The 56,842-nt window shown below is 60.3% G+C and carries 53 protein-coding genes and 1 pseudogene (2 of these 54 cut by a window edge); 27 read left to right on the forward strand and 27 right to left on the reverse strand.

Annotated features, from left to right (window positions below):
• A protein-coding gene (locus KVG88_RS04300; protein WP_150702554.1) for a DUF1428 domain-containing protein crosses the window boundary here: on the reverse strand, window positions 1-145 show its 5' end (the start). 209 nt of this gene lie to the left of the window's left edge; 145 of the gene's 354 nt are visible here — the first part of the coding sequence; its start codon is at window positions 143-145; its stop codon lies beyond the left edge, outside the window.
• 16 nt (window positions 146-161) lie between these two features.
• Window positions 162-1,226 carry a hypothetical protein gene (locus KVG88_RS04305; RefSeq protein ID WP_217870432.1) on the reverse strand — a complete coding sequence of 355 codons (1,065 nt, stop codon included), beginning with the start codon at window positions 1,224-1,226 and terminating at the stop codon, window positions 162-164.
• Window positions 1,227-1,641: 415 nt separating this feature from the next.
• Here KVG88_RS04305 and KVG88_RS04310 point away from each other — a divergent pair, with 415 nt between their 5' ends.
• Window positions 1,642-1,902, forward strand: a complete 261-nt coding sequence (locus KVG88_RS04310; protein WP_150702552.1) for a hypothetical protein — start codon at window positions 1,642-1,644, stop codon at window positions 1,900-1,902.
• Between the two features lie 47 nt (window positions 1,903-1,949).
• Here the strand turns inward: KVG88_RS04310 and KVG88_RS04315 are convergent, their stop codons facing one another.
• The 5 genes from KVG88_RS04315 to KVG88_RS04335 all read right to left on the reverse strand — a co-directional run bounded on the left by KVG88_RS04315 (window position 1,950) and on the right by KVG88_RS04335 (window position 8,021).
• The gene (locus KVG88_RS04315) at window positions 1,950-3,065 is read right to left on the reverse strand and encodes an HlyD family secretion protein (protein WP_217870433.1); all 1,116 of its coding nucleotides are present in this window, start codon (window positions 3,063-3,065) and stop codon (window positions 1,950-1,952) included.
• 6 nt (window positions 3,066-3,071) lie between these two features.
• Window positions 3,072-3,896 carry a hypothetical protein gene (locus KVG88_RS04320; protein WP_217870434.1) on the reverse strand — a complete coding sequence of 275 codons (825 nt, stop codon included), beginning with the start codon at window positions 3,894-3,896 and terminating at the stop codon, window positions 3,072-3,074.
• Between the two features lies 1 nt (window position 3,897).
• Window positions 3,898-5,226, reverse strand: coding sequence for a glycosyltransferase family 2 protein (locus tag KVG88_RS04325; protein WP_217870435.1), 1,329 nt, complete (start codon window positions 5,224-5,226; stop codon window positions 3,898-3,900).
• Window positions 5,223-6,620, reverse strand: coding sequence for a TackOD1 domain-containing metal-binding protein (locus KVG88_RS04330; protein ID WP_217870436.1), 1,398 nt, complete (start codon window positions 6,618-6,620; stop codon window positions 5,223-5,225). The genes KVG88_RS04325 and KVG88_RS04330 overlap by 4 nt, the downstream gene beginning before the upstream one ends.
• A gap of 513 nt (window positions 6,621-7,133) precedes the next feature.
• Window positions 7,134-8,021, reverse strand: coding sequence for a LysR family transcriptional regulator (locus tag KVG88_RS04335; protein WP_217870437.1), 888 nt, complete (start codon window positions 8,019-8,021; stop codon window positions 7,134-7,136).
• 133 nt (window positions 8,022-8,154) lie between these two features.
• Between KVG88_RS04335 and KVG88_RS04340 the strand changes: the two genes are divergently transcribed.
• Window positions 8,155-9,579 (forward strand): MFS transporter, encoded by a 1,425-nt coding sequence (locus KVG88_RS04340; protein ID WP_217870438.1) that lies wholly within the window; start codon window positions 8,155-8,157, stop codon window positions 9,577-9,579.
• Between the two features lie 14 nt (window positions 9,580-9,593).
• Here KVG88_RS04340 and KVG88_RS04345 read toward each other — a convergent pair whose 3' ends face one another.
• Window positions 9,594-10,061: a cupin domain-containing protein gene (locus tag KVG88_RS04345; RefSeq protein ID WP_150702545.1), complete on the reverse strand. Its 468-nt coding sequence runs from the start codon at window positions 10,059-10,061 to the stop codon at window positions 9,594-9,596.
• A 265-nt stretch (window positions 10,062-10,326) separates the two neighbouring features.
• On the opposite strand from KVG88_RS04345, the gene KVG88_RS04350 reads away from it, so the two are divergent.
• The 3 genes from KVG88_RS04350 (at window position 10,327) to KVG88_RS04360 (ending at window position 13,732) form a co-directional block, all read left to right on the forward strand.
• Entirely contained in the window at window positions 10,327-12,771 is a 2,445-nt protein-coding gene (locus tag KVG88_RS04350; RefSeq protein ID WP_217870439.1) for a TonB-dependent receptor, read from the forward strand.
• 120 nt (window positions 12,772-12,891) lie between these two features.
• Window positions 12,892-13,110, forward strand: a complete 219-nt coding sequence (locus KVG88_RS04355; RefSeq protein ID WP_150702543.1) for a PLD nuclease N-terminal domain-containing protein — start codon at window positions 12,892-12,894, stop codon at window positions 13,108-13,110.
• Between the two features lie 202 nt (window positions 13,111-13,312).
• The gene (locus tag KVG88_RS04360) at window positions 13,313-13,732 is read left to right on the forward strand and encodes an organic hydroperoxide resistance protein (RefSeq protein WP_150702542.1); all 420 of its coding nucleotides are present in this window, start codon (window positions 13,313-13,315) and stop codon (window positions 13,730-13,732) included.
• 423 nt (window positions 13,733-14,155) lie between these two features.
• On the opposite strand, the gene KVG88_RS04365 is transcribed toward KVG88_RS04360, so the two are convergent.
• Window positions 14,156-14,392 (reverse strand): hypothetical protein, encoded by a 237-nt coding sequence (locus KVG88_RS04365; RefSeq protein WP_150702541.1) that lies wholly within the window; start codon window positions 14,390-14,392, stop codon window positions 14,156-14,158.
• A gap of 177 nt (window positions 14,393-14,569) precedes the next feature.
• On the opposite strand from KVG88_RS04365, the gene KVG88_RS04370 reads away from it, so the two are divergent.
• The 6 genes from KVG88_RS04370 (at window position 14,570) to yghX (ending at window position 21,858) form a co-directional block, all read left to right on the forward strand.
• Window positions 14,570-16,333, forward strand: a complete 1,764-nt coding sequence (locus KVG88_RS04370) for an L-lactate permease (protein ID WP_150702540.1) — start codon at window positions 14,570-14,572, stop codon at window positions 16,331-16,333.
• A gap of 248 nt (window positions 16,334-16,581) precedes the next feature.
• Window positions 16,582-18,081 (forward strand): glycolate oxidase subunit GlcD, encoded by a 1,500-nt coding sequence (glcD, locus tag KVG88_RS04375; protein WP_217870440.1) that lies wholly within the window; start codon window positions 16,582-16,584, stop codon window positions 18,079-18,081.
• The gene (gene glcE / locus KVG88_RS04380) at window positions 18,081-19,145 is read left to right on the forward strand and encodes a glycolate oxidase subunit GlcE (protein ID WP_217870441.1); all 1,065 of its coding nucleotides are present in this window, start codon (window positions 18,081-18,083) and stop codon (window positions 19,143-19,145) included. Before glcD ends, glcE begins: the two co-directional genes overlap by 1 nt.
• 3 nt (window positions 19,146-19,148) lie before the next feature.
• Window positions 19,149-20,369 carry a glycolate oxidase subunit GlcF gene (gene glcF / locus KVG88_RS04385; protein WP_217870442.1) on the forward strand — a complete coding sequence of 407 codons (1,221 nt, stop codon included), beginning with the start codon at window positions 19,149-19,151 and terminating at the stop codon, window positions 20,367-20,369.
• Between the two features lie 17 nt (window positions 20,370-20,386).
• Window positions 20,387-20,785: a heme-binding protein gene (locus KVG88_RS04390; RefSeq protein WP_150702536.1), complete on the forward strand. Its 399-nt coding sequence runs from the start codon at window positions 20,387-20,389 to the stop codon at window positions 20,783-20,785.
• Between the two features lie 185 nt (window positions 20,786-20,970).
• The gene (gene yghX / locus KVG88_RS04395) at window positions 20,971-21,858 is read left to right on the forward strand and encodes a YghX family hydrolase (RefSeq protein WP_217870443.1); all 888 of its coding nucleotides are present in this window, start codon (window positions 20,971-20,973) and stop codon (window positions 21,856-21,858) included.
• 43 nt (window positions 21,859-21,901) lie between these two features.
• Here yghX and KVG88_RS04400 read toward each other — a convergent pair whose 3' ends face one another.
• From KVG88_RS04400 to KVG88_RS04415, 4 genes are all read right to left on the reverse strand, one after another.
• Complete coding sequence (locus KVG88_RS04400) at window positions 21,902-22,555, reverse strand: peroxiredoxin (protein ID WP_217870444.1); 654 nt, start codon at window positions 22,553-22,555, stop codon at window positions 21,902-21,904.
• Between the two features lie 127 nt (window positions 22,556-22,682).
• Window positions 22,683-23,345, reverse strand: coding sequence for a VIT1/CCC1 transporter family protein (locus KVG88_RS04405; RefSeq protein WP_150702533.1), 663 nt, complete (start codon window positions 23,343-23,345; stop codon window positions 22,683-22,685).
• Window positions 23,346-23,456: 111 nt separating this feature from the next.
• Window positions 23,457-24,404 carry an aldo/keto reductase gene (locus KVG88_RS04410; protein WP_217870445.1) on the reverse strand — a complete coding sequence of 316 codons (948 nt, stop codon included), beginning with the start codon at window positions 24,402-24,404 and terminating at the stop codon, window positions 23,457-23,459.
• Window positions 24,405-24,425: 21 nt separating this feature from the next.
• Window positions 24,426-25,679, reverse strand: a complete 1,254-nt coding sequence (locus KVG88_RS04415) for an NTP/NDP exchange transporter (RefSeq protein WP_217870446.1) — start codon at window positions 25,677-25,679, stop codon at window positions 24,426-24,428.
• Window positions 25,680-25,731: 52 nt separating this feature from the next.
• Between KVG88_RS04415 and KVG88_RS04420 the strand changes: the two genes are divergently transcribed.
• Entirely contained in the window at window positions 25,732-26,514 is a 783-nt protein-coding gene (locus KVG88_RS04420) for an alpha/beta hydrolase (RefSeq protein ID WP_217870447.1), read from the forward strand.
• Window positions 26,515-26,573: 59 nt separating this feature from the next.
• Here the strand turns inward: KVG88_RS04420 and KVG88_RS04425 are convergent, their stop codons facing one another.
• Entirely contained in the window at window positions 26,574-27,848 is a 1,275-nt protein-coding gene (locus tag KVG88_RS04425; RefSeq protein ID WP_217870448.1) for a glucarate dehydratase family protein, read from the reverse strand.
• Window positions 27,845-29,242 (reverse strand): MFS transporter, encoded by a 1,398-nt coding sequence (locus KVG88_RS04430; protein WP_217870449.1) that lies wholly within the window; start codon window positions 29,240-29,242, stop codon window positions 27,845-27,847. The genes KVG88_RS04425 and KVG88_RS04430 overlap by 4 nt, the downstream gene beginning before the upstream one ends.
• Window positions 29,243-29,361: 119 nt before the next feature.
• Between KVG88_RS04430 and KVG88_RS04435 the strand changes: the two are divergent.
• A pseudogene (locus KVG88_RS04435) lies at window positions 29,362-30,258 on the forward strand (LysR family transcriptional regulator); the annotation flags it as partial.
• A gap of 66 nt (window positions 30,259-30,324) precedes the next feature.
• Here KVG88_RS04435 and KVG88_RS04440 read toward each other — a convergent pair.
• Genes KVG88_RS04440 through kce form a run of 3 tightly spaced genes read right to left on the reverse strand, consistent with a single transcriptional unit; the run spans window position 30,325 to window position 33,437 of the window.
• Window positions 30,325-31,116: an SDR family oxidoreductase gene (locus KVG88_RS04440; protein WP_150702527.1), complete on the reverse strand. Its 792-nt coding sequence runs from the start codon at window positions 31,114-31,116 to the stop codon at window positions 30,325-30,327.
• 12 nt (window positions 31,117-31,128) lie between these two features.
• Entirely contained in the window at window positions 31,129-32,454 is a 1,326-nt protein-coding gene (locus KVG88_RS04445) for an MFS transporter (RefSeq protein ID WP_150702526.1), read from the reverse strand.
• A 44-nt stretch (window positions 32,455-32,498) separates the two neighbouring features.
• The gene (kce, locus tag KVG88_RS04450; protein ID WP_217870450.1) at window positions 32,499-33,437 is read right to left on the reverse strand and encodes a 3,5-dioxohexanoate:acetyl-CoA acetone transferase; all 939 of its coding nucleotides are present in this window, start codon (window positions 33,435-33,437) and stop codon (window positions 32,499-32,501) included.
• A gap of 160 nt (window positions 33,438-33,597) precedes the next feature.
• Between kce and KVG88_RS04455 the strand changes: the two genes are divergently transcribed.
• Window positions 33,598-34,626, forward strand: a complete 1,029-nt coding sequence (locus KVG88_RS04455; protein WP_150702524.1) for an AraC family transcriptional regulator — start codon at window positions 33,598-33,600, stop codon at window positions 34,624-34,626.
• 53 nt (window positions 34,627-34,679) lie between these two features.
• Here the strand turns inward: KVG88_RS04455 and KVG88_RS04460 are convergent, their stop codons facing one another.
• Window positions 34,680-35,945: an OprD family porin gene (locus tag KVG88_RS04460; RefSeq protein ID WP_217870451.1), complete on the reverse strand. Its 1,266-nt coding sequence runs from the start codon at window positions 35,943-35,945 to the stop codon at window positions 34,680-34,682.
• A 346-nt stretch (window positions 35,946-36,291) separates the two neighbouring features.
• Here KVG88_RS04460 and KVG88_RS04465 point away from each other — a divergent pair, with 346 nt between their 5' ends.
• A complete protein-coding gene (locus KVG88_RS04465; RefSeq protein WP_217870452.1) occupies window positions 36,292-37,152 on the forward strand; it encodes a CAP domain-containing protein in 861 nt (286 codons plus the stop codon).
• A gap of 12 nt (window positions 37,153-37,164) precedes the next feature.
• Here KVG88_RS04465 and KVG88_RS04470 read toward each other — a convergent pair whose 3' ends face one another.
• Entirely contained in the window at window positions 37,165-38,145 is a 981-nt protein-coding gene (locus tag KVG88_RS04470; protein ID WP_150702568.1) for a GlxA family transcriptional regulator, read from the reverse strand.
• A gap of 345 nt (window positions 38,146-38,490) precedes the next feature.
• Here KVG88_RS04470 and leuC point away from each other — a divergent pair, with 345 nt between their 5' ends.
• Both leuC and leuD read left to right on the forward strand, forming a co-directional pair.
• On the forward strand, window positions 38,491-39,912 hold the full coding sequence (gene leuC / locus KVG88_RS04475; RefSeq protein WP_217870453.1) for a 3-isopropylmalate dehydratase large subunit: 1,422 nt from the start codon (window positions 38,491-38,493) through the stop codon (window positions 39,910-39,912).
• Window positions 39,913-39,914: 2 nt separating this feature from the next.
• Window positions 39,915-40,523: a 3-isopropylmalate dehydratase small subunit gene (gene leuD, locus KVG88_RS04480; protein ID WP_217870454.1), complete on the forward strand. Its 609-nt coding sequence runs from the start codon at window positions 39,915-39,917 to the stop codon at window positions 40,521-40,523.
• A gap of 119 nt (window positions 40,524-40,642) precedes the next feature.
• Here the strand turns inward: leuD and KVG88_RS04485 are convergent, their stop codons facing one another.
• On the reverse strand, window positions 40,643-41,560 hold the full coding sequence (locus tag KVG88_RS04485) for a LysR substrate-binding domain-containing protein (RefSeq protein WP_150702519.1): 918 nt from the start codon (window positions 41,558-41,560) through the stop codon (window positions 40,643-40,645).
• Between the two features lie 129 nt (window positions 41,561-41,689).
• Between KVG88_RS04485 and KVG88_RS04490 the strand changes: the two genes are divergently transcribed.
• Entirely contained in the window at window positions 41,690-43,027 is a 1,338-nt protein-coding gene (locus KVG88_RS04490; protein ID WP_217870455.1) for a 2-hydroxycarboxylate transporter family protein, read from the forward strand.
• Between the two features lie 80 nt (window positions 43,028-43,107).
• On the opposite strand, the gene KVG88_RS04495 is transcribed toward KVG88_RS04490, so the two are convergent.
• From KVG88_RS04495 to KVG88_RS04505, 3 genes are read right to left on the reverse strand one after another with little or no spacing between them, the layout of a single operon-like run.
• Window positions 43,108-43,737, reverse strand: a complete 630-nt coding sequence (locus KVG88_RS04495; RefSeq protein WP_217870456.1) for a Vgb family protein — start codon at window positions 43,735-43,737, stop codon at window positions 43,108-43,110.
• Between the two features lie 36 nt (window positions 43,738-43,773).
• Window positions 43,774-44,994 (reverse strand): helix-turn-helix domain-containing protein, encoded by a 1,221-nt coding sequence (locus KVG88_RS04500; protein ID WP_217870457.1) that lies wholly within the window; start codon window positions 44,992-44,994, stop codon window positions 43,774-43,776.
• A gap of 53 nt (window positions 44,995-45,047) precedes the next feature.
• Entirely contained in the window at window positions 45,048-45,593 is a 546-nt protein-coding gene (locus KVG88_RS04505) for a MarR family winged helix-turn-helix transcriptional regulator (protein ID WP_248692702.1), read from the reverse strand.
• A 131-nt stretch (window positions 45,594-45,724) separates the two neighbouring features.
• Here KVG88_RS04505 and KVG88_RS04510 point away from each other — a divergent pair, with 131 nt between their 5' ends.
• From KVG88_RS04510 to KVG88_RS04520, 3 genes are read left to right on the forward strand one after another with little or no spacing between them, the layout of a single operon-like run.
• Entirely contained in the window at window positions 45,725-46,465 is a 741-nt protein-coding gene (locus KVG88_RS04510; protein ID WP_150702515.1) for a hypothetical protein, read from the forward strand.
• Window positions 46,465-46,725 carry a DUF2024 family protein gene (locus KVG88_RS04515; RefSeq protein WP_217870458.1) on the forward strand — a complete coding sequence of 87 codons (261 nt, stop codon included), beginning with the start codon at window positions 46,465-46,467 and terminating at the stop codon, window positions 46,723-46,725. Before KVG88_RS04510 ends, KVG88_RS04515 begins: the two co-directional genes overlap by 1 nt.
• 4 nt (window positions 46,726-46,729) lie before the next feature.
• Entirely contained in the window at window positions 46,730-47,008 is a 279-nt protein-coding gene (locus tag KVG88_RS04520) for a Rho-binding antiterminator (RefSeq protein ID WP_150702513.1), read from the forward strand.
• Window positions 47,009-47,016: 8 nt separating this feature from the next.
• Here KVG88_RS04520 and KVG88_RS04525 read toward each other — a convergent pair whose 3' ends face one another.
• Entirely contained in the window at window positions 47,017-47,766 is a 750-nt protein-coding gene (locus tag KVG88_RS04525) for an SDR family oxidoreductase (RefSeq protein WP_217870459.1), read from the reverse strand.
• 99 nt (window positions 47,767-47,865) lie between these two features.
• On the opposite strand from KVG88_RS04525, the gene KVG88_RS04530 reads away from it, so the two are divergent.
• Both KVG88_RS04530 and KVG88_RS04535 read left to right on the forward strand, forming a co-directional pair.
• Window positions 47,866-48,762: a LysR family transcriptional regulator gene (locus tag KVG88_RS04530; RefSeq protein ID WP_217870460.1), complete on the forward strand. Its 897-nt coding sequence runs from the start codon at window positions 47,866-47,868 to the stop codon at window positions 48,760-48,762.
• A gap of 207 nt (window positions 48,763-48,969) precedes the next feature.
• The gene (locus KVG88_RS04535; protein ID WP_150702510.1) at window positions 48,970-49,959 is read left to right on the forward strand and encodes an EamA family transporter; all 990 of its coding nucleotides are present in this window, start codon (window positions 48,970-48,972) and stop codon (window positions 49,957-49,959) included.
• A 94-nt stretch (window positions 49,960-50,053) separates the two neighbouring features.
• Here the strand turns inward: KVG88_RS04535 and KVG88_RS04540 are convergent, their stop codons facing one another.
• The gene (locus tag KVG88_RS04540; RefSeq protein ID WP_150702509.1) at window positions 50,054-50,599 is read right to left on the reverse strand and encodes a hypothetical protein; all 546 of its coding nucleotides are present in this window, start codon (window positions 50,597-50,599) and stop codon (window positions 50,054-50,056) included.
• Between the two features lie 506 nt (window positions 50,600-51,105).
• Between KVG88_RS04540 and KVG88_RS04545 the strand changes: the two genes are divergently transcribed.
• The 3 genes from KVG88_RS04545 (at window position 51,106) to KVG88_RS04555 (ending at window position 55,121) form a co-directional block, all read left to right on the forward strand.
• Window positions 51,106-51,612 carry a sigma-70 family RNA polymerase sigma factor gene (locus KVG88_RS04545; protein ID WP_191630482.1) on the forward strand — a complete coding sequence of 169 codons (507 nt, stop codon included), beginning with the start codon at window positions 51,106-51,108 and terminating at the stop codon, window positions 51,610-51,612.
• Entirely contained in the window at window positions 51,609-52,589 is a 981-nt protein-coding gene (locus KVG88_RS04550; RefSeq protein WP_217870461.1) for a FecR domain-containing protein, read from the forward strand. The genes KVG88_RS04545 and KVG88_RS04550 overlap by 4 nt, the downstream gene beginning before the upstream one ends.
• 90 nt (window positions 52,590-52,679) lie before the next feature.
• Window positions 52,680-55,121, forward strand: coding sequence for a TonB-dependent siderophore receptor (locus tag KVG88_RS04555; RefSeq protein ID WP_217870462.1), 2,442 nt, complete (start codon window positions 52,680-52,682; stop codon window positions 55,119-55,121).
• A gap of 133 nt (window positions 55,122-55,254) precedes the next feature.
• Here KVG88_RS04555 and KVG88_RS04560 read toward each other — a convergent pair whose 3' ends face one another.
• A complete protein-coding gene (locus KVG88_RS04560) occupies window positions 55,255-56,355 on the reverse strand; it encodes a polyamine ABC transporter substrate-binding protein (protein ID WP_217870463.1) in 1,101 nt (366 codons plus the stop codon).
• 352 nt (window positions 56,356-56,707) lie between these two features.
• Here KVG88_RS04560 and KVG88_RS04565 point away from each other — a divergent pair, with 352 nt between their 5' ends.
• On the forward strand, window positions 56,708-56,842 hold the 5' portion of the coding sequence (locus KVG88_RS04565; RefSeq protein ID WP_217870464.1) for an amidase. Its footprint extends 1,575 nt past the window's final position; 135 of the gene's 1,710 nt are visible here — the first part of the coding sequence; it begins with the start codon at window positions 56,708-56,710; the stop codon falls past the right edge of the window.

A 56,842-nucleotide genomic window follows, 5' to 3' on the forward strand; every position in this document is an offset into this window, starting at 1 on the left:
CGTCGGGGACATCGTCGCCCCAGCACTCGGCGAGGCTGAGCGCGCCATTCTCGATGAAAATGGCAGCGGCGATCTCGGCGTGCTTCTTGAATTTTTCGCGGTTGGCGGTGGGTACAGCGGCAACAAAGCCATCGACATAAGACATGAGTCTTCTCCTTGTTTCATGGGTTGATCTGCTGGTTAGTCGATTCGGTCGGGCTCCAATCGACAGCGCCTCCGCTGACGCCGACCGGCGGTTGCGCACTCTGCGCCAAACTCCCCTCGATCTGCCCCGCCATGTACAAGGTGCCCGCCATTACGCCGCTGGTCGGGTTCTGCACGAGTTTGGTCCAGGCCTTGTCGAACGTGTTACCCAGGCTACTGCGGATCAGCGCTTCGCTGTCCGGGCGGTCAGCGGCCTGAATCAGGGCACGAATGCCCGCCACGCCCACGGTAATCAATCCCCCAGCAAGTTTGCCCGCCGCTGCCGCCACGGCACTCGCCGCCCCACGCGGAGCCATTTCGGCTTCCATGCGCTGGCTCGCACGCCTGGCCACCGGTGCCATGGCGGTGTCGGTCGAGTCGACCCCTTTTTCGCCACCGGCCTTGTGCACTTTATCGACCAATGCCGCGTAGGCGGGCAATGAATTCAGCGGCTCTGCGTGGACGATCGTGTACAGCGAAGCATTTCGCGCCGACGGAGGGCCAAGGGCAATCGCCGGGATTTTCTGGATTCGGCCGTTAAGTTGCGCGATGGGTACACCGTGGCGTTGGGAAATTTTCTGCAGTGCCTCCTTCAGAATGTCCACATAGAAGGCCGATGCCAGGCTGAGAATTGCGTCGGGATCGATCTCAACCGCTACCGGTGCCAGGACCCTTTCCTGGTATTGCTCCAGCAGATAGGCGGCCAGGCGTTTTTCCGACGTGTCCTGCTCGCCCTTGGCACTGATGGTGTACCAACTGACCTTCATCGACAGCCATTCCTGGGTCCAATAGCTGCTGAACCACGGGATGAAATTTTCTTCAGTCAACTGATAGACCCGCGTACGCCAATAATCCATGGCGCCACGGGCGTAGATTTTGGTTTGTTCGGTGGCCGACTGCGACGCGCTGACAATTTCCTGATCGACTTGTTGCCAGGTACTGGGTGAAACCATGACCTGCGGCACTTCCACCGGCGCACGCGGGGCCGTGGCGCATCCCGCCAGCATCAGCAGCACGACGACGATCAGCGAACGCCGGTTCAAGATCGCGGTTCCCTAAAGTCTGCGCCGAACCAGATGCCCGGCGCGCAGAAGCCCCTGTTTTGAGTATAGGTGGCAGTCTCTACCGACCCAGCGTTGATGTTGCCGCTGATGCCGCCATCGCGGGCAAGCCCGCTCCCACAGTTTATTGGCCAACCCGGTCCATTGTGGGAGCTGGCTTGCCAGCGATGAGGCCCGTGAAAACACCCAAAAAACCGACCATCACTGCCATCGATATTCACCATCGCCACGAATGCCTTCCGCCCCGCAACCGTCAGCGTAGGATCACTTTCAACCCAACACGAAACCCTGTAGCGGAGGGTCGAACCATGCTGATTCATCTCCTGACCTGTCTGGCCCTGACGGCCTTCACCTTGAGCGTTTTTGCCTGGTTCCTTCTCTCCGAGGAGCGCACGTCATGATCAACGAAGTCACCCTGGCCGTGAGCTTCCCGGTGTTCGGCAACAACTACTACTCGCAGCAATATGAGTCTCGTAAGGTGTTGACCCTGGTGTTCGACGAAAAATTCGAAGCGCTGCTGATTCCTGCGGCCGGTAACCACTTCAACAATGAAGTGGTCGGCCTAAACGATCAGTTCCGCTTTCTCAACGATGTGCTGGCCGAGCATCTGCTGGCGACCGAAGTCGCCGCTGGCGCGCGTCGTAATCAATACTTTTAAGCAAGGAAACCCGCCCCACGTGTCAGTGGAATTCGCTCAGTCATGACTTATTCTCTCGCTTGCACGGCAGTGGCGGGCCGGTCCATGGCGATGAAATCGCCCAATTCATTGATGAGTTCACGGCCGTCCGTGAGCATTTGTTGCCAGTCGGTGGGAAAGCGCACGTTCAACGGCAGTTGATCAATTCTCCAGCGTGGCGACAGCGGCCGGTCAAACCGCGCGGCCACTTGCAAGCCCATTTCGCTAGCAGCGAAAGGCCCGCGCAACACCGTTGGCGTACGGCCGGCGCTGTCCACGGCCTGGACGACGTGGGCCGTCAGCCACTCGCCATCGGGCATGCGCACGCGCAATGGCTGGCCAATGGCGGCGTAACTGATGTTCAGTGGTTCCAGGTAAATCCACAGCAGCGGATCTTCCAGTTGCTCGATGCGCATCAACAGGGTGCCGGCGCCGACGTTTTCACCGGGGTTGACCAACACTTCTGCCACTCGTCCGCTTTGCGCGGCAGTCACCGGCAGCGCAGCCAGGCGGGTCTGTAACCATTTTTGCTCGGCAATGCGCTGTGCCTTCTCACGTTCATCGCCCACCGGCAACTGATTGGCCTGTTGTTCGCGGCGTTCAAACGCCAGCAAATCGGCCCTGAAACTGTCGAGTTCAGACTGCGCGGCCAACACTTCACCCCGGGAAACCGCGCCGCGTATCACCAGATCTTCCAGTACCTGCACGCGATCCTCCGCCCGGGCGATTCGGGTCCTGAGCAATTGACGTTCGCGGCCTCCCAGCTTGGTATTGCTCAAGCGCGTCTCGTCCGGTGGGATCGCCGCGAGCTGCGCCAGCCGGGCACGCCATTCGGGGTTGTCGAGGTTGGCCAGCGGCTGGTCGATCCGCACCTGCTCGCCAGCCTTGACGAACAATTGCTCGACCCGCCCGGCATCCCGCGCTCGCACTTCAAGAATCGGCAGACGCAGTTGCGCCGGTGCATCGATTATCAACATGCCGTAAACCAGCTTGCCGCCCAGCCAGATCAAGGGGCTCGCCACCAACAACAGGATCAGGTACCAGCGCACCCGGAACGCCATGCGTTTGCCCGGCGCATAGAGCACAGTCAAACCTTGTTCCTGAGTCGGATTCAGTTCTTTGCGACTATCGAAACGTATCTTCATGACGAATCACCGCTTTGGAAAGTCTCGCCAGGCTTGCCAGTCGATGCCGGCAATCCCTTGGGGTTGCAGTTGTTCACGCCAGGCGCTGCTCTGGCGTTGCAACTGTTCGGTTGACGCGCCGGACCAGCTTTCCGTGGCATCCAATTGCGGCTCCGTGCTTTGCGCGAGGCGAAATTGCAGATCGGGCCAGCGTTTGGCGATCTGCTCTGCTCTTTGGGCACTGTTTTTCGGGTTGCGGGTATAAATCATCAGGCTGACCTGGCGCACGCCCGCCTCGGGAAGGCCGCACGGCACACAGGTCTGGCCGGGTTTTGCATCGACAAACCAGCGTGGATGGCTGGAAATCTCGACAGGCCACGGGCTTTCCCGAGAAGCCAGGCGCAGAGTGTCGAGCCAGTCCTTCAACCGTTGATCGGGTACCGGTACGCCGAGTTGCTCGACCTCCAGGTCCAGGTGCAGGCTGACGAAGGGAAGGCCTTTGAGTTTGCCCAGTAAATCGCTGAGCTGGTCGCGCCCCTCCGGCTTGATCCACTCCGGATCGCCGAGCAGCAGGCTGACCTGCACCCCTTCGCCGCTCGCCTGCTCCAGTAATTGCTCCAGCCGTTGGCGCGTGGTGCCAAGGTCTTTGATCTGGGCGGCCTTGAGGCCCAGGTAGATCTTGTCCATCCCCGCTTTGCGCAGGGCGGCAAGCTCAGCCGCCCGATGCCCGGGATCGAGCAGCGCTTCACTGTCCCAGACGTAACTCGCCTGGGACCAGTTGCTCGGCGGCTTTGCCTGCAGCGTCATGGGCTGAGCTGCCAGTAGTGCCAAGGCCAGCAATATCGATCGCATGTCAAAACCTCGTGGCGCGTTTAAGCACCCACCACGGCGCCATCGAACTCTCTTCATGCCCGCGACGAAATATCTCATTGAGCATCGCCACCGCGCTCCAGCACCGCAGGATGAGCATGAACAGCGGGAAAACCGGCACCAGCAGCCCCAGTACCGCGTCCTTCCGCGGCCGGTCCGAGACCATCACCAACATGGCGAAAAACAGCACCGCGGTGATCAGCAGGTACAGCAGGTAAACCAGCACGAACAGAAACAGCAGCGTCTTGCCCGGCAGCACGAACAACGCCGTCAAGGTGTAGCTGAAGATCAGGAACGGCAGCACCAGCTGAAAAAAGAAGCCGGTCAGGAGGATCATCACGAAGGTACGCCAACCCAACAATTTAGGGTCGATGTTGCGGTTGTGCTTTCTGATGTAGAGAAAAAACAGATCGCCATCCCAGCGCAGGCGCTGCATGAGGAAATCGCGCAGCGTCTTTGGTGCGTCGGTGTGGCCGATTGCTTCTGGCTCGAAAGGTATTCGCAGGTCATGGCGCTTGAAGTAGCTTTTGATCCGCAGCGTCAGGTCCAGGTCCTCGGCGGTATGGGTATTCCAGCCACCGATTTTCACCAGGAAACTGCGGCGAAATGCGCCAAAGGCACCCGAGACGTTGTTGACCAGGTTCCATTCCGACAGGCCGATTTTCGACATGTGGATCGACAGCAGATATTCCAGCGCCTGCATTGCCGTGACCCAGGACGCCCAGACGTTGCGCACCCGCAGGCTACCGGCCACCGCCGGCACCGATGGGTCTTCGAAATGGCGCACGATGGAGCTGACCATGTTGTTGTCGAAGGACGTATCGCCATCGAGCGCCATCACGATTTCACCGCTGGCAAGCGACAACCCGGCGTTCAACGACGACACGCGCCCGCCCCGCTGCCATTTGGCGATCGGGCGCAAATGGCGCCTGGGATACAGCTGCGGGTCGACGATGAAACCGCGTACGGCGCTAAGCGTCGGTTGATTGACCGTGGCGCCGTCGACCACCGGAATCATCTCGATGTGGCCAGGGTACGTCTGCTCGCACAGACTCAGCAGCGTGGTCTGCACGTCCATGCCTTCGCTGTAGCAGGTGATGATGCAAGAAACCCGGGGGCAATAGACACTGGTCTTTGGTACGCGGGTGCGTCGCCGGGTGAACCAGCGCAGTACCCCGAGCATCACCAGGACCATCAGCGGCAATTCGAAAATCAGGAACAGCGGAAACAGCATGTAGAACAATCGGCTCAATCCGTCCGTTCCCATGAACGCACTGATCAAGCTGTACAGTTGCTCCATGAACGGGCTCATGGCGCGTCCCCCAGTTCGCCGGCCAGACGCGCCACCAACAGTTCAGCGTCTTCCTGGTCGATCAGGTCCTTGGGGGCGGTGATGCTGACGACCCGCAGGGAAACGTCGCTGATCTCCGGCGCTGAAAACAGCTCGGCGACCCGACCCAAGCGCTGCTTTACGCTCTCCAGACCCTTTTCGTCGGTGTGCGGCAACATGATCCAGAAGTACTCTTCAGTGCTGCGAGAGCAGCGGTCCGTTTCCCTGACCGACTCTTGCAGCCGTTCGGCGACACTGTCGACGAAGGCGTGACCGCGCTGTTCGCCCAGACGGGTCAACGTGCCAGCCAAGTTGACGAAGCGCAGGCCGATCAGTGAAAAAGCCGGCAGCGAATAGCGTCGTACGATCTGGATCTGCCAGTTCAGCAGTTCAAAGAAATCCTTGCCGCCCAGCAGGTTGAGCCGCCCGAAGTGTCGCGCCGAACGCTCGCTGAACTCCTGTCGGCAGCGAAAGCGCCCGGCCTCGGCCAGGCGAAAATCCCTGACCTCGCGTACCCGCAGTTTGTCGGGCGAGTGCGACAGCCCGCAGTCCAGGCAACGCGCCTGCACTTCGGCATCGACAAAAAAGGCCTGGCAGGAGCGGCAGCGGTAGTTCTCCATCGGCCGGTCGTAATCACTGCCAATGTGGCGCAAGCGGTTCAGGCAGTTGGGACACAACAGCACCGCGTCCTTGAGAAATGATTCCTGAGGGCCGACATGACCGCAGGTGAAGCAATGCAATGACGGTTGCCGCGAGATGTCCAGGGCATGACATTCGGCACACACGTCAATGTAATTGAGCCGGCCCGAACCACAGTCCGAGCACAGCCGGACGCGGTCGACCAGTACGCCCTCCTCCAGCCAGTCCTGCTGCACCATCAGGCTGAGCCAGACAAACGAGTTGACCGGTTCGTTGTCCGCCAGGGCGTCCAGCAAGGGATAGCGATAATGCTGGGGCACTTCAGGGTCCCGCAGGGCATACACCTGAGCGTTATCACGCAGCCACAGCCAGGTCAGCACACGGCTCTCGAAACGCTCCTGACCCGACCCTTGTCGGAAGAGCCGGAAGCGTTCCTGCCAACTGGCCCACTGGGTTTTGATCTCGCTGGATTCAATCGGGTACGCGCCGTCACCCAATGCTTCGCACCAGCCATCCTGATCGCGGCAACAGTAGATAAGCGTGTAGCGGTAGGGTTCGATGGAGCGCAGCTTGCGAAGTACTTTGGCCGCATAAGCGGCGGGCATGTCCAACAGGACGACATCAAATGCAACGGCAGCCAACAGACTGCCAAGATCGGTAAAGTGTTCGAGTTCTGGAATGTTCAAACCTGGAACTCTATTACCGAGTATCGCAATCCGCGGTTTTGGAGTAGGCATGACGCACGTCCTCTACAGAAAGACCAGTGCGGTTAATGGGAAGCCACCCACACTAGCATTGCATCCGAAAAAGCGTGTGGTTATTTGTGAAGTTATTTTTTGACAGTGCGAATGACAATAGTTCGACGGGCCGTTCAAATTTCTCAAGCGCTTTTCAATACAAATAGATAGCAATACAACTAATAATTTACTATCGTATTATCAATAAGTTACATAACTAACGCTGCATCATATTAAAATATTATGAATACTGCCTATTGGCCAGCTACATTACCGTGCAGCGCTTAATCAGCATCTGCAATTCACTTTCATTTACAAAGGCAACTCATTCCACCCTAATCATTTTCACCAGCGGAACTTAACCAGCTCCTTATAACAAAATATTTAATTCATATTACCCACTTCAACGGAGTCGCCAGCATGCGTTACATGAATGAAACAGGAAGTGTTTCAATACAAAGACACTAACTTCCCTCTCAGCAATCCTCTCCATTTGATTATCGTGGGACGCGTTTAAACACACACGTCTCTAAGGCAGCTGCGTAACCAGCGATGCACGGGATCAGCATCCAGCCGAGGATGCCAAAGCATGGCGACGGTAAATTCCGCCAGGGATACAGGTAGCGCAAAGCTGTACATCCCGGTTCGCAGGTTGGTGGTGTGTCGTTCCGGTACGCTGGCGATCAAATCGGAGGATCGCGCCAGTGCCAGCGCCGTCGAAAAACCCGCCACGATGGTCGCGATGTGCCGCTGCAGGTCGAGTGGTTGCAGGGCTTCGTCGATGGGTCCGAATTCGACACCCCGCCGAGACACACTGATGTGCTTGCCGGCGGCATAGCGTTCGGGAGTCATCGGGCTTTCAGTCAGTGGATGACCAGCGCGCACCACGCCGATCAAACGGTCACGGAACAACCCTTGGGTGCGCAATTCTGGCCCGGTGGCTTTGCCAACCACGCCGGTTTCCAGATCCACCGTTCCTTCGCGCAGCGCGGTGCTGTCCTTGTCCGGCTTGTGCATGAAGCGCAGGCGTACACCCGGCGCCTGTGCGGCGACTCGGGCAATCAGCTCGGCGCCAAAGTTTTCGACAAAGCCTTCGCTGGTGCGCAAGGTGAAGGTCCGCGTCACCTGTGCCAAGTCCGGCTGTTCGGCCGGGCGCAGTACCGCTTGTGTCTCCAGCACCAGCTGACTGACCCGCTCGCGCAATTCCAGTGCCCGGGGTGTGGGCACCAGTGCCCGGCCGGCCCTGACCAGCAACGGATCACCCGTGGTTTCCCGCAGTCGCGCCAGCGCACGGCTCATTGCCGAAGGGCTCAGGCGCAAGCGCTTGGCCGCGCGCGCCACACTGCCCTCTGCGAGCAGCACGTCCAGGGTCACCAACAAGTTGAAATCGGGAGTGGACATGCAAACCTCGGGCTTGAGTGAGATGGCGTTTGCTGCACGTATCAAGTGCGTTCGGTGCGTCTTCCTCCATGTTAGGAGCCTGCGTAGATTTGCGATAGCTCCAATCGGGAGCGGCGAGCAAAGAGGTTCGAGCATGGATTCCCCATCAGCCGTTACAGCCAGCGGACGCCGCACACGCTCAACCCGCTGGGCACTGGCCAGCCTGTCGCTGTCGATGCTGCTGTCGTCCCTGGGCACCAGCATCGCCAATGTCGGCTTACCGACCTTGGCCCAAGTGTTCAACGCGTCTTTTCAGCAGGTGCAGTGGATCGTGCTCGCCTACCTGCTGGCCATCACGACGCTGATCGTCAGCGTCGGCCGTCTCGGCGACCTCTTCGGACGTAGGCGTTTGCTGTTGTCCGGCATCGGCGTGTTCACGCTGGCCTCGACCCTGTGCGGCCTGGCCCCGAGCCTTGAAGGGCTGATTGCTGCCCGTGCGCTGCAAGGGCTTGGTGCTGCGATCATGATGGCGCTGACGTTGGCCTTCGTCAGTGAAACGGTCAACAAGGAGAAGACCGGCAGCGCCATGGGCCTGCTTGGCACCATGTCGGCCATCGGCACAGCGTTGGGGCCGTCATTGGGTGGTCTGCTGATCGGTGGCTTCGGGTGGCAGGCAATGTTCCTGATCAGCGCTCCCTTGGGCTTGCTGACCTGGCTGCTGGCCGTGCGCTCTTTGCCGATTGATCGGCAGCCAGCCAAGCGGACCGCGTTCGATCCGCTGGGCACCCTGTTGCTGGCCCTCACGCTGGGTGCCTACACACTGGCCATGACCTTGGGCCGTGGTCATTTTGGCGCATTGAACCTCGCATTGTTGCTGGCGGCGTGCGTGGGCGTTGGTCTGTTTGTGTCGGTGGAACGGCGCGTTGCGGCGCCGTTGATTCGCCTGGCGATGTTCCGCGATGCACAGCTCATTAGCAGCCTGATCATGAGCCTGTTGGTGACTTCAGTATTGATGACAACCTTGGTGGTCGGGCCGTTTTATTTGGCGCAGACGCTTGGATTGAACGCCATCGGAGTCGGGCTGGTGTTGTCGGTCGGGCCTTTGGTGGCCGCGTTGACCGGCGTACCGGCCGGACGGATTGCCGATCGTTTCGGCGCGCGGCGCATGACGCTGGTCGGTCTGATCACCATTGCCAGCGGCTGCTTCCTGTTGTCGGTGCTGCCGAGCAGCCTGGGCATTGCCGGTTACATCGCGCCGATGGTGGTGCTCACGTTGGGCTACGCGCTGTTCCAGACCGCCAACAACACAGCGGTCATGGCCGGCGTTCAGCCGGAGCAACGGGGGGTGGTCTCCGGTTTGCTCAACCTGTCACGTAATCTGGGGCTGATCACCGGGGCTTCGCTGATGGGCGCGGTATTCGCCATGACCTCGGCGACGGTCGACATCCCCGATGCGCAGCCTGAGGCGATTGCCCGTGGCCTGCGCATGACTTTCACCGTCGCGTTGGGGCTGATGGGTTTGGCGTGCCTGATTGCGGTCGGCAGCCGGACGCTGATCACGGAGCGTGATCAGCGTTAAACCGGCCCTTGTGCTTACTGTTCGATTTTCAACAACGGCGTGTCTTTCTTGACGATGTAAGTCGCCAGTTCCGAAGCCTTGACCGTGCCGACGTTTTTCGCGACGTGGGCGGTGCCGGCTGGAATGTACAGGGAGTCACCGGCCTTGAGCGTGACGTTCGGCTGGCCTTCGAGCTCGTACTCGAATGTCCCTGAAATCACGTGGGCGACTTCGACACCCGGGTGGGAGTGTTTCGGCGATGCGACGCCCGGATCGAAATCGACGAGCACCTGGATCACTTCCTGCCCTTCTATTCCAAGGTCGCGACGTACCAGATCGGTACGCTTGAGACCGGTTTGCCAACTCTTGGCGGGCGCTTGGCCAGCGTCGGCGGCCGCTTTGGTCTCCTGGGCCTGGGACACGCCAGCGAAAGCGCTGAGTGCGGCGGTGACGATGGCGACGCCGAGCAGGCGGGTGGCGTTGGTTTTGTTATTTCGGGACATCGCAATTCTCCAATGAGCGCAGGGTAAACAGTGCGCGGGGCGCCGTTGTGTGGCAGCCCCATTACGCCTCCGTCGTGTATCGCGCACGTGTCACGCTGCGCTGTTTTTGTATTCGCACGTAGCTGTCGGCTAAGGAGATACGTTCGGATACACAGGCCCGCGAACGAGGCCGAGATTATTTTCACTTTTCGCTGATACCTTTTTCGTGGTCGTTCGGTGTGTAAGGGAATTCTCATTTTTCCTTTGCACCCACAGGCATTGCCGAATGACATCCCGATCGCTCCCGAACCGCTCCAAACCCCGCAGCGCCATGAATGTGTTGAGCCTGGCCATCGCCCTGTCCGTCGTGGCCCCCGCTCACAGTGCCTGGGCTACCGATGCCACACAAAGCGCCTCGCGCACCTACGCCATTGGCGCGGGTTCGCTGTCCAGTGTGCTGGCGCAGTTTGCGGCGCAGTCGGGTGTGTTGCTGTCATTCGATGCCGATTTGCTCAAAGACCAAACCAGTCAGGGCCTGCAAGGCAGCTACACGGTGCAGTCCGGTTTCGACCGGTTGTTGCAAGGCAGCGGTTTTTCGCTGATCAACACCGGAGCGGACAGCTACACCGTGGCACCGCCATTCAATAGCGGCGCTGCGCTGGAACTGGGGGCCACCACCGTCAGCGGTGTGGCGTCTGAAGCCGACACCTATGCCGGCGGCCAGGTTGCCCGCTCGGCGCGACTGGGTGTGCTGGGCAATCGCGATATCAACGATGTACCGTTCAGTGTGGTCAGTTTCACCGCCAAGACCATTGAGGATCAGCAGGCGCGAACCGTGGGTGATGTATTGCTCAACGACGCCTCGGTGCGTCAGTCGGCCGGCTTCGGTAACTTCTCCCAGGTGTTCACCATTCGTGGCCTGCCGCTGACCACGGACGACATATCGTTCAATGGCCTGTACGGCGTACTGCCCCGGCAGATCATCACCACCGAAGCGCTGGAACGAGTCGAGTTGTTCAAAGGCCCGAACGCCTTCATCAACGGTGTTGCGCCGGGGGGAAGCGGTATCGGCGGCAGCGTCAACCTGGTGCCCAAGCGCGCCCAGGACACCCCGACCCGCAGCGCAACCCTCGATTACGCCAGCGACAGCCAGGTCGGCGGGCATATCGACCTCGGCCAGCGCTTCGGCGAAGACAACCGTTTCGGTGCGCGGGTCAACCTCGCGCAACATGGCGGCGATACTGCCGTGGATGATGAAAGCGAACACTCACAGTTGATCGCCGTGGGCCTGGACTATCGCGGTGAGCGCCTGCGCCTCTCCACCGACCTGGGCTATCAGAAACAACGCATCAACAACGGTCGCTCGGTGGTCTACCCGACCGGGACCAAAGTCCCGCACGCGCCTTCGGCCAAGGACAACTACGCCCAGGACTGGACCTGGTCGGAGCTTGAAGACACCTACGGCATGGTCAACGGCGAGTACGACCTCAACGACAACTGGACCGCTTACGCCGGCGGCGGCGCCAAGCACACCCGGGAAAACGGCCAGTACTCGTCGCTGTATGTCGGCAACGACGGCAGCGGCAAAGTCGGGTTTCTCTACTCGCCCCACGACGAAGACAACAAAAGCGCCATCGCCGGTTTGAACGGCCATTTCAACACCGGCCCGATCACGCATCAGATGAACTTTGGACTGTCCGGCACCTGGGGTGAGCAGCGTTCGGCCTTCGAGGCGATCCTGGTGGCCAACCGCGTCAACGGCAATCTGTACAACCCGGTGCAGGTGCCCCGTCCGACCAACACCTACTTCGGCAGCGATATCCACGACCCGCGCATTGTTGGCAAGAACCGGGTCAAAAGTGCGGCCGTGTCCGACACCCTGGGCTTTATCGACGACCGCATCCTGCTGACCCTCGGCGTGCGTCGCCAGACCATCGAAGTCGACGCATGGAACACCACCAGCGGCGCGCGCACAGCGAATTACGAAGAGTCGATCACCACGCCGGTCTACGGCCTGGTGATCAAGCCGTGGGAACACGTGTCGTTCTACGCCAACCGTATCGAAGGCCTGCAGCAAGGCCCGACCTCGCCATCCACCGGCGTTACCAACCCCAACGAAGTGTTCGCACCCAACCGCAGCAAGCAAACCGAGGCCGGGGTAAAACTCGACTGGAACAGCTTCGGCGCGACCCTCGGTGTGTACCGCATCGAGATGCCGAACAGCTCGACCTCGACCGTCACCGGCAACCGCTTGCCGACCTTCAGCGTGGACGGCGAGCAAGTGAACAAAGGTGTGGAACTGAACGTGTTTGGCGAACCGCTCGACGGCCTGCGCGTGCTGGCCGGGGCAACCTGGATGGACACCGAACAGAAGAAAACCTCCAACGGCCTGAACGACGGCAACCGCGCCGCCGGCGTGCCGCGCTTCCAGTACAACCTGGGCGCCGACTGGGACGTGCCGGGCATTCAAGGCGCCGCGCTCAGCGGACGCATGCTGCGCACCGGCGGTGAATACGTGAACGCGGCCAACTCCTTGAGCATCCCGGCCTGGACCCGCGTAGACCTCGGTGCCCGCTACGGCTTCAAGGCCGACGACAAATACATCACCTTGCGTGCCAACGTCGAAAACGTGGCAAACAAGGCGTACTGGTCGTCGGCTTCAACCGCCAACAACTACCTGACGCAGGGTGAGCCACGCACGCTGAAATTGTCGGCGACGGTGGATTTCTAAACGGCTTCCAGCCCCTCGCTACGGCGATCGAAAGGACACGATCTGCCGTAGCGTTGCGCAAATTTAATGAACCCTGCCGCCGCACGTTCACCTAACTGAAAGACCATCAGGAGGTGAAACATGCATTTTGAACCAACGTGGATCGTACTCGCGGCAGTACTGCTACTCATTGAATTGTGGGCGATCAATCGGTTGCGCAAGAGCGAAGGCAAGGCAAGCACCCGAGGGGTGTGGATGGTGGTGATCGTGTTTGTGCCACTGTTGGGGTTGATCGCCTGGGCCTTGGCCGGGCCGAAGCAAATCGCGCACAACCCGCGGTCGGCGCAAGCCCGACAATAACGCGACGTGCGCTAACGCATGACCGGGGGTCATGCGTTAGCAGCCTGACAAAATACATTCTCGGTTGTTTTTTGTATCGGTCTGTATTGGGCGCCAGGGAGGCTACACAGCGATACACAACGGCGGGGTTCAGGACACATACGGTGTACATGAAAGTGAAAAAGTGCTCGGGTCGCAGTTCAACCTTTGCAGGAATCACTTCATGATCAATCACATCGATACCGTGCTGTACACCGGCAAGACTGTTACCACTGGCGGTCGGCAGGGCGAGTCGCGCAGTGACGACGGGCGTCTGGACGTCAAGCTCTCCCCACCGGGCTCTTCCGGTAGCGGAACCAATCCCGAGCAGCTGTTGGGCGCCGGCTGGTCGGCCTGTTTCATCGGTGCGCTGGGCAAGGCTGCGGCGGCATTGAAAGTGAGCCTGCCGAGCGACGTCAGCGTCGCGACCGAGATTGATCTGGGCAAGACCGACAACGCCTTCTTTCTGCAGGCGCGGTTGAACGTCAGCCTGCCCGGTGTTGAGCCAACATTGGCGCGCACACTGGTGGACGCAGCCCATCAGACCTGCCCGTATTCCAAAGCGACCCGTGGCAACATCGACGTGACGATCAATCTGGTGTGAGGGATGGCGCCGGGTGGGACAGGCGCAAACAAAAGTGACAGATAAACAAATGCCCCGGAGATTCGGGGCATTTGATCTTGGCGAGCTGTATGTTCACAGCGGCACAAGCAGGCTTCGAGAGCCAAGTAGGTGGCCAGCGCTGGTCTCTGGCTTACGAGGTTTATCAGGACTCCCACAGAAACAGCAATATGCACTGTCCTGCTTCACACGGCATAAGGGCTGGATCTCAGCGCGGAGATCTTTCTAACCGTGTACCCTTCGGAGCGCGCCCCACGCGTCCTCGCTATCCGCTTGCGCATCAGTCTGCGTTTTCACCTACACCTTCAGAGTAGCAAAACACTCGCGGTGTGCGACGCTGTTTTTAGACCGATTTCCTTCTTCAAAAAACCTCGCAGGACTCAAAAATGCTATGCCTGCCGAACCTCACAACGTTCGCTGGCTGTTGCCGATCCCTTTGGCGATATCGACGCCCCAGTCCATCGCCGCTTCCATATCGAGCATGTGCGGTTTGGGGTCGTGGTTTTCGTCGATAGCGGTGCCATCCGGCCGGTAAACCCCAATGAACATGCCCAACGAACCGTCCTTCAATATCTCGGCCTTGACCTTGATGCTGCATCCGTTCGATAGCGTTTCCTTGTGTTCCAGATGGCGCTCAGTCATTGCGATTTTCCTCCCGTGGCAGGTTTTCGACCTTACAGGCAATGCTAGCTCAGCCCCTGAATTGCGCTGAATCACGGCGCTGAACACTTCGCCTGACAGCGGCGAAATGCCACCTATACTAGAAGCCACCGCCCCTCCGGGGTCTGCGCATCGAACAATAAAAAGCAGAGGTGGAACATGGTTTGGCAGCAAATCTACGATCCGTTCAATAACCCGGTACTGTCCACCCTCATGGCCGCCGTGCCGGTGGTGGTGATGCTGGCAGCCCTCGCGTTTTTCCATGTCAAGGCACACCTGGCGGCACTGCTCGCCCTGGCCTCGGCGCTGGTGATCGCCATTTTCGCGTTCGGCATGCCCGCCGGCATGGCCGGATCGGCTGCTTTATACGGCGCGGCCAACGGGTTGCTACCGATTGGCTGGATCGTACTCAACATCATCTTCCTGCACCGTCTGACCACCGAGAACGGTTCGTTCAAAGTGCTTCAGGATTCCCTGGCGCGGATCACCGACGACCGACGCCTGCAATTGCTGTTGATTGCGTTCTGCTTCGGCGCGTTCTTTGAGGGCGCGGCCGGGTTTGGTACGCCAGTGGCAGTGACCGGTGCGATCCTTATTGGCCTGGGCTTTTCGCCATTGGCCGCCTCGGGCCTGGCGCTGATCGCCAACACCGCACCGGTGGCATTCGGCGCGTTGGGCACGCCGATCATTACCCTGGCCAAGGTCACCGGGCTGGATGAAATGGAGCTGTCGATGATGGTCGGTCGGCAACTGCCGTTCTTCTCGGTGATCGTGCCGTTCTGGTTGATCTGGGCTTTTGCCGGATGGCGCAAGATGCTGGAAATCTGGCCGGCGATTCTGGTGGCCGGGGTCAGTTTCGCCATTCCGCAATTCCTCGTGTCCAACTATCACGGACCGATGCTGGTGGACGTGATCGCCGCGCTGATTTCCATGGCCTGCCTGACCGGTTTCCTCAAGGTTTGGAAACCGGCGACGGTGCACACCTCCGCCGCGCTCACCGGCCGGGTCGACAACTCGAAAATCGATGCGGAACACGAATCCAAAATTGAACCGACGGCGGCTTTTTCCAGCGACACGAAAAAAGCCGTGATGCGGGCGTGGATGCCGTGGATCATCCTCACCGTGTTTGTGTTCGCTTGGGGCACCCAGGGCTTCAAGAACATGTTCGACACCCGCCCGGCGATCGATCCGGCCACCAACTCGGCCAAGCTCGACCCGCAGGGCAAACCCATGCGCGAAGCCAACCCGGTGTTCGCGCCGATCCTGACCTTCACCAGCATCCACCAGCAAATCGAGAAAGTGCCACCGGTGGTGCCAGCGCCTAAAGTCGAAGAGGCGGTCTACAAATTCACCTGGTTCACCTCCACCGGCAGCGGCATCTTGCTGGCCGCGATTGTCGGTGGCTTGCTGATGGGGTATTCCATCCCGCAACTGATCAGCCAGTACCTGCGAACGCTGTGGGTGGTGCGCTATTCGTTGATCACCATCACGGCGATGCTCGCTTTGGGCTTCCTCACGCGCTATTCCGGGCTGGACGCCACCATGGGCCTGGCTTTCGCCGCGACGGGGATTTTCTACCCGATGTTCGGCACGTTACTCGGTTGGCTCGGTGTGGCGCTGACGGGGTCTGATACCGCCTCCAACGTGCTGTTCGGCGGCTTGCAGCGGGTGACCGCCGAGCAACTGGGCCTGAGCCCGGTGTTGATGGCCGCCGCCAACAGTTCCGGTGGGGTGATGGGCAAAATGGTCGATGCGCAGTCGATTGTGGTCGCGTCTACCGCTACCCGCTGGTACGGCCACGAAGGGGAAATCCTGCGTTATGTGTTCTTCCACTCGATCATTCTGGCGATCCTGGTCGGCGGGCTGGTGACGTTGCAAGCATATGTGGCGCCGTTCAGCCATATGGTGGTGGGCGGACATTGAATCGACAGATAAGGAGTTTCCTGCGCTAAAGCTCAATCCGTGCCCGGGAGGTTCGCCTCCCGGGCTTTTTTCACACAAGACATTCAACTGTAGGAGCAGGCTCGCTCCTACAGGGGACCGGTTTTTTTGAATGAATTGACCCGCTGGCAGACAAAGAACCCATGGACAGCGGAACCCGACGGGCCAATTATTAAAACACTGGACCGAAAACAGACCTCACATAACTACAAAACGAGGGTCGAGCGTCGATGAACATTCTTTACGATGAGCGCGTTGACGGTGTCTTGCCCGACGTCGACAAAAACGCGTTATTGCTGGCCCTGCAAGCGCAGATGCCCGAGCTGGAAATCCTGCATCAACAGGAGCAACTCAAACCCTACGAGTGCGACGGGCTTTCGGCTTACCGCACCACGCCGATGCTGGTGGTGCTGCCACGTGACATCGCGCAGGTTCAGGGGGTGTTGCGCCTGTGCCACGCGCGCCGGGTAGCGGTAGTGGCCCGGGGGGCCGGGACCGGTTTGTCCGGTGGTGCACTGCCACTGGAAAAAGGCGTGTTGCTGGTGATGGCGCGCTTCAACCAGATCCTCCACATCGACCCCGCCGCCCGCACCGCTCGGGTTCAGCCCGGGGTGCGCAACCTGGCGATCTCCCAGGCCGCCGCACCCTACGGTTTGTACTATGCACCCGACCCATCCTCGCAAATCGCCTGCTCCATTGGCGGTAACGTCGCGGAAAATGCCGGCGGCGTGCATTGCCTGAAATACGGGCTGACCGTGCATAACCTGCTCAAGGTCGACATCCTCACCGTCGAGGGCGAACACCTGATACTGGGCTCCGACGCCCTCGACTCCCCCGGCCTTGACCTGCTGGCCCTGTTCACCGGGTCCGAAGGCATGCTCGGGGTCATCACCGAAGTCACGGTCAAATTGCTGCCCAAGCCGCAGTCCGCCAAGGTCCTGCTGGCAGCGTTCGATTCCGTGGAAAAGGCTGGCCGCGCCGTCGGCGACATTATTGCGGCCGGGATCATTCCCGGTGGTCTGGAGATGATGGATAACCTGGCGATCCGCGCCGCCGAAGACTTCATTCACGCCGGGTATCCGGTGGAAGCCGAGGCCATTTTGCTGTGCGAACTCGACGGCGTTGAGGCTGACGTGCATGCCGACTGCGACCGCGTGCGCCAGGTACTGGAACAGGCCGGTGCCACCGAAGTGCGCCTGGCCAAGGACGAGGCCGAACGTGTGCGCTTCTGGGCCGGTCGCAAAAATGCGTTTCCGGCGGTCGGTCGCCTGTCACCGGACTATTACTGCATGGACGGCACCATCCCGCGCCGCGAATTGCCCGGCGTGCTCAAGGCCATCGCCGAACTCTCGGCCGAATACAGTTTGCGCGTCGCCAACGTGTTCCATGCTGGCGATGGCAACATGCACCCGTTGATCCTGTTCGATGCCAATCAGCCCGGCGAACTGGACCGCGCCGAAGCCTTGGGCGGCAAGATTCTGGAGTTGTGCGTGAAGGTCGGCGGCAGCATCACCGGTGAACACGGCGTCGGTCGCGAGAAGATCAATCAGATGTGCGCGCAATTCAACAGCGATGAGTTGACCCTGTTTCACGCGATCAAAGCCGCGTTCGACCCCAGCGGATTGCTTAACCCCGGCAAGAACATCCCGACGCTGCACCGCTGCGCCGAATTCGGCGCGATGCACGTGCATGCCGGGCAATTGCCCTTCCCTGACCTGGAGCGTTTCTGATGCACGGATCAGTCGATATGGACGACAGCGCGCTGCTGCTGGAACAAGTCAATCAGGCGTTGGAAAACGCCACGCCGCTGCGCATTCAGGGCGCCAACAGCAAAGCGTTTCTGGGGCGCATGACCGCCGGCGAAATACTCGACACCCGTTCACACCGGGGCATCGTCACTTATGACCCGACTGAGTTGGTGATCACCGTGCGCTGCGGTACGCCCTTGGCCGAACTCAAACAGGTGCTGGACGCTGCCCAGCAGATGCTGCCGTGTGAGCCGCCGGCCTTCGGCGATGACGCCACCGTCGGCGGCATGATTGCCTGTGGGCTTTCGGGGCCGCGTCGGCCGTGGTCCGGCTCGGTGCGCGATTTCGTCCTTGGCACACGGGTGATCACCGGGCATGGCAAGCATCTGCGCTTCGGTGGCGAAGTGATGAAGAACGTCGCCGGTTACGACCTGTCGCGGCTGATGGCCGGCAGTTACGGCACCTTGGGGCTGGTCACCGAAGTCTCGCTCAAGGTTCTGCCCAAACCTCGCCAGGCCTTGAGCATCAGCCTGGACATGAGCGCCGAACGCGCGCTGCTGCGCCTGGCCGAATGGGGCCAGCAACCGCTGCCGATCAGCGCCGCGTGCCATGACGGCGAGCGCTTGCACTTGCGGCTTGAGGGTGGTGAAGGCTCGGTGGCGGCCGCTCACGATCGTTTGGGCGGTGAGCTGCTTGAGGCCGCTTACTGGGCGGACCTCAATGAACAGCGCTTGAGTTTTTTCGACGAAGACCAGCCGCTGTGGCGGTTGTCCTTGCCCAACAATACCCCGCGCCTGTCACTGCCCGGCAAGCAGCTCATCGACTGGGGCGGCGCACAGCGTTGGCTCAAGTCTGACGCTGAAGCGTCGTTCATCCGCCAGGTTGTCGAAGAAGTCGGCGGCCACGTGACCTGCTACAGCCACGGTCTCACCGACAGTCCATTCCAGCCGCTGCCCGATGGGCTGATGCGCTTTCACCACAACCTCAAGCAGCAACTCGATCCCCGAGGCATTTTCAACCCTGGACGCCTGTACGCGGAGCTTTGAACCATGCAGACCACCCTGAGTGAAAGCGCCCGCCGACTGCCCCGTGCCGAAGAAGCCGACAGCATCCTGCGCACCTGTGTGCACTGCGGCTTCTGCAACGCCACCTGCCCGACCTATCAGTTGCTGGGCGATGAACTGGATGGCCCGCGTGGGCGCATTTATCTGATCAAACAAGTGCTCGAAGGCAACGAAGTCACGCAGAAAACCCAGCAACACCTGGACCGCTGCCTGTCGTGCCGCAATTGCGAAACCACCTGCCCGTCCGGGGTCGATTATCACAACCTGCTGGACATCGGCCGGGCCGTGGTCGATGCGGCAGTGCCGCGCCCGATCGGCCAGCGTCTGTTGCGCGAGGGGCTGCGCGCACTGGTGCCGCATCCGAACCTGTTCAAAACCCTGGTCAACAGTGGCCAGATGTTCCGCGCGCTGCTGCCCGGCACGCTGCAAAGTAAATTACCGCGCAGTAAACCGGTGGATAAAAAACGCCCCACCCCCCACCACGCCCGCCACGTGTTGATGCTCGAAGGGTGCGTGCAACCGGGGTTGTCACCCAATACCAACGTTGCTGCCGCGCGCGTGCTCGACCGGTTGGGCATCAGTGTCACGCCGGTCAGCGGCGCCGGTTGTTGCGGGGCCGTGGATTATCACCTCGACGCCCAGGCGGCCGGACTGGATCGCGCCCGGCACAACATCGACGCCTGGTGGCCCAGTATTGAAAACGGCGCCGAAGCCATCGTGCAAACCGCCAGCGGTTGCGGCGCCTTCATCAAGGACTACGGGCATTTGCTCGAGCGCGACCCGGCTTACGCCGAGAAGGCCAAAACGGTCAGTGCACTGGCCCGGGACCTGGTCGAAGTGCTGCGCGATGAGCCGCTGGAACAGCTCGGCATCCATAACGCCCGACGCGTGGCCTTCCATTGCCCTTGCACCTTGCAGCACGCGCAAAAACTCGGTGGTGCCGTCGAAGCGCTGCTGATGCGCCTGGGTTTCAACCTGACGACGGTGCCCGACGGGCATCTATGCTGTGGTTCGGCAGGCACCTATTCACTGACCCAGCCGGAACTGTCCCGACAACTGCGCGACAACAAGATGAACGCCCTGGAAAGCGGCTACCCCGAAGTCATTGTCACGGCCAATATCGGCTGCCAGTCACACCTCGACGGCGCGGGCCGGACACCGGTCCGGCACTGGATCGAACTGGTCGAAGCCGCCCTGTCCCAATAACGCCCCGGAGATTGCCCATGAACAGCAAAGCCATCCTGAGCCAGGCCGAAGTCAGCCGGATTCTCACTGCGGCGCGCACCGAAGCCCAGGCCAACCAGTGGCCGGTGACCATCGTGGTGGTCGATGACGGCGGTCATCCCCTGGCCCTCGAACGTCTCGACGGGGCTTCGCCGATCAGCGCGTACATCGCCACCGAAAAGGCCCGTACCTCGGCGCTCGGCCGGCGCGAATCCAAAGGTTATGAAGAAATGGTCAACGGTGGCCGTACGGCTTTCCTGTCGGCGCCGCTCCTGACTTCGCTGGAAGGTGGCGTACCAATCATCGTTGACGGCCAGGTGATCGGCGCGGTCGGTGTGTCCGGCGTCAAGGCCGAGCAGGATGCGCAGGTGGCGAAAGTCGGGGCGCAGTGTCTGTAGGAGCTGTCGCAGGCTGCGATCTGTTGATCTTGCTCCTGTCCTTGGCGCCTGAAAAAGATCGCAGCCTGCGGCAGCACCTACAATGACGATGCGCATGGCATCAGGATATTAGTCCGGTTTATGTGGGCGACCCGTTCCCCAAGGGGACCGTGTTCAATCAAGCCGCTAAAAGAGGAAGCACACCGATGACCCGCCTCACTGCGAAAGACTTTGCGCCAGAGTTGCTGGAACTCTACGACTACTACGCCCATGGCCTGATCAACCGGCGCGAGTTTCTCGACCGCGCCGCGCTGTTCACCCTGGGCGGCTTGACCGCCAGTGCGCTGCTCGCCTCCCTGAGCCCGAACTACGCCCTCGCCGAGCAAGTCGAGTTCACCGACCCGGACATCATCGCCGAATACATCACCTACCCGTCCCCCAAGGGCCACGGGCAAGTGCGCGGCTATCTGGTGCGCCCGGCGAAAGCCGCCGGCAAAGTGGCTGGCGTGGTGGTCGTGCATGAGAACCGTGGGCTCAACCCTTACATCGAAGACGTCGCCCGGCGCGTGGCCAAGGCCGGTTTCATCGCCCTCGCCCCGGATGGCCTGAGCTCGGTGGGCGGCTATCCGGGCAATGACGACAAGGGCCGTGCGCTTCAGGAAAAAGTCGACCCGGAAAAACTCATGAATGACTTTTTCGCCGCTGTTGAATGGATGATGAAACATGACGCCGGCAGCGGCAAAGTCGGTATCACCGGGTTCTGCTATGGCGGTGGGGTGACCAATGCGGCGGCGGTGGCTTACCCGGAACTGGGCGCGGCCGTGTCGTTTTACGGTCGTCAGCCCGAAGCCAAGGATGTGCCGCGCATCAAGGCGCCGGTGATGTTGCACTATGGAGAACTGGATACGCGGATCAATGAAGGCTGGCCGGCTTACGAGCAGGCGTTGAAGGCTGGCGGCAAAACCTATGAGGCGCACATCTACCCCGGCGCCAACCATGGCTTTCACAACGACTCCACCCCGCGCTATGACGAAGCGGCGGCGAAGCTGGCGTGGGATCGTACGATTGAATGGTTTCGCAAGTATCTGGTTTGAGCTGGTTCTGCAGCAGCTGGCGCAGCCAGCTGCTACAAAGTGGTTACTTCGGTTGTGCCACGGTGCGCAAATACGGTTTGTGGGTCTTGAACCCGTCCGGATACTTCTTCTTCGCGTCCTCATCGGACACCGACGTCGGAATGATCACGTCGTCACCCGGGCGCCAGTTCACCGGCGTGGCAACGGTGTGCTTGGCATTCAGTTGCAAGGAGTCGAGCAGCCGCAGCACTTCATCGAAGTTACGCCCGGCACTCATCGGGTAGATCAACATGGCCTTGACCTTCTTGTCCGGGCCGACGATGAACACCGAGCGCACGGTGGCGTTGTCTACGGCGGTGCGTTTGCCGCCGCTGGCATTGGGGTGAATCATGTCGTAGAGCTTGGCGACCACCAGATCGTCATCACCGATCATGGGATAGTTGACGGCGTGGCCCTGGGTTTCTTCGATGTCACCGAGCCACGCGTGGTGGTCGCTGACCGGGTCGATGCTCAGCCCGATGACTTTGGTATTGCGCTTGTCGAACTCCGGTTTCAGTCGCGCCACCTCGCCCAGCTCGGTGGTGCACACCGGGGTGAAATCCTTCGGGTGCGAGAACAGGATGGCCCATTTGTCGCCGATCCATTCATGAAAGCGAATAGTCCCTTCAGTACTGTCGGCGGTGAAATCCGGTGCCTCATCGCCAATGCGGATAGTCATGATCGATCTCCTTAAAGTGAGGGTCAGGAATGCTGTCAGTGCACTCGCAACAGCATTCGGGCAACTGAGTATAGGAGACGAATGATGACAGGCTGAAACCGCGTGCCACGGTCATGAAAACCGCCGATCAACCGCCGAGCGCGATGATCGCCGCGATCAGCGCCGCGCCGACAACAGCCATCGCAACCCCGCCCTGCCACGGCTTGGCGCCGGCATATCGCGCCAGGATCCAGCCGGCCAGGAACAACACCACCAGCCCGACCAGGTTGGACAAACGCACCGCCAGCCCCGTCTGTTCAAGCAGCAGGAATGGCACCACCAGCGGAAAGGTCGAGAGCACCACCAACAGGAAAACACCCAACGCGCCCTTGAAATCATCCAGCCCCAGAAACGGGTGCAGTGGCGTGGCCGGTGAAGCGACCAGTCGCTGGCGCAACACTTCCAGGCCTTCACTGCCGGCGGCCATGGCGATGCGCGGTGGCAACGCGTCGGCAATCAGCGCCTGACCGGTTTGGGCGTCAGCGTTCCCGCGTAACCCGGCGAACAATGTGCGATTGCGCGTGCGCTCAATCACCGTGCGCAACAGATACATCACCGCGTCTGCCAGTCCCCAGGCCAGGTTGCAGCCGAGCGCGGCAATCATCATCGTGCGTTCATCTTCCTGATTGGCGGTCGCCACGCTGATGGTGCCAGTGAACGTCATGGCCATGAGCAGGCCAAAAATCACCTCGGTGACCCGATCGACCGGATCGAGCACCCGTGTACGCAACTGTTCGCGGTTGTCTTGCATAGGCCCGGCCTTACGGCCCAAAGACGAGCCGTCTTGTTTATGGGAGATGTTGGGTGAGCTCACTCAGTGTAGTCAGGAACGCCGTCGTCGCTGACGGCGCGTACCCAGGCTTCAATCCACCAGGGCGATCAACTGATGCCGTTGCGCATCGGTGAGCATCGGGCCAAAGCCGGCGCCGGCGTTTTCCGCCATGTAGCGCGGGTTGCCGGTGCCGGGAATGACGCAGGTCACCGCCGAATGCGACAACAGGTACTTGAGCGCCAGCTGTGGCCAGCTCTTGACCCCGACTTGCGCGGCCCAACCGGGCAGCGGTTTGTCTTTCAACCGACCGAGCAGGCCCCCGCCACCGAATGGCCGGTTGCAGATCACCGCCACCCCGCGTTCGCGACACAGCGGCAGGATGCGTTTTTCGACCCCGCGATCATCCAGCGCATAGTTGATCTGCAGGAAGTCCAGTTGCTCGGCCTTGAGCACCGCTTCCACTTCTTCGTAGGCCGATGGCGTGTAATGGGTGATGCCGATGTATCGAATTCGCCCCTCTTCCTTCCACTTTCGCAGAGTCGGCAAATGGGTTTGCCAGTCCAGCAGGTTGTGGATCTGCATCAGGTCGATACGGTCGGTCTGCAGCAGCTTGAAGGACTCTTCCATCTGCGCGATGCCTTCTTCGCGGCCCCTAGTCCACACCTTGGTCGCCAGGAACGCAGGCGAGCGCGGCTCGTGGATCGACAGCAGCTCACCGGTGGTCTGTTCGGCGCGGCCGTACATCGGCGAGCTGTCGATCAGCGTCCCGCCCTTCTCGAACAGGGCATGCAGCACCGCAGGCAGTTGCTTGTAGGCCGGATCGTTCGGGGCTACATCAAAACCGCGATAGGTGCCCAGGCCGACGATGGGCAACGACTCGTTGCTGCTGGAAGGAATGACGCGGGTCTGCATGGTCTTGCCTCCTGTTCCCGTCGACGGCGGGGTTTGTGCGCCGGTCGGACCGAACGTGAAGACCGCCGAAACACCGGCAGCCAGCGTAAGTATTTCTCTACGGGTGTACCCCACAGGATGGCTCATAAATCGTCCCTCGCCCGCCAATCAGGTTTCGACTTGTTGCGCCTGACGCCGCGCCAGCCACAGACATAATCCGCCCCACAACCCGGCGAACGGCACAATCACCAGCGCCACCAGGCCGAATCCCGCACCCAGCGCGGTCAAACCGGCGGACAGCCAGCCACTGGCGGCATCGCCACCGCGATAGACCAAGGTCTCGATCACGTTCTTGGCCTTGTACTTTTCCTCGCGGCTGACCACCGTCCACAGCACTTCCCGCGCTGGCCGAACAATGGCGAATTCCACCGCGCGGCGCAGCCCCTGGGCCAGCGCCACGGTGGTCGGCACCGGGGCCAGCGCCATGGCGGCGAAGGCGACGATGGTCGCCAGCGGCATGGCGATCAGGGCTCCGCCGATGCCGACAAAACGGATCAAAGGCGCCGTCAGCAGCAGTTGCAGCGTCAGGGTCAGTGCCGACACGATCAGATCGACCACAGCGAAGAATTGCGTCCGGCTGCCTGTATCAGCGTAGCTGCCAGCGACGATCCGTCCCTGCTCGAAATACAACAAGGTGGCGGCGCTGGTGTGCAGCAGCATGAACAGCACCAGCCCCAACAGGTACGGAGAGCGCAGGATCAGGGTGATCCCGGCGAGGATGCCGCCGCCCATGCGCCGTTCGTCGAGTAATAACTGGCCGGACTGCGACTGGGTGCGCGTCAGCAGCGCTCGATAACAACGCACGGCGATTTCCAGCAGCAGCGCCGCCGCGACGGTCAATGCCACCGGACCCAGCCGCGTGGCCATGGTTGCCGCCAGCAACGGCCCGATAAAAGTGCCGAGGGTGCCACCGGCCGCGATGCAGCCGAACAGTCGCCGCCCCTGCTCACTGGAAAAGCGGTCGACCAGCACACTCCAGAAAATCGAGACAATGAACAGGTTGTAGATACTGATCCAGACAAAGAACACCCGTCCGACCATCACCGGCGCCACGTGGTTAGCAATCAACAGGCCGAAGACCAGCATCGACGCGGCGATCACGCGGTAGATCAGCGGCACGAAACGCGTGGCCGGCAGACGTGACGCCAGCGCACCGAACACCGGCACCATCAGCAGCATCACCACGAACGTGGCGGTGAACAACCACTGCAACTTATCGGCACCGCCCTCAAGCCCCAGCGCATCGCGCAACGGTCGCACCAGGTAATAGCTGGCGAGCACGCAGAAGTGAAAAGCAAAACCCAGAGCCAGGGCCGCTCTTTCCGAAGGCAATACATTGAGCCACTTGAGACCGATCGGCATCGGTGCCCTCCTTCACCGCCAGCTACACTCTGACAGCACCCCGGAGCCGTCAATGCCGCCCACTAACGTTAGACGAATGTCCCGAACCCTGGTGTTACTCGTCGTCATCCTCGCTGCGGTCTACCTGACGCTCTGCGCGGCGCTGTTCGTTTTTCAGCGTGCGCTGATTTATTACCCACAACCCGCGGGCTCAAGCGAAGCGTTGCTCACATTAACGGTCGATGATGCCCAGGTGATGGTTTCCGTTCGTGCGCATAACGGTCCCAAGGCGCTGATTTATTTTGGGGGCAATGCCGAGGACGTCTCACGCAGCCTGCCGGATTTCGCCAAGGCCTTCCCCGACCATGCGCTGTTCTTCATGCATTACCGAGGCTATGGCGGCAGCAGCGGTTCACCGTCCGAGGAAGCGATTGCCCGCGATGCCATGGCGTTGTTCGACAAGGTCTACGCTGAGCATCCGCAGATCGTCGTGGTCGGCCGCAGCCTGGGTTCGGGGGTCGCGGTGCGCCTGGCCAGTGCGCGTCCGGCCAGCAGGCTGTTATTGATCACGCCTTACAACAGCCTCGAAGAACTCGCCGCCCGGCAGTTCCGCTGGTTTCCGGTGCAGTGGTTGTTGCAGGACAAGTTCGAATCCTGGCGCTACGCCTCGCACATCACGGTGCCGACACGGCTGATCGCTGCCGAACACGACGAAGTTATTCCGGGTGCCAGCACGCAGCGGCTCTACCGCCATTTCGCCCAAGGCGTGGCATCGATGCAGGTCATCAAGAGCACGGGGCACAATTCGATCAGCGACAGCCCTGAATACTTCAAGGCGTTGGGAGATGGGTTGTAGCGACAAAAAAAGTCCGGGCAAGCGCGACCACGCTTCCCGGACCAAAGGACTACACGCAATCAGAATCTCGGTTTAACCGCTTTCCACTCCGGCTTGTAACGCTGCATCTGCTTCACGTCATCGCGCTGGCGAATGCCGCACGTCAGGTATTGGTCATGCAGTTTGCCCAATTGATCGTGATCCAGTTCCAGGCCCAGGCCCGGTGCCCGGGTGATCTTCACGCAGCCATCGACGATCGGCAGCTTGCCGCCCTTGATCACCTCTTCGTCCGGTTCCTGCCATGGGTAGTGGGTGTCGCAGGCGTAATCGAGGTTTGGCACCGAGGCGGCGACATGGGCCATGGCCATCAGGCTGATGCCCAAGTGTGAGTTTGAATGCATCGACACGCCAAGGCCAAAGGTCTGGCACATTTTCGCCAGCGCCTGGGTGTCGCGCAGGCCGCCCCAGTAATGGTGGTCGGCGAGCACGATCTGCACGCTGTTCTGCGCCACGCTGCGGCGGAACTCGTCGAAGTCGGTGACCACCATGTTGGTCGCCAGCGGCAGCCCGGTGCGTTTGTGCAACTCGGCCATGCCTTCGAGGCCCGGCGTCGGGTCTTCGTAATACTGCAAGTCGTCACCCAGCAGTTCAGCCATGCGAATCGAGGTTTCCAGCGACCAGTTGCCGTTCGGATCGATGCGCAGCGGGTAGCCGGGGAAGGCTTTTTTCAGCGCCTTGATGCACGACACTTCATGCTCCGGCGGCAAGGTGCCGGCCTTGAGCTTGATGCTCTTGAAACCGTAGGCCTCGATCATTCGCCGTGCCTGGGCGACGATCTGCTCCTCGTTCAACGCCTCGCCCCAACTGTCCGGCTTGTAAGGTGAATCGACGTGCTGGGCGTACTTGAAGAACAGGTAAGCGCTGAACGGAATCTCGTCGCGTATCGCCCCGCCCAGTAAGTCCACCAACGGCACGTTCAACGAGTGCGCCTGCAAATCGAGGAACGCCACTTCGAACGCCGAGTAAGCGTTGCTCACCGCTTTGCTCGCGTGGGAGCCGGGGGCCAGTTCCGCCCCGGCCAGGCTCGCCGGTTTGTTCGCCGCCACCGTCGCCTGAACGATAGCGCGCAGTTGATTGAGGTTGAACGGGTCGAGACCGATCAGCTGGCTTTGCAGTTGTTGCTGGATCGCCAGTGCCGGGGCGTCGCCATAACTCTCACCCAGGCCGATATAGCCATTGTCGCTTTCAACTTCGATGATCGAGCGCAGCGCGAAGGGTTCGTGAATGCCGCTGGCGTTGAGCAATGGCGGATCACGGAAGGCAATGGGGGTGACGGTGACGCGTTTGATTTTCAAGAGGCTGCTCCCGTTGGATCAGATTTGAGGGCTTGATGACTGACTGGCTTTTTTGCACGGGTGCCTTCTGGCAAGGCGCCGGCCAATGCACGAAGGCTGTCGCCACGAGGGGCGGTGCGGGCGAAGAAGATCACCACCGCGGCCACCAGCGATGTCGCGGCCAGACCGTACAGGCCACCTTCGATGGAGCCGGTGGTCTGCTCCAGGAAACCGAACGCGGTGGGCGCGACGAACCCGCCGAGGTTGCCGATGGAGTTGATCAAGGCGATCACCGCCGCGGCGATCCGTGCATCCAGATAGCCTTGCGGGATCGGCCAGAACAACGCCGAGGCAGCCTTGAAACCGATGGCGGCAAAACAGATGGCGACGAAGGCAAACACCGGCCCGCCGGTGGTGGACATGAACATGCCGAAGGACGCGATCACCAGGGTCACCGCGACCCATGCCTGCTGGTACTTCCACTTGCTGGCCATGGCGGCAAAGCCGTACATCGCGACAATCGAGATGATCCACGGTATCGAATTGAACAGGCCGACCTGGAAATCACCGAGGTTGCCCATTTTCTTGATCATGCTCGGCAGCCAGAACGTGGCGCCGTAAATAGTCAGGGCGATGGAAAAATAGATGAAGCAGCACAGTGCGATTTGTTTGTCTGCCAGCAACTTGAACATCGACGGCTTGACGGTTTGCGTGGCTTCGCGAGCCTGTTGTTCCAGTGCGATGGCAGTGGTCAGCGCCGTCTTTTCTTCATCGCTCAGCCACTTCGCTTCACGGGGATGAGACTGCAACCAGAACCAGACAAAACCACAGAGCACGATCGACGCAAAGCCTTCAATCAGGAACATCCACTGCCAGCCGTGCAGGCTCAAGCCGTTGATGTGCAGCAACGCGCCGGACACCGGGCCGGAGATCACCGAGGCGATGGCCGAGCCGCTGAGGAAAATCGCCATGGCCTTGCCACGTTCGGTCGATGGCAGCCACTGGGTGAAGTAGTAAATGATGCCCGGGAAAAAGCCCGCTTCGGCAGCGCCGAGGATGAAACGCAATACATAGAAGCTGGTTTCACCGCGCACGAAGGCCATGGCCATGGCAGCCGCGCCCCAGGTAAACATGATTCGGGTGAGCCAGGCCCGTGCGCCGTAGCGTTGCAGCAGCATGTTGGACGGCACTTCGAAGATCGCGTAACCGACGAAGAACAGCCCGGCACCCAGGCCATAAGCGGCAGCGCCGATGCCCAAGTCGGTTTCCATGTGGCTACGGACGAAACCGATGTTGACCCTGTCGATGTAGTTGACGATGAACATCACCACGAACAGCGGCAGCACATGGCGTTTCACTTTCGCCGCGGCGCGGGCCAGCACATTCGGGTCGGGTGGACTCTGCAGGGTTTTCAAGGGGCGACTCCCGATCATTTGTTTTTATAGGGATTGCTTGAGGCGTGGGCCGATCATGGACGCCGACATTGATCCCGTCTAATCTAACTTGGCATTCGATTGATACCTGGATTAGATCAATGTTCGAACTGACCCAACTGCGCTGCTTCACCACCGTCGCCACTGAACTGAATTTCCGCCGCGCCGCTGAACGGCTGAACATGACTCAGCCACCGCTCAGTCGGCAGATTCAATTGCTCGAACATCACCTCGGCGTCGAGCTGTTCACCCGCAGCACCCGCAGCGTTGCCCTCACCGCTGCCGGCCGCGCATTCTTCATCGAAGCGCAGAACTTGCTGGAACGCGCCCAACAAGCCGCCGTCACCGCCCGGCGATTTGCCGAGGGCGACATTGGTTCGGTCAATATCAGTTTCGTCGGCAGCGCGGTGTACGAGTTTCTGCCCAAAGTCATTGCCGAAGCGCGGCTGACGCAGCCCCACGTCAAGATCGACTTGTCGGAGATGAACACCTACCAGCAGCACGAAGCCCTGCGCGCCCGCCGCATTGATCTGGGCATCGCTCGCGCGCCCTTGCTGGAGCCTGGCTATGCCACCGAATGCCTGGTGCGCGAACCGTTTGTGTTAGCGGTGCCCAGCACCCATGCCCTGGCCACTGCTGCCAGCGTGTCGGTCCAGGACCTCGATGCCCAACCGTTTTTGATGTATTCCCACGCGGCCTACCCGCCGTTCAACGAATTGCTCACCGGCATGCTGCGCTCGGCCCGCGTGGCACCGGACTACGTGCAATGGCTGGGTTCGTCGCTGACCATTCTCGCGCTGGTCAACGCCGCCATGGGCCTGGCGCTGGTGCCGCGCTGCGCGACCAGTGTGGTGTTCAAGAACGTGGTGTTTCGCGATATCGATCTGGGCGAAGGGGTGCAGAGCGAGTTGCATCTGATCTGGCGCGAGAACAACGACAACCCGGCGTTTGCCATGTTGCTGGAAGGGATTCGGCGGGCGGTGCGTGAGGGTTGGGGCGCGTATCGGGGGGCAGAAAATACTGCCCCGGACGGTGCTAGCGAAACGCCGGGGCAAGAAGGTGACTCAGAGGTACTCAACGTTCCCGTCGACGCTGATCGCTTGCCCGGTGACGTTCACCGCCGCACGTGACGACAGAAACAATGCCATGGCGGCGACATCTTCCATGGTCACCATCCGGCGCAATGAGATTTTCTCCAGATACTGCTCGCGCATCGATTCGAAGCTGATGTCCAGCGCTTGGGCTCGCGCATCGATAACCCGGTCCATGCGCTCCCCCGCCACCACACCCGGCAGGATCGCGTTGACCCGGATATTGTGCGGCCCCAGTTCATTGGCCAGTGACTTCATCAACCCGACGATGGCCCATTTGGTCGAAGCATAAGGCGTGCGGAACGGATAGCCCAATCGCCCAGCCACCGACGACATGGCAATGATGTGCGGGTTTTGCCCGGACTGCTTCAGGTACGGCACCGCTTTGCTCAGGAAGTAGTATTGGCTGTTGAGGTTGGTGGAAATCGTCTGCTCCCACGCGTCCGCATCCAGCTCTTCGATATTGCCGGTAGGCCCTGCGATGCCGGCGTTGTTGACCAGGATGTCGAGGCCGCCCAGCAGGGAAATCGCCTCATCCATGATGCGGTCGACGTGCTGCTTGATACCGACATCCACCACGCCGCCCTGCATACCGGGGTATTCGAGTTTCATGCGGTCAACGGCGCTGGCGTTGATGTCGCAGATATAGACCTGCGCACCGACTTCATGAAACGCCTTGGCGATGACGGCGCCGATGCCCGCAGCGCCCCCGGTAATGATCACTTTGAGCCCGGTTGGCGGGGTCAGTAAATCAACAATCTTCATAACGTTTTCCTCTTATTCAGTCACCGGCTGCGCCACCCGCGGAGTCGGCTCGGCATCGATCGCCTTGGCCAGCAACGGCACCAGCAACAGGCCCAGAATCGCGGCGCCCACAATCACGTAGAAACCCGATGAGCTCAAACCGGTAGCCTTTTCCGCCAGGCCGAACAGGTAAGGTCCGCCGAAGCCGCCGAGCAAACCGATGGTGTTTATGAACGCCAATCCCGCAGCGGCCTGAATACCCTGCAAACGCTTCATGGCGATGGCCCAGTAGATCGGCAGAACCCCACCGGCGAAGAAGGCCGTGGCGGTGAACAGCGCAATGCGCGCAGACGCATCATCGATCAGCGTGAAGGCCACGGAGCTGGCGATCAGGCCGCAGGTGAACAGCGCCAGGCAATAGCAGTCCCGGGCGATTTTGCGGTGAATGCGCGGCAACACCAAGACCCCGGCGAGAAAACCGATACCGACGCTGCTGGACAGCAAGCCAACGGTCAGCGGCGAGGTGATCTGCATCTGCTGGATGATCGACGGCGTGAAGAACACCAGCCCCACGAATGCGACCTGATTGAGGAAGTAGATCAGGCCGATCAGGATGGTCGTCGGGCGTTTCAGCGCCTTGACCCAGTGGCCCGAGTACTCATGGGAATTGGCATGCCCCGGCAGCAGCGCGTGGGCTTCCAGCGAATCGGCCTCGGCCTTGGTCAACCAGCGGGCATCACGCGGGCGCTCCGGCAGTTTGAACCACAGGATCACCCCGACAATGATGCTCGGCAGACCTTCAAGCAAAAACATCCATTGCCAACCGTGCAACCCGCCGATGCCGTCCATCTTCATCAACGCCCCACCGATGGGGTTGCCGATGACCAGCGCCAGCGCCGGTGCAATGTAGATCCAGCCGATGGCGATGGCGCGGTCCTTTGGCGCAAACCACAGCGTGACCATGTACATCAATGCAGGAAACAGCCCGGCCTCGGCAATGCCCAACAGCACCCGCAGCAGATAGAAGGACCATTCGCCCTGGACGAACATCATGGCCGACGACAAGGTGCCCCAGGTCACGGCGATCCGCGCGATCCAGCGCCGCGGCCCGATGCGGTGGGCCAGCAGGTTGCTGGGCACCTCCAGCAACGCATAGCCCAGAAAGAAAATCCCCGCGCCCAGCCCATAGGCCGCGGCGCTGATGCCCAGGTCGGCGTTCAACGCCGCTTTGGCCAGCGCAACGTTGGTGCGGTCCAGGTAAGACATGAAGTAGATGGCGCACATCAAGGGTATGAGTCGCGCCATGGCACGCCGGGTGGCGAGCCAATGGGTCTCAGCGGTACTGAGCATGATCGTCATGGTGAAACCTCTTTTTGTTATTTTTTTGGGTTCTGGCAGAACACTTACAGATGAACGTTGTGCTTGCCCTTCAGGCCGAGCATCTGCCGGGCTTCGTCGGGCGTGGCGATTTCATAGGACAGCTCTTCGAGGATGTGGCGGATCTTGCGCACCTGCTCGGCGTTAGTCTTGGCCTTGACGCCTTTGGCGAGGTAGATGCTGTCTTCCAGGCCGACACGCACGTTGCCGCCCATGATCGCGCCCATGGTCACGAACGACAGCTGATGCCGGCCCGCGCCCAGGATGGAAAATTCATAGTTCTGACGACCGAACAAGCGGTCGGCGGTGGCACGCATGATCGTCAGGTTTTCCGGATCGGCGCCGAGGCCACCGAGGATGCCGAAGCACGACTGGATGAACAGCGGCGGTTTGACCAGGCCTTGTTCGACGAAATAAGCCAGGTTGTAGAGATGGCCGACGTCGTAGCATTCAAACTCGAAGCGGGTGCCGTACTCGCCCAGTTCCAGCATGATTGCCTTGATGTCCTTGAAGGTGTTCTTGAACACCACGTCTTCCATGCCTTCGATGTGATCCTTTTCCCAATCATGGCGCCAGCTGGAAATTTTACCGGCGATCGGGTGGATCGAAAAGTTCATCGAGCCCATGTTCAGCGAGCACAATTCCGGCTTGGCGATCAGCGGGTACGCAAGTCGCTGGGCCAGGGTCATGCGCGTGCTGCCACCGGTGGTGATGTTGATGATCGCATCGGTGGCCCGGGCGATAGCAGGCACGAACTGGCTGAACACTGCCGGGTCCGGCGTTGGCCGGCCGTCCAGAGGATCGCGTGCATGCAGGTGCAGGATCGCAGCGCCGGCCTCGGCTGCTTCAATGGATTGCTGCTCGATGTCGGCCGGTGTCAGCGGCAGGTATTCGGACATCGAAGGCGTGTGCGTCGCACCTGTGATCGCGCAGGAAATGATGACTTTGCGGCTCGGCTGACTCATGGCGGTGACCTGTATTGTTATTGGGCTTTGCAGGGGCGATGAAGACGTGTTGAATTCGCAGCTGCTGCTTGTGGGACCCAGCTTATTGAATTTTCGGCGCGTCGGTAAGATCATTACCGGACAGCAATGAATCTCTAAGGGACAACGACTGGAGTCTCCAATGCCACCGAAAATGCCGTTGTTCAATGAGCGTATCTACGCCCCCTACAAGATCGCCGCGCTGGTGGAAGTGCTCAGCGAACAGGGCATCGCGCCCGCCGACAGTTTGAAAGGCAGCGGCGTAGAAGAAGACAAGATCTACGACGCCACGGCGCTGACCTCGGTGCGCCAATACGCGACGGTGTGCGGCAATGCGCTGTCGCTGTCCAGCGACCCGGCCACGCCATTCAAGACCGGCTCGCGCCTGCACCTGTCGGCTTATGGCATGTACGGCTATGCGTTGATGTCGTGCCTTTCACTGCGCGACTACTTCCGGCTGGGCGTGAAGTACCACTCGCTGGCCACTCCCACGCTGACCATCGAATGGCAGGAGTACGCGGACGAAGCCGTGTGGACGTTCCCGGATGCATCCGACCCGAGCCCTTCGCGGGAGATCAAACAGTTTTTGATCGAGCAGCAATACACCCAGCACGTCACCCATCTGCAGGATGTTTTCGGCAAAAGCTGCCCGCCAACCAAAGCCTGTTTTTCTTACCCCGCCCCGGCCCATGCAGCGCTCTACGAGCAGTACCTGGGCTGCCCGTGCATTTTCGATCACGAGCAATGCGAGCTGCACTACGACAGCTCGATCCTCGATCAAAAACCGCACCTCGCCCATCGCCTGACCGCGACGGTGCTGCAAGAGACCTGCGACCGGTTGATCGGCCAGGCCAAGGTGTCGTCGGGAATTTCCGGGGAGGTGTACCAGATGATGATGCAGACGCCCGGCGAGTTTCCGAGCATGGAACGCGTGGCGGAGAAGCTGCACATGACCACGCGCAGCCTGCGCCGAAAGCTTCAGGAAGAAGACACTTCCTTCGTGGCCATTACCGATGACGTACGTTGCTCGCTCGCCATGGAGTACCTGAAGACAACCATCATGAGCACCGACGACATCGCCCTGCTGCTGGGCTTTTCGGAGCCTACGAATTTCCGCCGAGCGTTCAAGCGCTGGACCGGCAAAACCACGAAAGAGTATCGCCAGGGCTAAATGCACCCCCTGTAGGAGCGAGCCTGCTCGCGCCTACAGGGAAATGCGCCAGTTTAGAAAATCGACAGCGGATAACTGACGATCAACCGGTTTTCGTTGAAGTCGGCAAGGCTGAAGTCACGCTTGATCACCGAGTTGCGCCAACGCAACGACAGGTTCTTCAACGCACCGCTTTGCAGGACATAAGTCAGCTCGGACTCGCGCCCCCATTCCTTGCCATCGGTCACACCGCCGGAGTGCACATTGGCGCCGCTGATGTAGCGGTTCATCAGGGTCAGGCCCGGCACACCCAGGGCGACAAAATCAAAGTCGTGGCGCAGTTGCCAGGAGCGTTCGTCGGCAAAATCGTAACTGTTGCTGAAGCTGTCGTTGGCCAGCGTCGCCCCGCTCGTGCCGTTCAGGCGCATCCAGTTGTCTCCGTCGACCTTTTGCAGCCCGAGATAAAAGGTGCTGCCCTGATACTTCGCGGACAACAACGCCGAATACGTTTTGTTATCCAGTTCACCGGCAAGTTTTTTGCCATCGTCCTCGCCGCTGAAGAATCCCAGGTTCGCCCCTAACACCCAATCCCCCGCTTTCTGGCTATGGGTGAAGTTGAAATAGCGTTGGTGGTAAATATCTTCCAGTTGCGCATACCACGCGCCCACTTGGCTTTGACTGTTGTTGAACGCGTATTCCACGCCGGAAAAGTTGAAACGATCAGAGGTCACGCCCGGGCGATTGAACATCGACATGCGTTCCATGCTCGCGTCATTGCGTGGGCTGTTGCCGCGAAACTGACCACCGTAGAACGTGAAATCATCCAGGTCTTTTGAAGTGAGTTGCGCGCCGCGAAACGTTTGTGGCAACGAGCGGCCGTCATCGGAGCGAATCACCGGCAACGCAACGACCCACTCACCGATCTTCGCCTGGGTTTTGGCAAAGCGCACTTTCGCCGCCACGGCCAGGCGCCCGAAATCGTCCGCTGGCCGGCCATCATCATGGACGGGCAGCAATTGGGTGTTGGTCGTGCCTTTACCGCCATCGAGCTTTTGCGAGTACAGCCCCAACGCATCCAGACCAAAACCGACGGTGCCCGAGGTAAATCCGGACCGGGCGTCGAGGATCACACTTTGCGTCCATTCTTCGGCCTTGGCTTGCGGGTAAGCGCTCTCGGTAAAGTTGCGGTTGATGTAGTAGTTTCGCAAGTTGGCGTTGACGTGGGCATCTTCAAAAATGCCTTCCGCAACAGCGGGCAGGCACGTGAGTGAACCACTCAATGCAAGCAGCGTTAACGACGTCGAAACAGCGGTTGAAGGGTTCAGGGCGCAATATCGCATGGGGACTCTCTTTTATTTTTATTGGGAGTAATTAATTGCCCCGGTGGTTTTTCAGGCATGACTCCGCTCTGGCCGGGCGTCTTTTACCGACGCAGCCAAAACCTTCACCGAGTGTTTTTCACGGGCCGATACTAGCGGCATTTCGGCGCAATCATAAGATCAATACCAGACAGCATCAGATCTTTAGCGGACATCCATCCTGCAACCCCTCACACGTTCGTCGGACGACTGCAGGCGCCATTCGAATTCCCCGCCCCGCGCTTGAACCTAATTTCACAAGCCCAGTCTTAGATCGGCGTTCAACCTTCCTCCCTATCGTTGTCATCTCTTCAGAGCTGTCCGCACCATGCGCCAAACCGCCTTCGCCTTGCGTTTCACGTCGCTGTGTCTGCTTACTTATCTACCCTTGCTCGCCTCCCCCGCCCACGCCGGCGCGGAGCGACAACTGGTGGACGCCATCAACGATTACCGTGCCCATCCGCAAGACTGCGGGCGTCGTCCGGCCCAGCGTTTGACGCCACTGACCCTGAAGTCGAACCTGGCATTACCGGTGGGTTACGGCGGCGGTTTGCGCGATCGCTTGAAGGCGTCCGGTTACCAGGCGGTGACCGTGCGATCCATCCGGGTCGTCGGAGCGCAGGATGCCGAAGAGGCTTTTGAACTGTTGCAGGATGACCACTGCACCGCCCTGCTCGATAACCAATACGCCGACATTGGCGTCAGTCGCAGTCGTGGTGAATGGCAAGTGGTACTGGCGCGTCCGGTACTGGACAACCAAATGGGCGACCCGCGCTCCGTCAGCAAGGCATTGCTCGCGCAGGTGAACGCCGCCCGGGCCAAGCCGCGAATGTGCGGTCGCCAGCGCTTCGCCGCCGCACGCCCGTTGGCCTGGAATGCCAGCCTCGGCGCAGCCGCGCAAGGACACAGTAAAGCGATGGCCTACGGCAACTACTTCGCCCACCGCGATCCCGATGGCGACACCCCCGCCGACCGAGCGCGCGCCGCCGGGTACCGTGGCCGGCAGATCGGCGAAAACATCGCCGCCGGCCAAGGCTCACCCAACAAGGCCATGGCCGGTTGGCTGGCCAGCCCCGGGCACTGCGCCAACCTGATGAACCCGATGTTCACCCAGGTGGGTGCCGGTTATGCGACCGAGGCACGCAGTGATGAAGGGGTTTACTGGACGATGCTGTTTGGGGCGCAGTGATCGGTATCGCAGTTACTTGACCAGCCTGATTTCCTTGGACGGCCGATAGCCGAAATAGGCGCTGTAGCACTTGCTGAAGTGGCTGGGCGAGACAAAACCACAGGCCACCGAAACTTCCACAATGGTCAACGTGGTGTGTTGCAGCAGTCGACGCGCCTCGGTGATTCGCAAGTCCATGTAGTAACGCTGAGGCGTGGTGCCCAATTGCTCCTTGAACAAGCGCTCGATCTGACGACGGGACCGGCCGGCATAAAGACACAGCGCCTCCATCTCCAACGGCTCTTCGAGGTTGGCATCCATCAGGTTGACCACCTCGCGCAGCGGCCCACAGACCGATACGTTAAGCGTGGGTTTAATACGTCGATACCGCGAAGCCTCAAACGCCAGAATGTCTTCGATGCCGTCAGTCAGCGACTTGTCGTGCAAGCCCTTGATCCACTCCAGTGCCATGTAAAACGCACCGTTCGGGCTCGACGCCGTCAGACGATCACGATCGACCACGAAGGCTTCACTGGTGACCTGGGCCAGCTTGGCAATTTCTGCCAACGCGGGACGATGCTCCGGGTGAACGGCACAGCGATAGCCGTCCAGCAAACCGGCTCGCCCGAGAAACCAGGCGCCGTTCCATATCCCCGCGAGCTTGACGCCTGATTCGGCTGCCGCGTGTAAAAGTCCGACCAGCGCATCATCGGCCTTGAGAGCAGTACGGTAGCCGCCACAGATGACCAATAAATCCAGTGCTTGAATTTCGGTTTGGGCAAGACAGGCATCCGGTCGGATGACCAATCCCAAATCGCTGACGACTTCGCCTTCGGTCAAACCGAAGGTCTTGGTGGAAAAGAGCTCCGGCCGCAGCAAATTGGCGGTGACAATCGTATCAAGTGCCTGAGTAAACGCCGGCAATGAAAAATGCTCCAGCAGCAGAAAACCTGCCGTGGCCTGGATTGATTGGCCTTCATGCTCATTGAGGTAGCGAAGGTTTTTACCCTTCATGGCACCGCTGAACTGACGTCGTTCTACCAACGCTCGCCTCGCTTCGTCGTGCTGACGAACCTGTGATTTAGCGCCCTGATATCTGTAACTCCTGTTCGCAAAAACCTGAAACGCACGCCTGCGCCCTGCTCTGTGCGTGCATTGTTTACGCCAGTTGAATCGCGCGATCAAGCAGGGATGTTGAGATGGTCGAGCCTCAATGGGTCGTGATGAATCAAAAGCCCGATTATTCACGATTCATACGCAGTGGCTTCACTCAAGCACTATTGATGCAGAATCTGCAATCAATATTCTGTCAGTACGCGTTAGCCGTGATCTCGTACAAGCCAGAATAAGAGCCCACCCATGACCAGCCCGAAAACGCTCTACCAAAAGCACATTGACAGCCACACTGTTTGCTCACTCGACGACCAGGGTCATGTGCTGTTGTACATCGACCGTCAGGTTGCCAACGAGTACACCAGCCCGCAGGCCTTCAGCGGTATGCGCGAAGCCGGTCGCGCTGTCTGGCGCCCGGGTGCGACACTGGCAGTGGTTGACCACGTCAATCCCACCGCGCCCAACCGTATCGCGACGATGCCCGATGCCGGTGGCGCGCGTCAGGTGTCTTACTTCGAAGAAAACTGCCGTGACTTCGGGATCGAGCTGTTCGATGTACTGGACAAGCGTCAGGGCATCGAACACGTCGTGGCGCCCGAACAAGGTTTCATCCTGCCGGGCATGGTGGTGGCCGCCGGTGACAGCCACACCACGACTTATGGTGCATTGGGCGCCTTCGGTTTTGGCATCGGCACCTCTGAAATCGAACACTTGCTGGCCTCGCAGACCCTGGTCTACAAACGCCTGAAAACCCTGCGCGTGACCGTTAATGGCGCATTGGGCGCCGGGGTCACGTCCAAGGACATCATCATGGCGCTGATCGAAAACATCGGCGCCTCGGGTGCCACCGGTTACGCGATCGAATTCACCGGCCCGGCCATCAGCGCCCTCAGCGTCGAAGCGCGCATGACCATTTGCAACATGGCCGTCGAGGCCGGCGCGCGGGGTGCGTTCATGGCGCCCGATGACAAGGTCTTCGCATACCTGCAAGACAAACCGCGCGCGCCCAAGGGCGAGCTATGGGCCCAGGCCGTCGCCAAATGGCGTGCGCTGCACAGCGATGAAGGTGCCGTGTTTGATCGTGAAGTGGTGCTCGATGTCGCCACGCTCGAACCCATGGTCACCTGGGGCACCAGCCCCGATCAGGCCGCCCCGGTGGGCAGCCATGTGCCCGACCCCGCCACCCAGCCGGACCTCATTTTGCGCCAGGGCATGCAACGCGCCCTCGACTACATGGGCCTGACGCCTGGCATGCCGTTGAGCGATGTAGTGATCAGCCATGCGTTTATCGGGTCCTGCACCAACGCGCGTATCGAAGACTTGCGCGATGTTGCCCGCGTGGTGCGTGGCAAGCGTGTGGCGGCTCACGTGCGGGCGATGATCGTTCCCGGTTCGACGCTGGTACGAAACCAGGCCGAGGATGAAGGCCTTGCACAGATCTTCCTCGACGCGGGTTTTGAATGGCGCCAGTCGGGTTGCTCGATGTGCCTGGCGATGAACGACGATGTGCTCGCCCCTGGCGACCGCTGCGCATCCAGCACCAATCGCAACTTTGAAGGCCGCCAAGGGGCCGGTGCGCGCACCCATTTGATGAGTCCGGCCATGGTCGCCGCCGCGGCGATTACCGGGCATCTGACCGACGTGCGCTCATTCGCGCTGGAGGCTTGAACATGCAACCTTTCACTACGATCAGCGGCAGTGCCGCGCCGCTGCTGGCGTCCAACATCGACACCGATGTGATCATGCCCAAACAGTTTCTCAAGGGCATCGATCGCCAAGGGTTGGATCGCGGATTGTTCTTTGATTTGCGGTTTCTGGAATCGGGCGAGCCCAACCCCGACTTCATCCTCAACCAAGCGGCCTGGAACGACGCTGCGTTCCTGGTCGTCGGGCCGAATTTTGGTTGTGGATCGAGTCGCGAGCACGCGGTCTGGGGCCTCAAGCAAGTGGGCATCAGGGCGCTGATCGGCACCAGTTTCGCCGGGATTTTCTACGACAATTGCCAGCGCAACGGGGTGTTGGCGATTCAACTGTCAGAGGCTCAACTCAAGCAAGTGGCCGCTGTTGTCAGCCACAGGGCAACAGCGCAAATCAGCGTCAATCTGCCCGAGCAAACCATAGCCTTGGCGGACGGCAGCGTGATCGGCTTCGAGATCGATCAGTTGCGCAAGCAATCACTGTTGCTGGGGCTTGATGCGATCGGCACAACGCTGCAACGTGCCGAGCAGATTCGTCAGTTTGAGGCGCGACACCTGGCAGAAAACCCCTGGTTGGGCTGACGGAAAAATGATTCACCCGTAGGAGCTGCCGAAGGCTGGGATCTTTTGACTTTGTCCTTAAGTAACAAGATCAAAAGATCGCAGCCTTCGGCAGCTCCTACGGGGAATTCGGCAAGACTTCAATCAACCGAAAGATCGCGAAAGTACGCTTCCAGAAACTCGACACACACACGCAACTTCGCCGACTGGCTGAGCCGCGTGGGGTAGACCGCCCAGACGTTGGCGCTCTGGGTGTAGTCGTGCAGCACTTGCACCAGCCGTCCTTGTTCGAGCATCGGTTTCACATCCCACATCGAACGCAGCAAAATCCCGCCGCCACTCAAGGCCCACTCCAGCACGATCTCGCCACTGTTCGACGACAACGGCCCGCTGACCCGCACCGACTCTTCCTGGCCATCCTTGCTCACGTTCCACACACCGAAAGCGTTGTTGCGCTCCTTCAGCACCAGGCAATCATGGTTTTTCAAGTCATCCAATGATTGAGGCGTACCACGTTGCGCGAGGTACTCCGGCGTGGCGCACAGCACCCGACGATTGCTCACCAGTTTACGGCCCAGGTGCTGCCCCGGCAGATCGTCGCCCACACGAATCTCCAGGTCGAAACCTTCACCGACGATATCGACCACGCGATCAAACACGTCCAGACGGATTTCGAGTTTGGGGTACGTCTGCGACAGCTTGCAGATCGCTGGTGCCACGTGGTTGCGGCCAAAACCGAAGCTGCTGCAAATGTGCAAAGAGCCCATGGGCTGCTGCCGTGCCTGGGAGATTTCGCCGACAAAATCATCGAAGTCACCCAGCAATTTCTCGGCCCAGACCCGCACCCGCTCGCCGTCATCCGTCAGCGCGATGCGCCGCGTGGTGCGGTGCAGCAGCCGCGTTGACAGCGTGGTCTCCAGCACCGAAATGCGCTTACTGATGTAAGCCGGTGAAAAACCGAGCTCTTCAGCGGCGCTGGCAAAGCCATTTTTGCGCACCACCGTGAGGAAAACCTTGAGGTCTTCAGGCAGGGGAAACTGATCACGATTCGTGTTCATACGCCTCATACTTGTGCTGTTTATCACGCTATTTGCGAAGGATACCATCGATCTACCGAGTGGCAACCCGACCCGGTTAGCCGTAGTTCCTGAAATCCTCGATAAAAACAAACATGAGGAAATAGCGACATGAGCAAGTCTTATGAGCAGCCCCTGAAAATCGATGACGCCCCCGTTGGCGGGCTCCTGCAACGCCTGCGCACCTATGAGATCGGCGTTGTTCCACTGCCGATATTCATTGGCATCGCAGTGATCGTCTACCTCTCCGCCCATTTGGGTTTCCTGCCCAAAAACATGATCGGCGGGCTCGCCGTGATCATGACCATGGGCGTGTTTTTCGGCCAGTTGGGTTCACGCCTGCCGATCCTCAAAGAAATCGGCGGCGGCGCGATCTTGTGCCTGATGCTGCCCTCGGTGCTGGTGTTCTACGGCTTCTTCGGCCCGGCGACGATCGACGCCACCAAGATGCTGATGAAAGAGGCTAACTTCCTCCACTTCGTGATTGCCAGCCTGGTGGTGGGCAGCATCCTGGGGATGAGCCGTTTCATCCTGGTGCAAGGCATGTTGCGCATGTTCATCCCGCTGCTCGTGGGCACGCTGGTTGCCGTTGCCAGCGGGCTGATCGTCGGCAAACTGGTCGGTTACAGCGTCTACCACACCTTCTTTTTCATCATTGTGCCGATCATTGGCGGCGGGATTGGCGAGGGGATTCTGCCGTTGTCCCTGGCGTACTCGGCAATCCTGGGCGGCACACCGGACATCTACGTCGCACAACTGGCCCCCGCCGCGGTGGTCGGTAACATCGTCGCAATCATCTGCGCCGGTTTCCTCGCTCGCCTGGCACTGAAACGCCCGCACATCAATGGCGAAGGTTCACTCATTCGCGCCAAGGTCGAGAACGACAAATTCCAGGTCAAGGAAGACACAAACAGCACCGTCGACTTCCGCGTCATGGGCGCCGGCGTGATGGTGATCTGCGCGTTCTTCGTCCTCGGCGGCTTGCTGGAAAAGGTCGTCGGCATCCCCGGCCCGGTGATGATGATCCTCGCCGCTGTGCTGTTTAAGTACCTGCGCGTCCTGCCGGAAAAACTCGAGAAAGGCACCCACACTTTTTACAAACTGGTGTCCTCGGCATTTATCTGGCCGGTAATGATCGGCCTGGGCATGCTCTATGTGCCGCTGGACAGCGTCGTGAAGGTGTTCTCGGTGGGCTATGTGCTGGTCTGTGTATCGGTCGTGGTGTCGATGACCGTCGCCGGTTTTTTTATCGGCAACCTGATGAAGATGTACCCAATCGAATCGGCCATCGTCACCTGCTGCCACAGCGGTTTGGGCGGTACCGGCGACGTGGCGATCCTGTCGGCATCGAACCGGATGTCGTTGATGCCGTTTGCGCAGATTTCAACGCGAATTGGTGGGGCTTCGACGGTAATTTTGGCGACGGTGTTGTTGGGGATTTTTGTGTGAGCATCAACGACTGATATCCCTGTAGAGCAATGGTGTTGCGTGACCTCGCTAACACCATTGCTTGTTTTATCAAGCCTTCATCACGGGCGACGCACCGCCCTCACCCGCCCGCTGCCGCCACCGCCGCAGAAAAACCGCTCACCGCCGTCCGACTCAAGGCCCGACACACCGACGCCGTCCGGCATCTTCAGGCTCTCCAGCACCTCGCCGGTTTTTGCGTCGATGCGCCGCAGCTCGCTCTCGTCGCCTTCCCAGGTGCCATGCCAAAGCGCGCCCTCGACGAAGGTTACGCCCGTGACAAAACGGTTCGATTCGAGGGTGCGCAGGATCTTGCCGTTCTCCGGGTCGATCTGGTGAATCTTGCGCTCGCGGTACTGCCCCACCCACAACGAGCCCTCTGCCCATGTCATCCCCGAGTCGTTACCTCCGCCGGGAGCTGGAATAGTGGAGATTACGCGCCCGGTTTGCGGATCGATTTTCTGGATGCGGTCCTCGGCGATCTGGAACAAGTGTTTGCCATCGAATGCGGTGCCGGCGTGGGCGGCGACATCCAGCGTACGCACCGTTGCGCCGCTCGAAGGGTCCAGGGCGAGGAGTTTGCCGGTGGTGGCAAACCAGACGTTTTTACCGTCCCAGGTAACGCCGTGCACATCGTCGACCCCCTTGAAAGGGCCATATTCACGGAGGATTTCAGCGGCTGACTGTTTCATCTCGGTATTCCTCGAAAGGGCTTGGTGGCGTTCATCCTAGCCACCGGGCAGTGGAACCGGGAGTAACAAGGTCGTCGCGAAACCGGGCACCGGCGGCGTCATCCAGCGCCGCGACCGCCCTTGCCCGAACGACTGCACCTTGCCCTGTGCAGCCAGTGTTTCGAGCACCCGTTGCACGCTGCGCTGGCTGCTGCCCAGCACCAGGGCAAGCGCCGAACTCGACCAGGCTTCACCGTCGACGAGCAACGCGAAAACCGCTGCATGTTTTTCTTCGACCGGTGGCCTGAGCAGCACAACGTCGGGGCAAACCTGCGTGACCAAGGCAAACCCGCGCGGGGTGGCGACCACGTTGGCCAAGGGTTTCAGCGCGGCGCGCAATCGGCCGATTTCGACCCGCAACCGCGCACGATGGGATTCATCACTGAGCTTCAGGCGAAAAGCCCGGGCAACCAGGGTTTCCCGGGGCACATCGGCCGGCCAGGCTTCGGCCAGTGTCCGTACGAGGCTGAACAAGACCGGCCGCTTCGCCAGCGAAACCGACATGCCGGCGCCGCGCACCGTATAACGACAGGCATCGACCACCAGCGACGTCGAGTCAAGCAAGGCCTGCACGTCGTCGAGCAACAAGGACCGCGACTCTCCATCGCTGATCGAATGTGCGGCGGGACTGTTGAGCATCCGCAACGCGTTTTCGACTTCCGCTACCAGCGCGGGTATCGCCGATTGCTGCGCGGCGAGTTCGGCCCGGGCAAGCGCAGCCCGGGCAGCTTGCGAATGCAAGTGGCGCATGGCGATCCCCGCCGCTACCAGCTCATGGGTCGCGCGCAATGACGGCGGCAACGGTGACGGGTCGAGTTGCGCGAGTTGTTCCTGCGCCTCATCCAGTTGCCCGATCAGCAACAGACGACGGATTTGCAGATACCGAGCATGGGCGGCATTTACCCAATCACCTTGACGCTCCAGCGTGACCCGCGCCGCATCGAGTGCTTTTACCGGCCAGCCGAGGTCCCGAGAGGCCAGCGCGATCTCGGCTTCGGCGACGAGGCAACGTGCGCGGGCCAGCGTCTCTTGCGGCCCAAACGCCCGAGCCGCCCGACGCACCAACGCCTTGGCACGCACCAGGTCACCCAGTTGCGCCATGGCGACTCCACGCAGCGCCAACGCTGGTGCATCGTCACGCAACGCAACCCGGTCCAGCGCGCCAAGCGGATCCCCCGCTGCCAGCGCCTGGGCGGCGGCGGTGATCAGCGAGTCCATCGCAGACCTGCCATGGGTGTACTCCCTCGTCGGATAATCCTCTTGAGTCTATCTCAGGGAATCTGATGCTCCCGACAAATCAGCTCCACTTCCCCGGATTGCAGAGGTTCCTGAGTCAACCCGCAAAACGCCCCGCCCGCCACGGTCTGATGAAAGCGGCAGGTGCGGCACAGCCCAAAACCCGGGACGTTTTCGCCTTGCTGAATGTTGCGCAACAGCTCCAGCAGCAAGCCTTGCAGGTCTTCAGCACGCGCGCCCATGCGCTGGGCGGCATTGACCAGAAACGATGGCGGCAGCACCGCATCGAGCAGCGCTTGGGCGGGTGCCGTGAGTACCAGATGCACGCTGCGCTTGTCCCGGGCATCTGGCTGTTTGGTCAGCAGCCCTTTGCTCTCGAGGGCCTTGAGCGATTGCGACACAGTGCCCTTGGTCAGCCCCAGGTACTCGGTCACCGCCAACGGGGTGTCGGAGTAGCGATTGCAACGGCCAAGGTACATCAGGGCACTGAGCTGAATCGGCTGCAGGTCCGCCAACATCGGGTGCTCGCGAAACCAGACACGGGTCAGGCTCGACAACCTTTCCAGCAGATCAAAAAGCACAGGGCAAATCCTTCATCAAAAGCGTTGATAAATAGTATCGGATAAAAACCTTATTGACAAAATATCGGCTTGTCGTAGGCTTTGTAGTGTCGATCCGAAACAGTCAATCCATTTTTGTAAGGGAGGTTCGTATGAAAACCGCACTGGCACTCACCCTCGGCGCCTTGATCGCTACCCAGGCCCTGGCCCATGACGCGCAGGGTATTCAGAGCGCAAAAGGTAAAACCGACGCCGCGTTCGACCTGGTCAATACCCGCGTCTTCAAGGAAGGCAACAATCTGGTGTTCGAACAATTGGTCGACGGCAAGGCCGGCAGTCGTGTGCCGACCGCCAAGGGTTCATTCGCCGGTGCCGAGGTGTTCAGCTACGTCTGGCCGACCAGTCTCGACAGTTCGGCTGTGGGCTTTGAAGAGAAGTCCGGCATCCTTGCGCTGGCGCTGACATCGCACCCGGACTTCGATGACACCCCGCAACTGGACGAAAACAAGGACGGCAAGAAAGACAACGACGGCGGTCTCTGGCATTCCCATTGGGTGGTGCTGACCAAGGACGAAAACTGCGGACCCGGCGGCTTGAAGGTTCGGGATATTCCCAAGGATGCCAAACCGAAATTGCCGGCCACCTGGCCGGGCGCACCGATTTACATCGATTCTCCCGGCTACGACCTGAGCGTCGAGAAAAACGCCGCGAAGATCCGCGTGCCGCTGGCGGCAGTGGGCTTCCCTGAAAGCTTCAACTACGACGGCGTCACGGCGGCACTGAAGGTCAATGCCGACCTGCACAATCCGTTGCTGTGTGTCAGCAGCGTCTATGACATTGCCTCGGGTGACCTGTCGTTGCCGGGCACCTGGAAACTCAAGGAGGGCAAATGATGAGCATCAAAGTCTTCGATACCCACGTGCGCACCAAAGATGGCCGTTACCTGCATTTCGATGTCTTGATCGAGAACAACGACCCTGAGTTGGCAAAGTCGTACGCGCGCCGCTTCCTTGAACAACAGGGCGTTCAGGACGAAGATATCGCCCAGGACCGCTGCCTGTTCTGCCACGTCGAACCGAGCAATCCGCAAGTGGCGGCGGCCATCAGTGAGCAAGGCTATTTCATCCTCAAACTGCAAGGTTGCCAGGAGTAATGCGATGAACACGTATCAGCCCATGAACTGCGACTTGTACGACTATCTGGAGGTCGCCTGCATGCGCGGTTATCGACTGGATGTCGAGTTGAAGGACGGCACGCGCCTGGAGGCGAAGGCGCTGGACACGCGTACTTCCGCCGATAAGGAAGAGTTCCTGCGCGTGGAAACGGCAAACGGCCAACAGGAGATCCGCCTGGACCAACTGCTGGCCATCACGCCACTGGACGCCAATGCGCAGTTCGGCCGGGTGTTGTTGACCGACGCCGCCTGCACGTTCTAACGCCAGCCTCAGACCAGCGACATGCCGCCGTCAACGTGCAATTCGACGCCGTTGACGAACGAACTGTCGCTGGACGCCAGGTACAACGCCGCTTGCGCGAGTTCTTCGGCCATGCCTAGTCGACCGGCAGGAATCATGTCCGCCATCATTTGCTCAAAGCCTGGACGGTCTTCTTCCGAAACGCCCAGCTTGCCGATGATCGCCGTATCGACCGGCCCCGGACTCAACACGTTCACACGTATGCGCCGGGCGCGAAGCTCCAGCGCCCAATGGCGTGCAAACGCGGCGATGGCCGCTTTGGAGCCGGCGTACACCGCATGCCCGTCGAGTACTTTTGTGGCTGCCAGGGAGCTGGTCAAAATGATGCTGGCGCCGTCGCGCAACAACGGCGCGATCGATTGCACACCGAAGAACACACCACGGGTATTGATGTTGAATTGCGCGTCGAACTCCTCCGGCGTGACCTTATGGGAAGGCGTCAGAGTGATGACTCCGGCATTGGCCATGTAGATATCCAGCGCACCGAAGCGCGCCATGACTTGCTCGGCTACCTCGGCATGGTGCTCAAGGCTGGCGACATCGCCCTTGATACCAATGGCGCCGTGACCGATCTGGCGGACGGCTTCGTCCAGCACCTCTTGCCGACGTGCCGTGATAATCACCTGCGCCCCCTCTTTGGCGAATAGGCACGCCGAGGCCAGACCAATGCCGCTGTTGCCGCCGGTAATCACCGCGACCTTTCCTTTAAGACGTTGCATCTGCTGACTCCGCTTGTAGAAGGAGCGCAGTATCATGTCGCTCGTCCAGCGCCAACCAGTCCAGAAAAAGGCACATCTATTGTGCTTCGGAGTCACAAGATGCCCAGCCTGTTGAACCAGTCGGCCAGCCTGATTGCCTTCGTCCGCGCAGTGGAAGCCGGGTCGTTCAGTGCCGCCGCGCGCAACGCCGGGACCACGCCGTCGGCCATTTCCAAAAGCATCAGCCGACTGGAAACAGAGCTCAATGCCAAGCTGTTCCGCCGCTCCACACGGATGCTCAGCCTGACGCCCGAGGGGCAGGCATTTTTCGAGCGTGTAGCGCCGCTGTTGCAAGCCATCGATGATTCGGCCGACGCGCTGCGTCACACCGGCGGCGCGCGCGGTCATCTGCGGGTCAGCATGCCCAGCGATCTCGGGCGCTTGCTGATGCCGAGAATCCATTCGGTATTCCTCACCGATCACCCCGACGTGGAGCTGGACCTGACCTTGCTCGATCACCACGTTGACGTGATTCGCGAGGGTTACGACGTGATTTTCCGTGCGGGCACGCTCACTGACAGTGACTTGAAAAGCCGCACACTCGCCCGCCTCGACATGGCACTGGTGGCCTCCCCGGCGTTCCTGCGCGAATGGGGTAACCCGGGCACCGTCGAAGAGCTGCGCGACCTGCCCTTCGTACGCTATCAACTGAAGGGAAGAACCCTGCCCATTGTCTTTGCCGATGGTGAAACCCTGGTGCCCCGAGGACGCATCGGACTGGACTCGGGTTTCGGTTTGCGTGCCGGCGCGCTGGGCGACATGGGGGTCGCCTACCTGATGAAATGCACGGTGAAGCAAGACCTGGATTCCGGGGCGTTGATCCAACTATTGGCCGACCGCCCGCTGCCGATGCTGGCGATACATTCGCTGCATGCCTTTGGCGCGCTGACGCCGATCAGGATCAAACTGTTTGCCGATTTTGTTCAGCAAGAGCTGCTAAGGCTGGGCCGGCATTGATACCAAGTCATACGATCTCTTTGGTTTTATTCATCACAACACGAATACAACGAATGCTTTGCGCATCGCCAGAACAGAGGTTTTAAGCACACATCAGCCTTGTCCCGTCGAATCGAATGCGGTACAACCTTCCATCAAGTTGTACGACAACATAATAAAAACACCCGCCCACTCTTCGCAGTGGCGCACTTGATTCGAGAGCCTGCCATGACCCGCCCGACAGCCCGGCCAGAAACGCCGTTGCCCTTTCCCCGCCATTTAGCCGTGTTGATTTTGTTGTGCATGGGTTGCGCCTTCGCCGGTAACCATGTCGCGGCGCGGGTGGCCTTTGATGACGGCGCCGGGGTGTTGCTGGCGATTCTGATGCGCTCGGGCGGGACATTGCTGGTGTTGGCCGCGCTGGTACTTTGGCAACGCCAGAGCTTGCGTTTGCCGTCGGGGGCATGGCGTTGGCAACTGCTGTTGGGGTTGCTGATTGCCACCCAGAGCCTGTGCTTGTATTCGGCCGTTGCCCGAGTGCCCGTAGCGTTGGCGTTGTTGGTGGCCAACGTCTTTCCGATCCTGCTGGCGCTGCTCACCTGGGCGTTGGGTGGCGCACGCCCCACCGCGCGTACGGCTTCGCTGATGGGCCTGATTCTGCTGGGCCTGGTGTTTGTGCTGGACGTGCCCGGGCGTCTCGCCGACAGCGCCAGTGTCGGCCCGCAATGGTGGCTGGGCGTGGCCCTGGCCTTTTGCGCCGCCAGCGTGTTTGCCTGCGCATTGTGGATCACCGATCACAAGCTATCCGAGGTGCGCGGTTCGGTGCGCAGTCTGCTGACGATCTTCATCGTGTTCAGCAGTATCAATCTGGCGGGCATGAGCGGCGCAGTGCCCGGCGGCTTGAACCTGCCGGCGAGCAGCACCGGCTGGCTGGCGCTGGCGACGCTGGTGGTGCTCTACGGCACAGGGTTCATTGTGCTGTTCATTTCCGTGCCGCGCCTGGACATGCCACGCAACGCCCCGGTGATGAACATCGAACCACTGGCCACGCTGCTGATGGGCTGGGTGGTGCTGGACCAGATGCTCAGTGCCGGTCAGGTGGTGGGGGGCGTGATTGTCGTCACCGGCATTGTGCTGCTGACGTACCGCAAGGTCGCCGCACCATCAAGTGTGACGCGTCCAGTCGCCGCCCGGAGTCGAGAACCATCCAATCGTTGAAAACAGTTACCCAAGCGTGAAAAAACAAGCCCCGAGTCTTAACGACTCGGGGCTTTTTAGTGCACTGCGTTGTGAGCCTTATTCAGCGAAAGGCTCAGGCATCAACCTTCTCCACGGTCAACGCATCGACGGATGGAGCACTGGCAGACAACCAGTTCTTGCGATCAGCCAGTGGCCAACGATCGTTGTAAAACCAGGTCAGGACGGCACCGTCCGAATCACGAACCAAGCGGTTGCCTTCTATTTTCCAGGCGACGGCGTAGTTCCAGTACGACATGTAGAGCAGGTTCCAGAGGCTCTCGTAAGAGACCCAGTCGCCCTGTTCATCCTGTAAATAGATCTTGCCGTCGCTATGAGTGTACGGCTTGAGAACCGCCGCCCTCGACCCGGGTACACAGTAGTTCTCATAAGCCATCGCATCGCCATTGTTGCGACACAACCACTGGCCGCCGATGTCCTTGCCCGGCAAGCTGATCTTGATTTTGAAGGGGTTGCCCCACGCGCTGGCATTTTTCAGGTCAGGTTGGTCCTGGCGGGAAACAGCGCCCACAGGTGCAGCCAGTGGCGACAGGTTTTTTGGATCGAGTGATTCGTTCACAATTGTCTCTCCGATAGTGCCGGGCAAGCCGGCGAGGGTCATGAGTCAGTACCCGCTCGATATGGACTACGGAGCACAACTGCGTTGCTCGACCACGTGGCGCGAGATCCAGACTTGTTCCAGATGCAGCAATATTTCAAGCACGACAAAGGGCCGCCCGATTCGCCACAGGCAAAGGTTGCATGTGCAGACGAGGCTTGGTCGCTGGGTGGTGGTTTGGAGTGTTACGGGGCAAGTATCGACATAGGCAGTCCTTTGGCAGATCACACGTCCAGAGTGCAATGCCGGCAGCCGGGACGTACGTCCCGTCACAAGCGTGGGGAGGCTAGTAGACGACCTATGGGTCCGCCAGTGCGGTCAGGCGGAAAATGGTGGGTCAGTCACAGTTTGCCAAGCTGAAACTGCGCCCACTGAAATTAACGCCTTGATAAACAAGGATCACATGAAAAGCCTTTCCCGCAGCAACAAGCGTAACCAGAGATTGCAGTACCAGTCATCCCGCAGGTAGTATTGAGAACGACTCTCACTAACATCTGGAAATGAATCCGGTGCAACCTCCTTCGCCCAGCAAGCTGAGTTACTTTTTCAGCGATCACCACCGTTGGCTGCTGCAGCATATTCAGCGACGGCTGCGCAATCATGCGGACGCCGAGGACACCGCCGCCGATACGTTCTGCCAATTGCTGGTGGCGCGAGTCGACCCTGACAGCATCGAACAGCCTCGCGCCTATTTGTCGACCATTGCACGCCGATTGATCTTCGATCGACACCGTCGGCGCAAGTTGGAACTGGCCTACCTGGAACGCCTGTCTGGCTTGCCAGAATTGTTGGCGCCCTCCCCGGAAGAACAATTACAGCTGATCGAAGCGCTGGTGGCCATCGACAAGGCGCTGGATGGTTTGCCGATGGTGGTGAAGGCAACGTTCCTCTACAGCCAACTGGACGGCATGAGTTATGTGGCCATCGCGCGCAAACTCGAATTGTCGGAGCGCACGGTCAGCCGCTACATGAAACAGGCCTTGCGCCAGTGTTACCTGAGCGAGCAAATGTCATGAGCAAGCCGCGCCTGGACCCTGTCAGCGAACAAGCCATCGACTGGATGGTGCGGCTGCGCGCCGATACGCCGAGCGCCGCGTTGCAGGAGCGTTTCAACGCATGGCTGAACATGGACCCCGCACACGCGCAGGCCTGGGCCAGGTTGCATGAGCGTCTTGGCGGCTCGTTCAACACGGTGCGTGCGCTGGATCGACGTGTGCCCGGCCAGACCGAACACGCCCGTCAATTGCTGCTGCAACCTCAAAGTTCGCGGCGTGATGCGCTGCGGGTGATTGCAGGTTTGGGTCTGCTCGGGGGCGGTTTGTGGCTTGGCGCGCGCAGCCCACTGGGTGACTCGCTGATGGCCGATCTGCACACCGGTCGCGGGCAGCGCGAGCAATTCAATCTGGCCGATGGCAGCCGCCTGAGCCTGAATGCCGACAGTGCGGTGGATCTGCAGTTCGACGATCAGCAAAGGCTGGTGATCCTGCGCCGCGGCGAACTGATCATCCAGGTGGCCGCCGACCCGCACCGCCCTTTGCGCGTGCGCACTGCCCAAGGCGAAGTGCGTGCCCTGGGTACCCGTTTCCTCGTGGCCCAGGAGCAACAGGCCACTCGCGTGGTGGTGCTGGAACACTCCGTGCGGGCGAGCCTCTTCGCGGGCAGCGAGCTTGATTTGCAGGAGGGTCAAGCCGCCCTGCTCTACGCCGAACACATTGAGCCATTGACCAGTGATCAGCGACATCGTGCCGACTGGCTCAGCGGGCGACTCAACGTCCTCGATGACCCACTGGAAAAAGTCGTGGACGCCCTGCGCCCCTACAGCCGTGGCTTTGTGCGTGTCGCCCCCGAGGTTCGGGGCTTGCGAGTCCAGGGCGTATTCCCGCTCAACGACCCCGAGCGCACCCTCAGTGCGCTGGCTGAAACCCTGCCGATTCGCGTCGATCACTACAGCCCCTGGCTGACCTTGATCCGTGCAAAATCAGCCCGACAATAATTATTTTTGAAAATCACTCTTATTTGTGTCCGGTTTTCATTTCTCGCCCCACCTATCTCCTGACACTTCCAAACGTTTCAGGAGAATGCTGTGCTCAACCCGTGGTCCCACACTCTGTCGCTAACCATTGCCCTGGCAACCCTGGCGAGCCCCGCCCTGGCGCAGGCTCAAACCCTGCCGTTCAATTTGCCCGCCGGCCCACTCGCCAGCACGTTGAATGCCATCGCCAGCCAAAGCGGTCACATCATTTCTCTGGAGCCTTCGCTGGTGCAGGGCAAACGGGCGCCGGCGGTCGTCGGCCAGTTATCGCCTGAAGAAGCGATGCAACAGGCGCTAACGGGCAGCGGCCTGCAGTTGCGAGTGACCGGGCAAGGCAACTTCAGCGTCGAGCCGGCCGCAGACAGCAATGCCACCCTGCAACTGGGCGTGACCAACATCGTCGAGAACAGCGCCGAAGCCACCACCGAAGGCTCGGGCTCCTACGCGGCAAAAGCGGTGACCATCGGCAAGGGCACCCACACCCTCAAGGAGATTCCGCAGTCGGTCACGGTGATGACCCGCAAACAGATGGATGACCAGAACCTGGTCGATCTCAAAGATGCGGCCAACCAGACCACCGGACTGGTCGGCGTACAAGGCGTCGGCAAAGGCTTGATCCTGACCTCCCGCGGTTTCCAGATCGATGACTGGCAGTACGACGGCGTGCCGATCCCGCGTAACACCTATGCGCTGGGTAACTGGGCGACACAGGATCTGATTTTCTTCGATCGCATGGAAGTCCTGCGCGGCGCCTCCGGATTGCTGCAAGGCACCGGCAGCCCGGGCGGCGCCATCAATCTGGTACGTAAACGCGGCCAGAATGCACCGACCGTGACCGTCACCGGCAAGGCAGGTTCGTGGGATCACTACGGCCTGCAACTGGATGCCGGCGGCCCACTGAACCAGACAGGCACCGTGCGCGGGCGCATCGTGGCCGACGAAGACCAGAGCGACTCCTTCATCGATTACGAGTGGAGCAAGACCCACTCGTTGTACGGGGCGCTGGACATCGATCTGCGTGAGGACACGACCCTGGGCCTGGCGGTCAGCCAATCCAAGGGCGAGTCGCGCCCGATGATCCGCGGTCTGCCGCGCTATGCCGGCGGCGCACCGGTCGATATATCACGCTCAACCTACACCGGCGCGCGCTGGAACCATTCGGACATCGATGTCACCACGGTCTATGCCGATCTCGAACACCGCTTCAACGACGACTGGGCGTTCAAGGTCGGCGCCGTGCGCATGACCGAAGACAATCAGGCGAAAAACCAGCGCGTGCAAAGTGCCGGCGATGGCCTCGAAGCCGATGGCAGCGGCGTGCAATACGCCGACTTCGTGACAGATTTCGATTCGACCAAGCTCGGCCTGGACATGAACCTTGTCGGCCACTTCGACGCCTTGTCTATGCAGCATGAAGTGATGCTGGGCGGTAACTATTCCAAATACACTTCGGACGACCGCTTCGCCCGAACCTTCAATGACAGCACCGACACCCTCTTCGGCATCAATCACAACCGCCCGGAAATCAGCTACGACGGCTTGATCAATACCGCCGGTGGTCGCGGTACGCCGAGCAAATACGACATCCGCCAAAAAGGCCTGTACGGCAGTTGGCGAGTCAAGCCGATCGAGCCGTTGACTCTGGTGCTCGGCTCGCGGGTAAGCTGGTACGACTACAGTTACAAGTCATGGACCCAGGCCGCGTTCAGCGACGTTGCCACCGCCAATCCGGAAAGCACCGCCAACGAAACCGGAGAAGTTACGCCCTACGCCGGGATCGTCTACGACTTGACCCGTGAGTGGGCGGTGTATGCCAGCTACACCGATGTGTTCGAACCGCAAACCGTGCGCGACGCCGGCGGTTCGATGCTCAAACCGGTGATCGGCAGCAACTACGAGATCGGCCTCAAGGGCGAGCTGATGGAGGGTCGGGTCAACACGTCCCTGGCCGTGTTCCGTTACGACCAGGAGAACCGTGCACTCAACGACCTGGCTTCGGGTTTCGCCTGCGACGGTTGGTATTGCTCGACGGCCTCAGGCAAGGTTCGCAGCCAGGGGATCGAGGCCGAAATCAGCGGCGAAGTACTCACCGGCCTGCAGCTGTTTGCCGGCTACACCTACAACACCACCAAGTACCTGGATGACCCGGTCAACGAAGGCAAAGTCTTCAGCACCTGGACGCCCAAGCACATGTTGCGGGTCTGGAGCGACTATCAGTTCAGCGGCGACTGGCGCCGTGTCAGCACCGGCCTGGGCTTCACCACCCAAAGCCATACGCTGGGTTACGAGCACACCTTCGACGTACCGGGTTACACCGTGTGGAATGCCCGCGTCGGCTACCAGCTCACGCCGGAAATCGGCCTGGCACTGAACGCCAACAATCTGTTCGACAAGCACTACTACACGGCGGGATACAACCAGCTCGACGGCAACAACAACTTCGGTGATCCGCGTAACGTGATGTTCAGCGTGAAATACACCCCGGAGTTTTGAGACTAAACACAAATCACTCCCTGTAAGAGCGAGCCTGCTCGCGATGAGGACCTGAAATTCAATGATGATGTTGAATGACAGACCGCTATCGCGAGCAGGCTCGCTCCTACAGGGGATTTTCTGGGCCTAGACTTTATTTATCCGACTTGATCGCCGTCCACGCACGCGTACGCACCCGCTCAAGCTTCTGCGGCAACGGCTGCACGACGTATAGGGTTTTCAGCGCTTCGCTGGTTGGCGTCAGGTTCGGGTTGCCGGTGATTTCCTTGTTGATCAGCGGCAGCGAATCCTTGTTGGCATTCGGGTAACCGAGGAAGTCGCTGATCGGTGCGATGACTTTCGGCTCCAGCAGCGTGTTGAGGAATTCGTGGGCCTCTTCGACGTTCTTCGCGCTTTTTGGAATGGCGAACGTGTCGAACCAGATCGGCGCGCCTTCCTTCGGCAAACGCCAGTCGACGACCACGCCATTGCCCGCTTCTTTGGCGCGATTGCCGAACTGGTAGAAGCTGCCGGAGTAACCGATGGCCACGCAGATATCACCGTTGGCGATGTCGGTCATGTACTTGGCGGAGTTGAAGTAGGTGACGTACGGCCGAATCTTCAGCATCAACGCCTTGGCTTTTTCGTAGTCATCGGGGTTCTGGCTGTTGGGGTCCAGTCCCAAATAATGCAGGGCCAGCGGCAGGATTTCCGAAGGCGAGTCGAGCATCGCTACGCCGCAGGACTTGAGCTTTTCCATATTCTCGGGCTTGAACACCAGGTCCCAGCTGTCCACCGGGGCATTCTCGCCCAGCGCGGCCTTGACCTTCGCCGGGTTGAAGCCGATCAACACGGTGCCGTACATATAAGGCACGCCGTATTGATTGCCAGGGTCATTCTTGTCCAGCAACTTGAGCAGTGCCGGGTCCTGGTGCTTCCAGTTGGGCAACTTGGACTTGTCGAGTTTCTGGAACACGCCGGCCTTGATCTGGGTTTCGATGAACTGATTCGAAGGCACCACCAAATCGTATCCCGAGTTACCGGTCAGCAGCTTGGCTTCCAGGGACTCGTTGGTGTCGAACGTATCCCAGGTCACTTTGATCCCGGTTTGTGCGGCGAAGTCCTTGGGCACGGACGGCAGGATGTAGTCCGCCCAGTTGTATACCCTCAGCTCGCGCTGTTCGGCGTGAACGGCGCTGGCCAGCAGCGTCAGCCCACAAACCGTGGCGCCCAGAATGCGTTTCATAATGTCCATGGATCAGTTCCCCAATGTCAGCTCGTTGGTTTTTTTAGTGTCTGTACACGGCAGTGGCCCTGGAAACGGCCAGGGGCAAGGAAGCAAAGATCTGGTTTTGGATTCGGTCGGTGCTGGCGAATCAGCAATCCGGCTTCGATTCTTGCTGACAGCCTAGACGGTTCACAGCGTGTGATCGGCCAAAAGGGGATCGAAATGGCCATTATCCGTGTCCGGATGGATGAGCAATGGCGGCGCCCTGCCCCGGCTTAGTGCAAAATACGCGGCCAAGGTTGAAATCCGGATCCCGTCGCGCAAGGCTGCAACCCGATCCGTCATGACATTCATTTTTGAGAGAGCCGGTGGTAACCGCATGATTGAAGTCACCGAAGTTTCCATTGCCCAACTGCGCGCTGCGCTCGAATCCGGCCAGACCACGTCGGTCGAGCTGGTCCAGGCTTACCTCGCGCGGATCGACGCCTACGACGGCGCCGACACTTCGACCGCG

It is taken from the genome of Pseudomonas azerbaijanoccidentalis (genome assembly GCF_019145495.1).
GTDB lineage: Bacteria > Pseudomonadota > Gammaproteobacteria > Pseudomonadales > Pseudomonadaceae > Aquipseudomonas > Aquipseudomonas azerbaijanoccidentalis.

Bases quoted from the DNA above. Each gene is read 5' to 3' on its own strand.
- KVG88_RS04495 (WP_217870456.1), bottom strand. From the start codon at position 43,737: ATGAAACAGTCAGCCGCTGAAATCCTCCGTGAATATGGCCCTTTCAAG.
- kce (WP_217870450.1), bottom strand. From the start codon at position 33,437: ATGAGTCAGCCGAGCCGCAAAGTCATCATTTCCTGCGCGATCACAGGT.
- KVG88_RS04460 (WP_217870451.1), bottom strand. From the start codon at position 35,945: ATGCGATATTGCGCCCTGAACCCTTCAACCGCTGTTTCGACGTCGTTA.
- KVG88_RS04500 (WP_217870457.1), bottom strand. From the start codon at position 44,994: ATGGACTCGCTGATCACCGCCGCCGCCCAGGCGCTGGCAGCGGGGGAT.
- leuD (WP_217870454.1), top strand. From the start codon at position 39,915: ATGCAACCTTTCACTACGATCAGCGGCAGTGCCGCGCCGCTGCTGGCG.
- KVG88_RS04400 (WP_217870444.1), bottom strand. From the start codon at position 22,555: ATGACTATCCGCATTGGCGATGAGGCACCGGATTTCACCGCCGACAGT.
- KVG88_RS04535 (WP_150702510.1), top strand. From the start codon at position 48,970: ATGACCCGCCCGACAGCCCGGCCAGAAACGCCGTTGCCCTTTCCCCGC.
- KVG88_RS04440 (WP_150702527.1), bottom strand. From the start codon at position 31,116: ATGAAGATTGTTGATTTACTGACCCCGCCAACCGGGCTCAAAGTGATC.
- KVG88_RS04405 (WP_150702533.1), bottom strand. From the start codon at position 23,345: ATGCAAGACAACCGCGAACAGTTGCGTACACGGGTGCTCGATCCGGTC.
- KVG88_RS04550 (WP_217870461.1), top strand. From the start codon at position 51,609: ATGAGCAAGCCGCGCCTGGACCCTGTCAGCGAACAAGCCATCGACTGG.
- yghX (WP_217870443.1), top strand. From the start codon at position 20,971: ATGACCCGCCTCACTGCGAAAGACTTTGCGCCAGAGTTGCTGGAACTC.
- KVG88_RS04355 (WP_150702543.1), top strand. From the start codon at position 12,892: ATGCATTTTGAACCAACGTGGATCGTACTCGCGGCAGTACTGCTACTC.
- glcE (WP_217870441.1), top strand. From the start codon at position 18,081: ATGCACGGATCAGTCGATATGGACGACAGCGCGCTGCTGCTGGAACAA.
- KVG88_RS04370 (WP_150702540.1), top strand. From the start codon at position 14,570: ATGGTTTGGCAGCAAATCTACGATCCGTTCAATAACCCGGTACTGTCC.
- KVG88_RS04515 (WP_217870458.1), top strand. From the start codon at position 46,465: ATGAGCATCAAAGTCTTCGATACCCACGTGCGCACCAAAGATGGCCGT.
- KVG88_RS04445 (WP_150702526.1), bottom strand. From the start codon at position 32,454: ATGACGATCATGCTCAGTACCGCTGAGACCCATTGGCTCGCCACCCGG.
- KVG88_RS04360 (WP_150702542.1), top strand. From the start codon at position 13,313: ATGATCAATCACATCGATACCGTGCTGTACACCGGCAAGACTGTTACC.
- KVG88_RS04530 (WP_217870460.1), top strand. From the start codon at position 47,866: ATGCCCAGCCTGTTGAACCAGTCGGCCAGCCTGATTGCCTTCGTCCGC.
- KVG88_RS04390 (WP_150702536.1), top strand. From the start codon at position 20,387: ATGAACAGCAAAGCCATCCTGAGCCAGGCCGAAGTCAGCCGGATTCTC.
- KVG88_RS04560 (WP_217870463.1), bottom strand. From the start codon at position 56,355: ATGGACATTATGAAACGCATTCTGGGCGCCACGGTTTGTGGGCTGACG.
- KVG88_RS04325 (WP_217870435.1), bottom strand. From the start codon at position 5,226: ATGAGCCCGTTCATGGAGCAACTGTACAGCTTGATCAGTGCGTTCATG.
- KVG88_RS04365 (WP_150702541.1), bottom strand. From the start codon at position 14,392: ATGACTGAGCGCCATCTGGAACACAAGGAAACGCTATCGAACGGATGC.
- glcF (WP_217870442.1), top strand. From the start codon at position 19,149: ATGCAGACCACCCTGAGTGAAAGCGCCCGCCGACTGCCCCGTGCCGAA.
- KVG88_RS04340 (WP_217870438.1), top strand. From the start codon at position 8,155: ATGGATTCCCCATCAGCCGTTACAGCCAGCGGACGCCGCACACGCTCA.
- KVG88_RS04525 (WP_217870459.1), bottom strand. From the start codon at position 47,766: ATGCAACGTCTTAAAGGAAAGGTCGCGGTGATTACCGGCGGCAACAGC.
- KVG88_RS04420 (WP_217870447.1), top strand. From the start codon at position 25,732: ATGCCGCCCACTAACGTTAGACGAATGTCCCGAACCCTGGTGTTACTC.
- leuC (WP_217870453.1), top strand. From the start codon at position 38,491: ATGACCAGCCCGAAAACGCTCTACCAAAAGCACATTGACAGCCACACT.
- KVG88_RS04410 (WP_217870445.1), bottom strand. From the start codon at position 24,404: ATGAGCCATCCTGTGGGGTACACCCGTAGAGAAATACTTACGCTGGCT.
- KVG88_RS04485 (WP_150702519.1), bottom strand. From the start codon at position 41,560: ATGAACACGAATCGTGATCAGTTTCCCCTGCCTGAAGACCTCAAGGTT.
- KVG88_RS04345 (WP_150702545.1), bottom strand. From the start codon at position 10,061: ATGTCCCGAAATAACAAAACCAACGCCACCCGCCTGCTCGGCGTCGCC.
- KVG88_RS04415 (WP_217870446.1), bottom strand. From the start codon at position 25,679: ATGCCGATCGGTCTCAAGTGGCTCAATGTATTGCCTTCGGAAAGAGCG.
- KVG88_RS04510 (WP_150702515.1), top strand. From the start codon at position 45,725: ATGAAAACCGCACTGGCACTCACCCTCGGCGCCTTGATCGCTACCCAG.
- KVG88_RS04465 (WP_217870452.1), top strand. From the start codon at position 36,292: ATGCGCCAAACCGCCTTCGCCTTGCGTTTCACGTCGCTGTGTCTGCTT.
- KVG88_RS04320 (WP_217870434.1), bottom strand. From the start codon at position 3,896: ATGCGATCGATATTGCTGGCCTTGGCACTACTGGCAGCTCAGCCCATG.
- KVG88_RS04350 (WP_217870439.1), top strand. From the start codon at position 10,327: ATGACATCCCGATCGCTCCCGAACCGCTCCAAACCCCGCAGCGCCATG.
- KVG88_RS04470 (WP_150702568.1), bottom strand. From the start codon at position 38,145: ATGAAGGGTAAAAACCTTCGCTACCTCAATGAGCATGAAGGCCAATCA.
- KVG88_RS04520 (WP_150702513.1), top strand. From the start codon at position 46,730: ATGAACACGTATCAGCCCATGAACTGCGACTTGTACGACTATCTGGAG.
- KVG88_RS04315 (WP_217870433.1), bottom strand. From the start codon at position 3,065: ATGAAGATACGTTTCGATAGTCGCAAAGAACTGAATCCGACTCAGGAA.
- KVG88_RS04540 (WP_150702509.1), bottom strand. From the start codon at position 50,599: ATGACCCTCGCCGGCTTGCCCGGCACTATCGGAGAGACAATTGTGAAC.
- KVG88_RS04335 (WP_217870437.1), bottom strand. From the start codon at position 8,021: ATGTCCACTCCCGATTTCAACTTGTTGGTGACCCTGGACGTGCTGCTC.
- KVG88_RS04330 (WP_217870436.1), bottom strand. From the start codon at position 6,620: ATGCCTACTCCAAAACCGCGGATTGCGATACTCGGTAATAGAGTTCCA.
- KVG88_RS04310 (WP_150702552.1), top strand. From the start codon at position 1,642: ATGATCAACGAAGTCACCCTGGCCGTGAGCTTCCCGGTGTTCGGCAAC.
- KVG88_RS04490 (WP_217870455.1), top strand. From the start codon at position 41,690: ATGAGCAAGTCTTATGAGCAGCCCCTGAAAATCGATGACGCCCCCGTT.
- glcD (WP_217870440.1), top strand. From the start codon at position 16,582: ATGAACATTCTTTACGATGAGCGCGTTGACGGTGTCTTGCCCGACGTC.
- KVG88_RS04455 (WP_150702524.1), top strand. From the start codon at position 33,598: ATGCCACCGAAAATGCCGTTGTTCAATGAGCGTATCTACGCCCCCTAC.